The sequence below is a fragment of the Mesorhizobium sp. M2D.F.Ca.ET.226.01.1.1 genome, assembly GCF_004022705.2.
Classification (GTDB): Bacteria; Pseudomonadota; Alphaproteobacteria; order Rhizobiales; family Rhizobiaceae; genus Mesorhizobium.
On record NZ_RZOY02000007.1, the window covers coordinates 112,272 to 168,085 of the forward strand.

At 63.2% G+C, this 55,814-nt stretch carries 56 protein-coding genes and 2 tRNA genes (2 of these 58 cut by a window edge); 22 read left to right on the forward strand and 36 right to left on the reverse strand.

What is annotated here, in order from left to right; all coding sequences use genetic code 11:
- Both EN869_RS17675 and yajC read right to left on the reverse strand, forming a co-directional pair.
- Positions 1–34, reverse strand: the beginning of a protein-coding gene (locus EN869_RS17675) for a hypothetical protein (RefSeq protein WP_127227135.1). The gene continues 980 nt to the left of window position 1, outside the view; 34 of the gene's 1,014 nt are visible here — the first part of the coding sequence; the start codon lies at positions 32–34; its stop codon lies beyond the left edge, outside the window.
- Positions 35–86: 52 nt separating this feature from the next.
- Positions 87–425 (reverse strand): preprotein translocase subunit YajC, encoded by a 339-nt coding sequence (gene yajC / locus EN869_RS17680; protein WP_095765024.1) that lies wholly within the window; start codon positions 423–425, stop codon positions 87–89.
- A 266-nt stretch (positions 426–691) separates the two neighbouring features.
- Between yajC and EN869_RS17685 the strand changes: the two genes are divergently transcribed.
- Complete coding sequence (locus EN869_RS17685; RefSeq protein WP_127227134.1) at positions 692–1,564, forward strand: ATP-binding protein; 873 nt, start codon at positions 692–694, stop codon at positions 1,562–1,564.
- Between the two features lie 3 nt (positions 1,565–1,567).
- Here EN869_RS17685 and EN869_RS17690 read toward each other — a convergent pair whose 3' ends face one another.
- Positions 1,568–2,389: an AraC family transcriptional regulator gene (locus EN869_RS17690; protein WP_127227133.1), complete on the reverse strand. Its 822-nt coding sequence runs from the start codon at positions 2,387–2,389 to the stop codon at positions 1,568–1,570.
- 111 nt (positions 2,390–2,500) lie between these two features.
- Here EN869_RS17690 and EN869_RS17695 point away from each other — a divergent pair, with 111 nt between their 5' ends.
- Positions 2,501–3,391: an NAD-dependent epimerase/dehydratase family protein gene (locus EN869_RS17695; RefSeq protein ID WP_127227132.1), complete on the forward strand. Its 891-nt coding sequence runs from the start codon at positions 2,501–2,503 to the stop codon at positions 3,389–3,391.
- A 108-nt stretch (positions 3,392–3,499) separates the two neighbouring features.
- On the opposite strand, the gene EN869_RS17700 is transcribed toward EN869_RS17695, so the two are convergent.
- The 13 genes from EN869_RS17700 to EN869_RS17760 all read right to left on the reverse strand — a co-directional run bounded on the left by EN869_RS17700 (position 3,500) and on the right by EN869_RS17760 (position 19,585).
- The gene (locus EN869_RS17700) at positions 3,500–5,020 is read right to left on the reverse strand and encodes a peptidoglycan DD-metalloendopeptidase family protein (protein ID WP_127227131.1); all 1,521 of its coding nucleotides are present in this window, start codon (positions 5,018–5,020) and stop codon (positions 3,500–3,502) included.
- 138 nt (positions 5,021–5,158) lie between these two features.
- Positions 5,159–5,812 carry a protein-L-isoaspartate(D-aspartate) O-methyltransferase gene (locus EN869_RS17705; RefSeq protein ID WP_127227130.1) on the reverse strand — a complete coding sequence of 218 codons (654 nt, stop codon included), beginning with the start codon at positions 5,810–5,812 and terminating at the stop codon, positions 5,159–5,161.
- Positions 5,809–6,567, reverse strand: a complete 759-nt coding sequence (surE, locus tag EN869_RS17710; RefSeq protein WP_127227129.1) for a 5'/3'-nucleotidase SurE — start codon at positions 6,565–6,567, stop codon at positions 5,809–5,811. The genes EN869_RS17705 and surE overlap by 4 nt, the downstream gene beginning before the upstream one ends.
- A gap of 4 nt (positions 6,568–6,571) precedes the next feature.
- Positions 6,572–7,876, reverse strand: coding sequence for a serine--tRNA ligase (serS, locus tag EN869_RS17715; protein ID WP_127227128.1), 1,305 nt, complete (start codon positions 7,874–7,876; stop codon positions 6,572–6,574).
- A 209-nt stretch (positions 7,877–8,085) separates the two neighbouring features.
- Positions 8,086–8,946: a twin-arginine translocase subunit TatC gene (tatC, locus tag EN869_RS17720; RefSeq protein ID WP_127227127.1), complete on the reverse strand. Its 861-nt coding sequence runs from the start codon at positions 8,944–8,946 to the stop codon at positions 8,086–8,088.
- The gene (gene tatB / locus EN869_RS17725) at positions 8,943–9,689 is read right to left on the reverse strand and encodes a Sec-independent protein translocase protein TatB (RefSeq protein WP_127227126.1); all 747 of its coding nucleotides are present in this window, start codon (positions 9,687–9,689) and stop codon (positions 8,943–8,945) included. The genes tatC and tatB overlap by 4 nt, the downstream gene beginning before the upstream one ends.
- Positions 9,690–9,771: 82 nt before the next feature.
- The gene (locus EN869_RS17730; protein WP_095815328.1) at positions 9,772–9,990 is read right to left on the reverse strand and encodes a twin-arginine translocase TatA/TatE family subunit; all 219 of its coding nucleotides are present in this window, start codon (positions 9,988–9,990) and stop codon (positions 9,772–9,774) included.
- Between the two features lie 180 nt (positions 9,991–10,170).
- Positions 10,171–10,926 (reverse strand): SMC-Scp complex subunit ScpB, encoded by a 756-nt coding sequence (gene scpB / locus EN869_RS17735; RefSeq protein ID WP_127227125.1) that lies wholly within the window; start codon positions 10,924–10,926, stop codon positions 10,171–10,173.
- Positions 10,923–11,723, reverse strand: coding sequence for a ScpA family protein (locus tag EN869_RS17740; RefSeq protein ID WP_127227250.1), 801 nt, complete (start codon positions 11,721–11,723; stop codon positions 10,923–10,925). Before EN869_RS17740 ends, scpB begins: the two co-directional genes overlap by 4 nt.
- Before the next feature lie 62 nt (positions 11,724–11,785).
- Positions 11,786–12,805 (reverse strand): beta-N-acetylhexosaminidase, encoded by a 1,020-nt coding sequence (nagZ, locus tag EN869_RS17745; RefSeq protein WP_127227124.1) that lies wholly within the window; start codon positions 12,803–12,805, stop codon positions 11,786–11,788.
- A 133-nt stretch (positions 12,806–12,938) separates the two neighbouring features.
- Entirely contained in the window at positions 12,939–16,433 is a 3,495-nt protein-coding gene (locus EN869_RS17750; RefSeq protein ID WP_127227123.1) for an SPOR domain-containing protein, read from the reverse strand.
- A gap of 103 nt (positions 16,434–16,536) precedes the next feature.
- Positions 16,537–18,294, reverse strand: coding sequence for an arginine--tRNA ligase (argS, locus tag EN869_RS17755; protein ID WP_127227122.1), 1,758 nt, complete (start codon positions 18,292–18,294; stop codon positions 16,537–16,539).
- 61 nt (positions 18,295–18,355) lie between these two features.
- Positions 18,356–19,585, reverse strand: a complete 1,230-nt coding sequence (locus EN869_RS17760) for a deoxyguanosinetriphosphate triphosphohydrolase (protein ID WP_127227121.1) — start codon at positions 19,583–19,585, stop codon at positions 18,356–18,358.
- Positions 19,586–19,655: 70 nt separating this feature from the next.
- Here EN869_RS17760 and erpA point away from each other — a divergent pair, with 70 nt between their 5' ends.
- The 3 genes from erpA to EN869_RS17775 all read left to right on the forward strand — a co-directional run bounded on the left by erpA (position 19,656) and on the right by EN869_RS17775 (position 21,327).
- The gene (erpA, locus tag EN869_RS17765; protein WP_127227120.1) at positions 19,656–20,003 is read left to right on the forward strand and encodes an iron-sulfur cluster insertion protein ErpA; all 348 of its coding nucleotides are present in this window, start codon (positions 19,656–19,658) and stop codon (positions 20,001–20,003) included.
- 162 nt (positions 20,004–20,165) lie between these two features.
- Complete coding sequence (gene xth, locus EN869_RS17770; protein ID WP_127227119.1) at positions 20,166–20,963, forward strand: exodeoxyribonuclease III; 798 nt, start codon at positions 20,166–20,168, stop codon at positions 20,961–20,963.
- Between the two features lie 70 nt (positions 20,964–21,033).
- The gene (locus EN869_RS17775; protein ID WP_127227118.1) at positions 21,034–21,327 is read left to right on the forward strand and encodes a hypothetical protein; all 294 of its coding nucleotides are present in this window, start codon (positions 21,034–21,036) and stop codon (positions 21,325–21,327) included.
- Positions 21,328–21,396: 69 nt separating this feature from the next.
- On the opposite strand, the gene EN869_RS17780 is transcribed toward EN869_RS17775, so the two are convergent.
- The 9 genes from EN869_RS17780 to EN869_RS17820 form a co-directional block, all read right to left on the reverse strand.
- Positions 21,397–22,224: a tetratricopeptide repeat protein gene (locus EN869_RS17780; RefSeq protein ID WP_127227117.1), complete on the reverse strand. Its 828-nt coding sequence runs from the start codon at positions 22,222–22,224 to the stop codon at positions 21,397–21,399.
- Positions 22,211–23,935, reverse strand: a complete 1,725-nt coding sequence (gene ilvD, locus EN869_RS17785) for a dihydroxy-acid dehydratase (protein WP_127227249.1) — start codon at positions 23,933–23,935, stop codon at positions 22,211–22,213. The genes EN869_RS17780 and ilvD overlap by 14 nt, the downstream gene beginning before the upstream one ends.
- A gap of 290 nt (positions 23,936–24,225) precedes the next feature.
- Positions 24,226–25,458 carry an OmpP1/FadL family transporter gene (locus tag EN869_RS17790; RefSeq protein ID WP_127227116.1) on the reverse strand — a complete coding sequence of 411 codons (1,233 nt, stop codon included), beginning with the start codon at positions 25,456–25,458 and terminating at the stop codon, positions 24,226–24,228.
- Between the two features lie 361 nt (positions 25,459–25,819).
- Positions 25,820–28,603, reverse strand: coding sequence for a valine--tRNA ligase (locus EN869_RS17795; protein ID WP_127227115.1), 2,784 nt, complete (start codon positions 28,601–28,603; stop codon positions 25,820–25,822).
- Between the two features lie 211 nt (positions 28,604–28,814).
- Positions 28,815–29,639 carry a PopZ family protein gene (locus tag EN869_RS17800; protein ID WP_127227114.1) on the reverse strand — a complete coding sequence of 275 codons (825 nt, stop codon included), beginning with the start codon at positions 29,637–29,639 and terminating at the stop codon, positions 28,815–28,817.
- Positions 29,640–29,863: 224 nt separating this feature from the next.
- Positions 29,864–31,246 carry a TolC family outer membrane protein gene (locus EN869_RS17805; RefSeq protein ID WP_127227113.1) on the reverse strand — a complete coding sequence of 461 codons (1,383 nt, stop codon included), beginning with the start codon at positions 31,244–31,246 and terminating at the stop codon, positions 29,864–29,866.
- 181 nt (positions 31,247–31,427) lie between these two features.
- Positions 31,428–32,102: a protein-L-isoaspartate O-methyltransferase gene (locus EN869_RS17810; protein ID WP_127227112.1), complete on the reverse strand. Its 675-nt coding sequence runs from the start codon at positions 32,100–32,102 to the stop codon at positions 31,428–31,430.
- Between the two features lie 89 nt (positions 32,103–32,191).
- Positions 32,192–32,265 (reverse strand) — tRNA-Cys (locus tag EN869_RS17815).
- A gap of 175 nt (positions 32,266–32,440) precedes the next feature.
- Positions 32,441–32,701 (reverse strand): hypothetical protein, encoded by a 261-nt coding sequence (locus EN869_RS17820; RefSeq protein WP_127227111.1) that lies wholly within the window; start codon positions 32,699–32,701, stop codon positions 32,441–32,443.
- 219 nt (positions 32,702–32,920) lie between these two features.
- Between EN869_RS17820 and EN869_RS17825 the strand changes: the two genes are divergently transcribed.
- Together EN869_RS17825 and EN869_RS17830 are read left to right on the forward strand one after the other, a co-directional pair.
- Positions 32,921–32,995: transfer RNA gene (locus EN869_RS17825), tRNA-Asn, on the forward strand.
- A gap of 182 nt (positions 32,996–33,177) precedes the next feature.
- A complete protein-coding gene (locus tag EN869_RS17830; RefSeq protein WP_127227110.1) occupies positions 33,178–33,417 on the forward strand; it encodes a hypothetical protein in 240 nt (79 codons plus the stop codon).
- Positions 33,418–33,552: 135 nt separating this feature from the next.
- Here EN869_RS17830 and EN869_RS17835 read toward each other — a convergent pair whose 3' ends face one another.
- Positions 33,553–33,741 (reverse strand): hypothetical protein, encoded by a 189-nt coding sequence (locus EN869_RS17835; protein ID WP_127850314.1) that lies wholly within the window; start codon positions 33,739–33,741, stop codon positions 33,553–33,555.
- Here EN869_RS17835 and EN869_RS17840 point away from each other — a divergent pair.
- From EN869_RS17840 to EN869_RS17855, 4 genes are all read left to right on the forward strand, one after another.
- The gene (locus EN869_RS17840) at positions 33,740–34,024 is read left to right on the forward strand and encodes a hypothetical protein (protein WP_127227109.1); all 285 of its coding nucleotides are present in this window, start codon (positions 33,740–33,742) and stop codon (positions 34,022–34,024) included. The two genes, EN869_RS17835 and EN869_RS17840, sit on opposite strands and share 2 nt — an antisense overlap.
- Before the next feature lie 24 nt (positions 34,025–34,048).
- Complete coding sequence (locus EN869_RS17845; RefSeq protein WP_127227108.1) at positions 34,049–34,495, forward strand: helix-turn-helix transcriptional regulator; 447 nt, start codon at positions 34,049–34,051, stop codon at positions 34,493–34,495.
- A 60-nt stretch (positions 34,496–34,555) separates the two neighbouring features.
- On the forward strand, positions 34,556–34,939 hold the full coding sequence (locus EN869_RS17850) for a hypothetical protein (protein WP_127227107.1): 384 nt from the start codon (positions 34,556–34,558) through the stop codon (positions 34,937–34,939).
- Between the two features lie 221 nt (positions 34,940–35,160).
- The gene (locus EN869_RS17855) at positions 35,161–35,349 is read left to right on the forward strand and encodes a hypothetical protein (protein ID WP_127227106.1); all 189 of its coding nucleotides are present in this window, start codon (positions 35,161–35,163) and stop codon (positions 35,347–35,349) included.
- A 37-nt stretch (positions 35,350–35,386) separates the two neighbouring features.
- Here EN869_RS17855 and EN869_RS17860 read toward each other — a convergent pair whose 3' ends face one another.
- The 3 genes from EN869_RS17860 to EN869_RS17870 form a co-directional block, all read right to left on the reverse strand.
- Positions 35,387–35,659, reverse strand: coding sequence for a hypothetical protein (locus tag EN869_RS17860; RefSeq protein ID WP_127227105.1), 273 nt, complete (start codon positions 35,657–35,659; stop codon positions 35,387–35,389).
- A 397-nt stretch (positions 35,660–36,056) separates the two neighbouring features.
- Positions 36,057–36,338 carry a hypothetical protein gene (locus EN869_RS17865; protein WP_127227104.1) on the reverse strand — a complete coding sequence of 94 codons (282 nt, stop codon included), beginning with the start codon at positions 36,336–36,338 and terminating at the stop codon, positions 36,057–36,059.
- A 324-nt stretch (positions 36,339–36,662) separates the two neighbouring features.
- A complete protein-coding gene (locus tag EN869_RS17870; RefSeq protein WP_127227103.1) occupies positions 36,663–37,040 on the reverse strand; it encodes a hypothetical protein in 378 nt (125 codons plus the stop codon).
- Positions 37,041–39,197: 2,157 nt separating this feature from the next.
- On the opposite strand from EN869_RS17870, the gene EN869_RS17885 reads away from it, so the two are divergent.
- The 5 genes from EN869_RS17885 to EN869_RS17905 all read left to right on the forward strand — a co-directional run bounded on the left by EN869_RS17885 (position 39,198) and on the right by EN869_RS17905 (position 43,917).
- Positions 39,198–39,596: a hypothetical protein gene (locus EN869_RS17885; RefSeq protein ID WP_127227100.1), complete on the forward strand. Its 399-nt coding sequence runs from the start codon at positions 39,198–39,200 to the stop codon at positions 39,594–39,596.
- A gap of 9 nt (positions 39,597–39,605) precedes the next feature.
- A complete protein-coding gene (locus EN869_RS17890) occupies positions 39,606–40,514 on the forward strand; it encodes a dihydrodipicolinate synthase family protein (protein ID WP_127227099.1) in 909 nt (302 codons plus the stop codon).
- A 206-nt stretch (positions 40,515–40,720) separates the two neighbouring features.
- The gene (locus EN869_RS17895; protein ID WP_245489335.1) at positions 40,721–41,818 is read left to right on the forward strand and encodes an HlyD family secretion protein; all 1,098 of its coding nucleotides are present in this window, start codon (positions 40,721–40,723) and stop codon (positions 41,816–41,818) included.
- A complete protein-coding gene (locus EN869_RS17900) occupies positions 41,815–43,416 on the forward strand; it encodes a DHA2 family efflux MFS transporter permease subunit (RefSeq protein ID WP_127227097.1) in 1,602 nt (533 codons plus the stop codon). Before EN869_RS17895 ends, EN869_RS17900 begins: the two co-directional genes overlap by 4 nt.
- Before the next feature lie 69 nt (positions 43,417–43,485).
- Positions 43,486–43,917, forward strand: a complete 432-nt coding sequence (locus EN869_RS17905; protein ID WP_127227096.1) for a cupin domain-containing protein — start codon at positions 43,486–43,488, stop codon at positions 43,915–43,917.
- 38 nt (positions 43,918–43,955) lie between these two features.
- Here the strand turns inward: EN869_RS17905 and EN869_RS17910 are convergent, their stop codons facing one another.
- Positions 43,956–44,411, reverse strand: coding sequence for a carboxymuconolactone decarboxylase family protein (locus tag EN869_RS17910; RefSeq protein ID WP_073985823.1), 456 nt, complete (start codon positions 44,409–44,411; stop codon positions 43,956–43,958).
- A 92-nt stretch (positions 44,412–44,503) separates the two neighbouring features.
- The gene (locus EN869_RS17915; RefSeq protein WP_348632367.1) at positions 44,504–44,959 is read right to left on the reverse strand and encodes an SRPBCC domain-containing protein; all 456 of its coding nucleotides are present in this window, start codon (positions 44,957–44,959) and stop codon (positions 44,504–44,506) included.
- Positions 44,960–45,243: 284 nt separating this feature from the next.
- Between EN869_RS17915 and EN869_RS17920 the strand changes: the two genes are divergently transcribed.
- From EN869_RS17920 to EN869_RS17930, 3 genes are all read left to right on the forward strand, one after another.
- A complete protein-coding gene (locus tag EN869_RS17920; RefSeq protein ID WP_127227095.1) occupies positions 45,244–46,002 on the forward strand; it encodes a copper homeostasis protein CutC in 759 nt (252 codons plus the stop codon).
- Entirely contained in the window at positions 46,002–46,511 is a 510-nt protein-coding gene (locus tag EN869_RS17925; RefSeq protein ID WP_245489334.1) for a GNAT family N-acetyltransferase, read from the forward strand. Before EN869_RS17920 ends, EN869_RS17925 begins: the two co-directional genes overlap by 1 nt.
- 78 nt (positions 46,512–46,589) lie before the next feature.
- On the forward strand, positions 46,590–47,075 hold the full coding sequence (locus EN869_RS17930; protein WP_127227094.1) for an SRPBCC family protein: 486 nt from the start codon (positions 46,590–46,592) through the stop codon (positions 47,073–47,075).
- Between the two features lie 2 nt (positions 47,076–47,077).
- Here EN869_RS17930 and EN869_RS17935 read toward each other — a convergent pair whose 3' ends face one another.
- From EN869_RS17935 to EN869_RS17950, 4 genes are all read right to left on the reverse strand, one after another.
- Positions 47,078–48,100, reverse strand: a complete 1,023-nt coding sequence (locus EN869_RS17935) for an acyltransferase (RefSeq protein ID WP_127227093.1) — start codon at positions 48,098–48,100, stop codon at positions 47,078–47,080.
- A 202-nt stretch (positions 48,101–48,302) separates the two neighbouring features.
- A complete protein-coding gene (locus EN869_RS17940; RefSeq protein ID WP_127227092.1) occupies positions 48,303–49,100 on the reverse strand; it encodes a xanthine dehydrogenase family protein subunit M in 798 nt (265 codons plus the stop codon).
- A gap of 12 nt (positions 49,101–49,112) precedes the next feature.
- The gene (locus EN869_RS17945; RefSeq protein ID WP_127227091.1) at positions 49,113–51,461 is read right to left on the reverse strand and encodes a xanthine dehydrogenase family protein molybdopterin-binding subunit; all 2,349 of its coding nucleotides are present in this window, start codon (positions 51,459–51,461) and stop codon (positions 49,113–49,115) included.
- A 107-nt stretch (positions 51,462–51,568) separates the two neighbouring features.
- Positions 51,569–52,069: a (2Fe-2S)-binding protein gene (locus EN869_RS17950; RefSeq protein ID WP_127227090.1), complete on the reverse strand. Its 501-nt coding sequence runs from the start codon at positions 52,067–52,069 to the stop codon at positions 51,569–51,571.
- Positions 52,070–52,329: 260 nt separating this feature from the next.
- Here EN869_RS17950 and EN869_RS17955 point away from each other — a divergent pair, with 260 nt between their 5' ends.
- The 3 genes from EN869_RS17955 to EN869_RS17965 are packed head-to-tail and all read left to right on the forward strand — an operon-like array spanning position 52,330 to position 55,405.
- Positions 52,330–53,523, forward strand: coding sequence for an FIST N-terminal domain-containing protein (locus EN869_RS17955; protein ID WP_167498671.1), 1,194 nt, complete (start codon positions 52,330–52,332; stop codon positions 53,521–53,523).
- A 5-nt stretch (positions 53,524–53,528) separates the two neighbouring features.
- Positions 53,529–54,866 carry a hybrid sensor histidine kinase/response regulator gene (locus EN869_RS17960; RefSeq protein WP_128334392.1) on the forward strand — a complete coding sequence of 446 codons (1,338 nt, stop codon included), beginning with the start codon at positions 53,529–53,531 and terminating at the stop codon, positions 54,864–54,866.
- A 32-nt stretch (positions 54,867–54,898) separates the two neighbouring features.
- Positions 54,899–55,405, forward strand: coding sequence for an Imm26 family immunity protein (locus EN869_RS17965; protein ID WP_210213823.1), 507 nt, complete (start codon positions 54,899–54,901; stop codon positions 55,403–55,405).
- 52 nt (positions 55,406–55,457) lie between these two features.
- On the opposite strand, the gene EN869_RS17970 is transcribed toward EN869_RS17965, so the two are convergent.
- A protein-coding gene (locus tag EN869_RS17970) for a response regulator transcription factor (protein WP_167498672.1) crosses the window boundary here: on the reverse strand, positions 55,458–55,814 show its 3' portion. Its footprint extends 327 nt past the window's final position; only the last 357 of its 684 coding nucleotides appear in the window; the start codon falls outside the window, past its right edge — the gene reads right to left on this strand; the stop codon is at positions 55,458–55,460.

The window sequence follows — 55,814 nt, forward strand, 5'->3', positions numbered from 1 at the left end:
TCAACATCATCTTCAGGCGCGAGAAATAGACCATATGCCGCCGCTCGTCGGAGCCCTGCCCGCGGCCATCGCCGCCGGGATTTCGCTTACTTCTTGGCGTTCTGGTTCGCCACCGGCTCACCCTTTACGCGCACGTCCGAGATCGTCGAGCGTAGCGCCGTCACCTTGGTTCCGCCGCCAAGGTCGATCTCCAGCTCATTGTCGTCGATCACCTTGGTCACCTTGCCGACGAAGCCGCCGCCGGTCACCACCGTATCGCCGCGGCGCACCGCCGACAGCATCTCCTGGCGCTTCTTCAGCTGTGCGCGCTGCGGCCGGATGATCAGAAAATACATGATCACGAAAATCAGGACAAACGGCAAAATCGAGATGAGCATATCTGGCGAAGCGCCGACGCCCTGGGCGTATGCCGGTGTAACGAACATCAAGAAACTCCTGGGTGGTGAAATACCGCCGCGGCGGCCCCGCGAAAATTTGGCCGGAATATAGTCGCTAAAGTGGCCAATGCAACTGCGCTGCGAGCCCAATCCGTTGCTTTTCCAGTCGTTTGCGACGTGCTAGAGCGTCGCAGCGGAAGCGGCTTTGGGACCACCGAAAGATCATGCTCCAACAAAAGCTTGGACCTGGTTCTTGCAGCGATGTCATGGAAGCTGCTCCCACACGCTGAAAGACCTCAACAAAAAGACCCAAAATGACCGATAGTCTGGACGCCTTGAACAAGAAACTCGACCGCCTGATCGAGGCGGTTTCCCGCCTCGCCGCTCCCCCCGTCCCGGAGACCGATCTTGGCGCCGCCGACTGCTTCGTTTGGCAGGCTGAGCCCGGCTTTCTGGAACCGGTGCGCAAGGTCAACCGCGTCGACATCGGGCTGATCCGCGGCGTCGACCGCGTACGCGACATCCTGCTTGACAACACCGAGCGCTTCGCTTCCGGCTATGCGGCCAACAACGTGCTGCTCTGGGGCGCGCGCGGCATGGGCAAGTCGTCCCTGGTCAAGGCCGTGCACGCCACTGTCAACGCCTCCGACAAGCTCGACCGGCCGCTGAAGCTGATTGAGATCCACCGCGAGGACATCGACACGCTGCCCAAGCTGATGGGTCCGCTCAAGGCGGCGCCTTATCGGTTCATCCTGTTTTGCGACGACCTTTCCTTCGACCATGACGACACCTCGTACAAGTCGCTGAAGGCGGCGCTCGAAGGCGGCGTCGAAGGCCGGCCCGGCAACGTCATCTTCTATGCCACGTCCAACCGGCGTCACCTGTTGCCGCGCGACATGATCGACAACGAGCGCTCGACCGCCATCAACCCTTCGGAAGCCGTCGAGGAAAAGGTCTCGCTATCCGACCGTTTCGGCCTTTGGCTCGGTTTCCACAAATGCTCGCAGGACGAATATCTCGACATGATCGACGGCTATGTCGGCTATCACGGCCTGACGATCGACCCCGAGCAGCTGCGCGCCGAGGCGCTGGAATGGGCGACGACGCGCGGCAGCCGTTCCGGCCGCGTCGCCTGGCAGTTCACGCAGGATCTCGCCGGCCGGCTCGGCAAGCCGCTGAAGGATTGAATGTCACTTGGGCGGCTGCGCCCGTCGCAGGTCGCGCGGCGTCTGGCCGATCTCACGGCGCATCCAATACGCCAGATGTGACTGGTGCGCGAAGCCGGTCAACGCCGCGACCTCACTCGTGCTGAGATCGCCGCGTCGCAGCAGGGCGCATGCCCTTTCCACGCGGCGTCGCAACACGTAGCGATGCAAGGTGACGCCCATCGCCGCCTTGAACCATGTGCGCAGATGCGAGCTGCTCGCGCCGGCCACCCGGCTCAGGCGTTCGATCGAAAGGGGCTCATCGAGCGCGGCCTCAATGTGTTCGAGGACACGCTTGAGCTGCGCGTCCGACAACCGGTTCACTCGAACCGCGTCTGGGCCATCGAGGCCGAGCAGTCTCACCGCAAGCGCGGCGCCGATGCTCTCGGCAAACAAAGGGCCACTCGGTGCGCCAGCGGCGAGATCGCTCTGCAGTGCGCGGGCGAGATGCCCGATCCGCTGGTCACGAAGCAGATGCCGGGTGTCGAGCCACAATGCCCGTTCCTTGCCACCAAGTTCCGCGGCGACCCTTTCCACCAGGGCCGGCTGCAAGACGATCTCCATCGTCTCGAACGGCGTTTCAGCCTCGAAACCGCCCTCCTCCCCGGCCGGCACCAGGTCGATATCGCCGGCGCGCCTGACGAAATATCGCCCGACCTGATAGCAGTAGGAGCGCGTCGCCGCGCTCGCATGCACCATGACGCGATGGTGCGACGCGCGGGGCAGCCGATGCACGCCTGCCTCGACATGCCTGGAAACCATCGTGACTTCGGACGTCGATCGGGCCGGGGCGAGTTGCAGAGGCATGCTCTCTCGATTCATGGCGAAACCTGTTCAAGATTTGGCAATTCCCGCGCGATTTTCAACGCCGAGAACCTGTACTCCCGCCTCTCCTTCAAACATGGAAGAGAGGTTGCCATGAGTTTATATGTCGTTATCGGCGCGGGTCCGGTTGGACGCGAGACGGCTCGCCTTCTTGGTGAGGAGGGCCATGATGTCATCCTGACCAGCCGAAGCGTCGGTTCTAACGCGTTGCGCAATGTGCGGTCGATACAGGCCGACGCCACGGACGCCTCGGCGCTGTCGCGTGTCTGCCGCGGCGCCGATGCCGTGTTGATGTGTGCCATGGCCACGTATCATCGCTGGCCAACCGACTTTTTCCCTATAATCGACGGTACCGTGCGCGCGGCGGAAGCAGTCGGTGCCAAGCTCATCGTACTCGGAAACCTCTATGGTTACGGCAAGAATGGCGAAGACCCACTTCGCTCCGACATGCCGCTGGACCCGACCTCAAAGAAGGGAACCGCAAGGACGATCATGTGGCAGCGGGCGGCCCGTGCCAGCGTGCCGGCGATCGAGATACGATCCAGCGACTATCTCGGATACGGCGCGATCAGCTACTTTTCGCTGATCGCGCTGCCCTCCATCATCGAGGGCAAGCCTGTTGCCTTCATCGGCGACCTTGACGCCACTCATGCCTGGACCTTCACCAAGGACGTCGCCAGGACGCTCGTCGCGGCCTCCCGCTACACGGGCGAATGGGGACGGGCGTTTCACGTTCCCTCGCAACACGCCTCGCCCAACGAGCTGATCCGCAAAACCGCGGCGATGCTCGGACGGGAGGTTTCCGAGACACGCTCCTATTCCATCCCTGAAATGGAAGCGCTTGGCATGCAGGAGCTGATGGAGATGAGATATCTCTTCGAGACGCCCTTGCTGGTTGATTCCTCCGATGCGGAGACGCTTCTGGGCGCGAAGGCCAGCAGCCTTGAAGAGATGATCGCCGACACGCTCCGGGATCATCTTTAAGCCCGAGCATCAGGCAATCTTCCGGAACTGAAAAAGCCCGCTCCTTGCAGAGCGGGCTGAAGACGGCGGGCCGGACTGGAGGTCAGGCGGCCCGCAATTGTTCTTGTTCTATTCGAGATAGCCGGCCGGATCGACCGGGGCCGAGTTCTTGCGCACTTCGAAGTGCAGCTTGGGCGAGTCGGTGGTGCCGCTCATGCCCGACAGTGCAATCTCCTGGCCGCGCTTGACCTTCTGGCCGCGCTGCACCTCGATCGAGCTGGCATGGCCATAGACCGTGACCAGGCCGTTCTCATGCCGCACCAGCACGGTGTTGCCGAACTCCTTGAGGCCGTCGCCGGCATAGATGACGACGCCGTTCTCCGCCGCCTTGATCGGCGTTCCTTCCGGCACCGCGATGTCGACGCCGTCCTTGCCGGAGCCAAAGCCGGAGATCACGCGGCCACGCACCGGCCAGCGCATTTTGCCGATGCCGGTAGCGTCGGGTGCCTCGGCACCGTCGTCCTCGGCCTGCTGGATGACCTTGGCGTCCTTTTTCGGCGGCGTGTAGGAGGCGAGCGTCTCGGTGGTCTTGGCCGCAGGCGGCGTCGTTGCCGTCGTCACCGGATCCACCGCTGGCTTGGCGGCCGCGGGCTTGGCGGCTGCCGCCTGAACAGTCCCGCCGGCCGGAACCTTGAGTGTCTGCCCGATCTTGAGCACGCCGGCCTGCATGCCATTGGCCTGCTTCAGCGCGACGACGCTGACACCGGTCTTCCTGGCGATCGACGACAGCGAGTCGCCCTGCTGGACGGTATAGGTGCCTCCGGCGCCGGCGGGCTTTGCCTCGGCGACCTGCGGTGCGGGCTTCGGATTCTTGGAACCGGTGGCCGCTGCCGACGTATCGACCTGGGCGGCCGACTTGCCGTCCTTGACCTTCGGTTGCTGCGGCAGCACCGCGACCTTTTCAGGAGCAGGCTGCTTCGGCGCATTGGCCGGCTTGCCTTCAGCGACCTTCGGTTCCGCCTTGCTCGAATAGGCATAGGCAGGGATGACGATCTTTTGGCCGGAGCGGATGCCCTTCTTGGGATCGATCCCGTTGACCTTGGCGATGGCGTCGGCCGGCACATGATAGTGCGCCGCCAGGCCTGAAAGCGTCTCGCCGTCCCGGACCACGATTTCGGTCGCATGCGGCGCAGCACTTGCGTTGCGGACCGCATCGGGCTCGGCGGTCTTGAACGGCTTCGCCGGCGCGACCGTGCCGGTGGCCGTCCTGTCGAGATGCGGCGCCGGCGCAAGCGCCGGAGCGGGTGTGAGCGCAGGAGCCGAAGCGGTGCGCATCGGCTTGGCGGACGCCGGGGCCGAGGGAGGCGGCAGTTGCTGCGCCGTGACCGGCTCGAGGCTGGAGCGGCTCACCGACTGGGTGTGAGTGCCGTCGACAGGCGCGGGTGCCACCGTGTCGCCCGGATAGGGCTGGTCGACATTCTGCTTGTTGATGATGGCGCGCTGATTGTTGGTGGACGATGTGAAGACATCGTCGACACCGTTGAAGCGCATCGACTGGGAACTGCACCCGGCCGCCGCGCCGGCAATCATGAGCACAGCGCAACCGCGCGCCAGATTGCGTCTGTTTGCTTTCAAGTGATTGAATTGCATCGCACTAACCCGCACAGACCCGGTACAAACTGGCCCTGATTAAAGCGCGTTAATGTTACTGGCGGGTTAACCCTTTAGAATCCGACGAAAATTTTCTTAAAACATTGGCGGAAATTTTGGCGAAGGCCTCAAGGCCCGCTAGATCACCGCGGCGACGCTGCGCAGGATCGGCTGCAGCCTGACCATGCCGATGTCCTCGCGCTCAAAGCGGCTGCCGACCTTGGTGAGCTTGGCCAGCACCTGCTCGCCCTCTTCCGGGCCGATCGGCGCGATGACGATGCCGCCGCTCGACAGTTGGTCGAGCAGGAAGCGCGGCAGGCTGTCGAAGGCGGCCCAGGCGACGATGCGATCGAACGGCCCCTCATTGGGCAGGCCGTTGGAACCGTCGGCCTGGCGGGCGATGATGTTGCTGATGGCGAGCGCCTCGAAGCGCTGTTTTGCCTGCTCGGTGAGCGTCTTGTAGCGGTCGATGGTGATGACGCGCGCCGCAAGCCGCGACATGACCGCCGCCGTGTAGCCCGAGCCGGTGCCGATCTCGAGCACGCGGTTGCCCGGCTCGATGTGAAGCGCCCCGATCACGGCCGCCTGCAGGTCGGCGCCCTCGATCGCCTCACCGCATTCGATCGGCAACATGCCGTCCGACCAGGCGATCGAATGGAACTGGGCCGACAGGAAACCGCGGCGCGGCGTTGCCTCGAAGGCGGCGACCAGCGGCTTCGGCGCCGTCCCCCTGCCCCGGAGCCTGAGCAGGAAAGCGGCAAACCCTTCGCGGTCGTCGAGGCCCGTATTCATGCCAATGCCTTGGTCAGTTGGTCGCGCAGTTCATGGGCGGTGAGGTCGAGTTGCAGCGGTGTTACCGATACCAGCCGGTTGCGCATCGCATGAAGGTCGGTGCCCTTCTTGCCCTCGACCGGCTCGCGGCCGAAGCGCAGCCAGTAGTAAGGCAGGCCGCGCCCGTCGCGGCGTTCGTCGACCCACAGGCTGTGCACCAGCTTGCCCTGCGAGGTGACGACGGTGCCCTCGACTTCGTCGGGCGTGCAGTTGGGGAAATTGACGTTGAGCAGCACGCCTTCCGGCAGCGGCGTTTCCACCAGCCGCTTGAGCAGCGCCGGGGCCAGCGCCTCGGTCGTCTCGTAGGGAACCACGCGATCCTCGCCGACGTAGGAATAGGCCTGGCTGACCGCGATCGAGCGCACGCCGAGCAGCGCGCCTTCCATGGCGCCCGCCACGGTGCCGGAATAGGTGACGTCGTCGGCGATGTTGGCGCCGGAATTGACGCCGGACAGGATGAGCTCCGGCGGTCCGGGCAGGATCTTCTTCGTGCCCATGATGACGCAGTCGGTCGGCGTGCCGCGCACGGCATAATGCTTCTCGCCGATCTTGCGGAGCCGGAGCGGCTCCGAAATGGACAGCGAATGCGCATAGCCGGACTGGTCCTGCTCCGGCGCCACCACCCAGACATCGTCCGACAGCGTGCGGGCGATGCGTTCGAGCGACGCCAGCCCCTCGGCATGAATGCCGTCATCGTTGGTCAGCAGGATGCGCATGGATTCACTTCGGACCGATCTTGACCAGACCACCCATGTAAGGCCGCAGCACTTCAGGAATGGTTACGCTGCCATCCTCATTCTGGTAGTTTTCGATGACAGCTATAAGGGCGCGGCCGACCGCCGTGCCCGAGCCGTTGAGCGTGTGGACGAAGCGGTTGCCCTTGCCATCCTTGTCCTTGTAGCGGGCATCCATGCGCCTGGCCTGGAAGTCACCGCAGACCGAGCAAGACGAGATTTCGCGATAGGCATTCTGTCCCGGTAGCCACACCTCGATGTCGTAGGTCTTGCGCGCGCCAAAACCCATGTCGCCGGTGCAGAGCGTCACCGTACGAAACGGCAGGCCGAGGCGCTTCAGCACCTCCTCGGCGCATTGCGTCATGCGTTCATGCTCGGCGATCGAGCTTTCCTGGTCGGTGATCGACACCAGCTCGACCTTGTAGAACTGGTGCTGGCGCAGCATGCCGCGCGTGTCGCGCCCGGCCGAACCCGCTTCCGAACGGAAGCACGGCGTCAGCGCCGTGTAGCGCAGCGGCAGCTTTTCATGCGCGGTGATCTCCTCGCGCACGAGATTGGTGAGCGGCACTTCAGCCGTCGGGATCAGGCCGAGCCGCCCGTCGCCATGCGGGGTGAAGAACAGATCCTCCTCGAATTTCGGCAGCTGATTGGTGCCGAACAGCACCTGGTCGCGCACCATCAGCGGCGGGATGACCTCTTCATAGCCGTGCTCGGTGGTGTGCAGGTCGAGCATGAACTGGCCGAGAGCACGCTCCATGCGCGCGAGTTGGCTCTTCAGCACCGTGAAGCGCGCGCCGGACAGTTTTGCCGCCCGTTCGAAATCCATCATGCCGAGCGCTTCGCCGATCTCGAAATGCTCCTTTACCCAGTTCGAGCGGGCCGGCAGTTCGCCGACGATGCGCTTGACGACATTGTCATGCTCGTCCTTGCCGACCGGCACGTCGTCCAGCGGCACGTTGGGCAGCACCGCAAGCGCGTCGTTCAGCGCCTTGTCGAGTTCGCGCTCGCGCGCCTCGCCGTTCTGGATGAACGCCTTGATGTCGCTGACTTCGCCCTTGAGCTTTTCGGCAAGGGCGGCATCGCCCGAGCGCATGGCATTGCCGATCTCCTTCGAGGCGGCATTTCGGCGCTCCTGCTTGACCTGCAATTCGCTGAGATGCGAACGCCGCGCCTCGTCCTTTGCAATAAGGTCGTCGACCGTGGACTGCGCGTCATCCGCCGACCACGAGCGCTTCACCAGCGCCTCGACAAGGGCCTTCGGGTTTTCGCGAATCCATTTGATATCAAGCATGGTCGATCCTCAAAGCAATGCATGTCGCCCAGAGTGTGTCGCGGTTCTGGGACAACGACATGCATCGAAACTAAGACGTAAAGCGCGTCGCTTGAATCCGTTCCAGCGCGACGCGCTTTAAGGATCGAGGGCGTAAACCGCATCCGCCGTCGATGCAAGACGGCCGATATACAGCTCGCCGCGATTTCCAACCCTGGCCGTCGGTCAGGTCAGGCCGACGGAGCGTCCGGCGTGTTGCTGGCCGAGTTGCCTGCTTCCGCCTGCTCGCGCGCCAGACGATCGCGCGCCTGGCTGCGCTCGATCATGCGCGACGACCAGATGGCGACCTCGTAAAGGATGATCGTCGGGATGGCGAGGCCGCACTGGCTCATCGGATCGGGCGGCGTCAGCACTGCCGCGACGACGAAGGAAAGCACGATCGCCCATTTGCGCTTCTCGGCCAGCGCCTGCGACGACAACAGGCCGACACGCGTCAAGAGGCTGGTCACCACCGGCAATTGGAACACCAGGCCGAAGGAAAAGATCAGCGTCATGATCAGGCTGAGATATTCCGACACCTTCGGCAGCAGTGAAATCTGCACCTGGTCGTTGGTGCCGACCTGCTGCATGGCGAGGAAAAACCACATCACCATCGGGGTGAAGAAGAAATAGACCAGCGACGCGCCCATCAGGAACAGGATGGGCGACGCGATCAGGAACGGCAGGAAGGCGTTACGCTCGTTCTTGTAGAGGCCGGGCGCGATGAACTTGTAGATCTGCGTGGCGATCAGCGGAAAGGCGATCACCATGCCGCCGAACATGGCGAGCTTCACCTGCGTGAAGAAGAACTCCTGCGGCGCGGTATAGATCAGCTCGACCTTGTGCGGGTCGAGCCCGGCCCATTGCGTCGCCCATTTGAACGGGATGACCAGAAGGTTGAACAGCCGCTTGGCGAAGAAGAAGCAGACGAGAAAGGCGACAAAAAAGCCGCCCAGCGACCAGATCAGGCGGCGGCGCAGCTCGATCAGATGTTCGATCAGCGGCGCGGAGGATTTCTCGATTTCTTCCTTTTCCTTGTCCGAAACGCTCACTTGGTGTCGCCCGCCATCTTCTTGCTGTCGCCCGGCACTTTCTTGCTGTCAGCTACCTTCTTGACAGCCGACTTCTTCGCCGCGGCGGGCTTTGCCTCGGCCTTGGGCGCGGCCTTCCTGGCGGGCGCTGCGGCTTTGGCCGGAGCCGGCGAAGATTTGGCCGGCGCCTTTGCTGCCGGTGCCTTCGATGCCGCGGCTGCCTTTGCCGTCGTGGCGGCTGTCTTCGCCTTGGCGGTCGCCTTTTTCGCCGGCTGCGCCGGCACGGCGGCCTCGGAGACCGGTGCAGCGACGGAGGCGTCGGTCATGGCCGGGAAGATTGGCGCTGCCGGAATTGCCTCTGAGGCATTACCGCCGGGCATATCCGTGGCGCCATTTTTGAGCGGCTCGGCCAGCTGCGGCGTCTCTGCCGCCGGCGCCGTCGGATCGGCGGCCGGCTTGGGCTTCATCATCGTATCGACGCCGGCGCGCACATCGGCCGCTGCCTGCTCGAACGGATTGAGCTGCTTGCGCACCTCGTTCATCGGATTGAGGCTGCGAAGACTGTCGATCGAACTCTTCACATCGTCGAGTTCAGCTTCCTTCAGCGCCTCGTTGAACTGCTTCTGGAAGTCGCCGGCCATGGCGCGCAGTTTCGCCGCGGTGCGGCCAAAGGTGCGCAGCATGTTGGGCAAATCCTTCGGCCCGACGACCACGATCATGACGACCGCGATCACCAGCAGTTCGCTCCAACCGACTTCGAACATGGCAATCTATTCCGACGAGTGCATGCCGCCCAAAAGTGCGAAGCGGCTTTGGGACAACGGCATGCTCAAACCAACAATCGGATCAGCTCTTGCTGACCTTTTCCTTGCCCGGCGAAACAGTCTCGTCGGCGCGGTGCTCGACGGTCCGCTTGTCGTCAACGTCGTCGTCAGCCATGCCCTTCTTGAAGCTCTTGATGCCCTTGGCCATGTCGCCCATCAGCTCGGGAATCTTGCCGCGGCCGAACACCAGAAGCACGATGACCAGCACGATCATCCAGTGCCAAATCGAAAACGAACCCATTTGCTAATCTCTCTCGAATGTTTTCCCTGGCGATGATCTATGCGTTTTCGCACGGGGATTCAAACACAACCGCCGCGAAGTTGATAAAATGGCTAGCGGATGTCACGCACTTTCGGCGTGAGCGGCTTGCTACCAATCCGCGCAGCCTCTGCTAATAGACCATTCGCGGCGATTTGATGATCACTCCTCGGTGACGCGCGGCGTCAGCAGCCCGAGCTCCTCGAGGTCGATATCGGTCAGCGCATCCTCGTCCTCGGCCAGCGCGTCGGGATCGGCCGGCGGCACCGGCATCGAGAAATTGGCCGGCATGCGCGTCGAGAGCAGGCCAGCGCCCTTCAGCTCTTCCATGCCGGGCAGATCGCGGATTTCCTCCAGCGCGAAATGGTCCAGGAAGGCATCGGTGGTGCCATAGGTCACCGGCCGACCAGGTGTGCGGCGGCGGCCGCGCATCCTGACCCATTCCGTTTCCAGCAGCGTGTCGAGCGTGCCCTTCGACGTCTCCACGCCCCGGATGTCTTCGATTTCGGCGCGCGTGACCGGCTGGTGATAGGCAATGATCGCCAGCACTTCGAGCGCCGCGCGCGAGAGCTTCCGTTGCTGGACGGAGTCCCGGCTCATCAGGAAAGCCAGATCGCCGGCGGTGCGGAAGGCCCAGGCATCGCCGACCCGCACCAGGTTCACGCCGCGCTTGGCATAGATTTGCTGCAGATCGGCCATCGCGGCGGCAATGTTGACCCCCTCGGGCAGACGAGCGGCAAGCTGCTTTTCGCTCACCGGCTCGGCGCTGGCGAAAACGATCGCCTCGGCCATGCGCACGGCTTCCGACAACTGCAGCCGCTCGGCGGGGTTCTCGAGTAAACCCTGCTCGGCCATCTCGTCTTCCGGCTCATCCTCGACCTTGAACGGGATGACGGAAGCGTTGGCGCGTTCGCTCATGATACCACCTCGACTGCCTTTGCACCTTGCGCGCGGCTACGCAGATAGATCGGCGCGAACACCTGATCCTGCCGCACCTCCAGCTTGCCCTCGCGCACCATTTCGAGCGTCGCGGCGAAGGAGCTTGCCATCGCCGTGCGCTTCTCTTCCGGCGCCGCCAGATACTCGACCAGGAAACTGTCGAGCGCCGTCCAGTCGCCGACGGCGCCGATCAGCCGTGCCAGCACTTCACGCGCATCCTTGAGCGACCACACGGCGCGCCGGGCGATCGTCACATTGTTGATTGCCTGCCGCTGGCGCTGCTGCGCGTAGGCGGTGAGCAGATCGTAGAGCGATGCCGAAAAGGCGTTGCGCTTCTCGATGATGACCATTTCCGGCATGCCGCGCGCAAAGACGTCGCGCCCGAGGCGATTGCGGTTGACCAGCCGCGCCGAGGCGTCGCGCATCGCTTCCAGCCGCTTCAGCCGGAATTGCAGCACCGCCGCCAGTTCCTCGCCGCTTTCGCCCTCTTCGCCCGGCTGCTTCGGGATCAAGAGCTTTGATTTCAGGAAGGCGAGCCACGCCGCCATCACCAGATAGTCGGCGGCGAGCTCGAGCCTCAGCGCCCGCACCTTTTCGATGAAGGCCAGATACTGCTCGGCCAGCGCCAGGATCGAAATGCGCGCCAGATCGACCTTCTGGTTGCGGGCAAGATGCAAGAGAAGATCAAGCGGGCCTTCGAAACCCGCCACGTCGACCACCAGCGACGGGTCGCCGGTCAGGCGTGAATCGTCGTTTTCGGCCCACAGACGGTCCATCGGTGCGGCCTTCGCGACCTTGCCTTCCAATGTCTCCGCCACTTGCCTTTCGTCCCTTCGGTTCAGGCCACCGCTTCGAAATAGGTGGCGAATTCAGCGCGAATCGCGGCTTCGTCGGCGACGTCGCGATCCTTTATATAGGTCAGCGCCCGTTCCGCGCGTTGCAAAGACTTGCCGGTGAGCGCCGTCGTGCGTGACGCGATCCCCGACATTTCCTCGAAAACGCCGTTGCAGTGAAGGACGAGATCGCAGCCGGCCGCAAGGATCGAGGCCGCCTTTGTCGGGAAATCCCCAGAAAGTGCCTTCATCGAGGTGTCGTCACTCATCAGCAGCCCGTCGAAGCCGATCTCGCCGCGGATCACCTGGTTGACGACCTTGGCGGACGTCGTCGCCGGATTGTCCGGGTCGACGGCGCTGTAGACGACATGCGCCGTCATTGCCATCGGCAGCTCGTTCAACGCCTTGAACGGGGCGAAATCATGCCGGCGCAACTCATCGAGCGGCGTATCGACGGTCGGCAGCGCGAAATGCGTGTCGGCAAAGGCGCGGCCGTGGCCGGGAATATGCTTCATCACCGGCAGCACGCCGCCGGCCATCAACCCCTCGGCCGAGGCCCGGCCAAGCTCGATCACCGCGTTGGGCTCCTTGCCGTAGGCGCGCGCGCCGATGACGTCGCTGGCGCCTTCGACCGGAACGTCGAGCACCGGCAGGCAGTCGGCGGTGATGCCCAGCCGGGAGAGGTCGAATGCATGCAGCCGCGCCATCAACCAGGCGGCGCGGCGGCCGGCTTCGCGATCATCGCGCCACAACGCGCCAAGCGCGCCGCCGGCCGGATAGTTCGGCGCCAGCGGTGGGCGCAGGCGCTGCACCCTGCCCCCTTCCTGGTCGATGAAGACCGGCGCGTCCGGGCGGCCAACACTGTCGCGCATCGAGGCAACCAGATCGCGGATCTGCCCGGCTTCGCCGATATTGCGCGCAAACAGGATGAAGCCCCACGGACGTTCATCGCGGTAGAAGCGGATTTCGTCTTCGGTGAGGGATTTCCTGGCGCAGCCGAGGATCATGGATTTTGATTCGCTCATACATACGAGCTTAAGGCTTTGGAAGGGCAAAGGGAATCACCCCTGCCCTGTGGGCAGCCGAAGCCCACAACCGTCCACAACGAAAAGCCGGCGCGACCTTGCGGCGGCGCCGGCTTTCAGAAGTTCAAATCGATCAGCGCGAGACGAAGCAGTTGCCGCCGGCCGCCTTGTAGCTGGTGCAGAGCGCAATCGCGTCGTTGCGCGACTTCGCCGGGACGCGGACGCGGTAGAACGTGCCCTTGCCCGCGACTTCCGCCTTGACGATGCTGGCCGTGCGGCCGGAAAGGACGCTGCCATAGCGGCGCTGCAGGTCCTGATAGGTCGACTGCGCGCTTTCCACCGTCGGCTGCGAGGCGATCTGCATCGACCACGAGCCGCCGCCGGCGGCCGACGCCGGATCGATCGAGGCGACCTGGTCCGGCTTGACCTCGCCGACGATATCGACCGGCTGATCGGAAGGACGCGCCGGCGCCACCGGCACCACCGCCGGCGTGTCGGCCGACTGCGCCTTGGCTTCAGTCTTCTTCGCGGGTTTCGCGAGCTTCACTGCCGGCGCGGCGGTCTGGTCCGTATCGTCGGAAGCTACGGTTCCCGTCTGCTGGCCGTCGGAGGCCGGCGCGACATGCTGCGGCGCCGGATCGCTCGGCTCGGCCGCCGCGACCTTCGGCGCCGCCGGGGCCGGATCCTCGCGCGGCACCAGCGAGCCGTCAGGCTTGACCATCATGGTCTTCACCTTGCGCGGCGCAACGGCGACGACGTCGTTGCTGGCCCCGTTGTTGTCGGCATCCTGCTGCAGCACCTGGGCGATGCGATCTTCCGACTTCGGTGCCGGCGCGGCTGGCTCAGCGCTTGCCGGCGCGGCAGGCTCGGTGCTTGCCGGCGCGGCCGGATGGGCGCTTGCCGGCACCGTCGCTTGCGCGACGCCAGGCAACGCCGTTTCTGGTTTGCCGGCGGCATCGGCGCCGGCCGAGGCGTCGGTATCGTTGGGCGAAAGATCGACCACCCGGCTCTGCGGCGGTTCCTTCGAGGCCAGGTCGACCGGCTGCTCGGTGGTGTTGACCAGCTTCTGCTGCACCGGCTCGGCGGGCTTGGCCGCACCGCCGCCCTTGGCCACCGCGTCATAAACCTTGTTATCCTGGTTCGGCACCACCGCGCCGCCCGGATTTTCGGGCTTCACCTTGATCGGCGCATTGTCGGCTTTGACGATCACCGGAGCTTCGCTGCTGCCCTTGCCGCCGAAGGAGAAGGCCAGCGCGCCAAGGCCGCCGAGAACCACCACGGCGCCAACCAGCGCCCCGATCATCATACCGCGCCGGCGCGGCTGCGCCGCCTCGCGCTCGGCAAGACCGGGGATCGCCATCGCCTCTTCGAGCTCGGGATCGTAATCGAGCTCGTCGGCAGCGAATTCCTCCGCCTGCGAAACCGGCCGGCTGCCAGGCAGATCGTCGGCATCGTAATCGTTCGCGGCGGCAAGGGAAGCCGGAGCGACCGGAGCCGCCTGGGCCTCGGCCCGCAGATCGCGACGGTCGTAACCGCTGAAGCCGGCACTGTAGGATTCGTCATCATAGCCCCGGCTCTGCGTAGGCGCCGATGCGATCTCGGTCGCATTCATGTCGGTGAGCAGGCTGGCGAATTCCGCATCGAGATCGTCAAAGGCGGGGGCCGCTGGCTGATCCTCCTCGAAGCTGAGCTCCGGAATGTCAAGGTCGTCCGCGAGCGCGACCACGCGCTCCGGCACATCGACCGTCTCGACGTCCGGCACGTCGTCATGCTGGGGGGGCTGTGGCGCTGACATCGGCGCCTGCGTCGGCTTGGCATAGGCGGAATAATCCGGTGCCGGTTCGTTGCGGTAGGCAGGCGCGGTCATCTGAAGCGGGGCTGAAGGCACAGCCGTCTGCACCGGCGCCGCGGGCGTCGGCTGTGCCGCAAACGAGGCTTGCACAGGCGGAGAGGCGGTCGGGGTCGAACGGCTCCACGACCTCGACGGCTCCGCAGGCGTCGCATGCAGCCATTCGGACGAATTTGCCGGAGACCTCGTCGTAGCGGCAGCCGCCTGCTCGGCCTCGATGCTGTGGGCGAAAGCAGCACCGAAATCGTCGTCGAAATCGGCATCGGGCACGGTCGTGGCCGAGTCCGCAAAATCCTGGCTGTCGAGCTCGCTGGCGAGCAGGTCGTCCAAGCCATTGTCGACCGGCTCGTTCTGCGCCGGCTGATCCTCGTCGAGGTCCCAATCGAGATTGTCGGCGGCCGCCTTCTCGCCCGCGTAGCTGGCAGGCTCAGAAACCAGCCGCGGCGACGGAGCAGGCTCCTTGACCACCGGCATCGGCCGCGCGGTCATTGCGCCGAGCAACGCATTGAGCTCGTCTTCCAGGCTGCGCTCGCTGGCGACCGGCTTTTCCGGTGCAACGGCAACCGGCGAAACCTGAGCGGCGACGATGGGGGCTGGCTCGGCCATGGCCGGCAGCAGCGCGGCGGCGGGCTCCTCGGCAGGAGCTTGCGGCTCGTCGGCCGGAGCTTGCGGCTCGTCGTTCAGCGCATCGCGGAAGCTCAGTTCGAAATCGTCCTCGAGGGTCAGCGCGGAGGTCGGATCGGGCGCGGCGAGCTCAGGCTCGGCTGCGAAATTGGCCGCCTCAGTCGGCGCCTCGACCAAAGACGCCGGCTCGTCGTCGAGCGACAGCTCCGGCTCCTGTTCCTGACCGAGATTCATGTCCTGGCCGAGATCCAGATCGACATCGGTGATCGCCTGATCGATCTGACCGGCAAAATCGTCCTCTGACATCAGCGGGGCGGCCGCATGGGCTTCGACCGGCTCAACAGCCGGCGCATGCCGCTCCGGCTCGTGGCTCTCGAACGACAGCTCGTCTTCGAGCGACATCTGGACCGCATTGTCGAAATCGGCGTCGAACGCCCCTTCGCTGGCGGCCTGTACGGCTTCGACGGCATCCTGATGGGTGTCGGCCGGCTCATGATATTCGGAAGCGGCGGCCTCGTGATGGTCGAGCTGGAAATCCTGATCCAGCGACGCGGCCATCTCCTCATCGATCGGAAGATCGTCCTCGAACGCCGAGACATCCAGCGAACTGGCGACCGCCTTGTCGAAATCATCGTCAAAAGCGACTTCCGGCTCGGCAGCGACTTCCGGCTCCGGCGCAAAATGCGGCTCTGGCGCAAAATGCGCTTCGGGGGCGAAATGTGGCTCCGGCGCGGCTTGCGGGGCCGCGGCGAAATTCGGCTCCGGCGCGCGAGGCATGGCGAAGTCGGCGTGGTCGGCCGCGTCGTCGAAGACGAAATCCTGCTCGAAAGAGGCCATCAGCTCGTCGTCATTGGCGGCGACGCTGGCAGGCTCGAAAGCCGGCTCCTGCCTGATCTGATGCACGACAGCCTGCTGCGCGACCGGCTCGCTTTCCTCAACGGAATCGATCTCCCCCATCAACTCCTTCTCGAGGTCGATGTCGAAGTCGTCCGCCGCCGGAGCCTGGTGAGCCGGCATGGCTTTGTCGGCCGCGGGGGCCGGCTGCCTGACCGGCTGGCGCGGGTCGAAACCCATGATCCGGGTCAGCTCCGCGAACGGATCATCGTCGGCGATATTGTTGTGGTCGGCTGCTTTCAGCGGGGTTCTGTCTGCCATTATTGTTCCCGAACTCGCACACAGTCGGACGCCATGGACGTCGCGCAGGGTTGGCCCTTACCAGCGCAATGTGGGCAAAAGGTGACAGGTTTTTTAGTTAAACCTAACGCATTTCGGTAGGCGCGTCTGCCCCGATCAGCGTCAGGCCGGAGGTCAAAACATCCGAAACAGCCTGCACCAGCCCTAGTCTGGCATAAGTTGATTCTCGGTCGTTAACCTTAACAAAACGTAAGTCCTGGTTATCGTGGCCGCGATTCCACTGTGCGTGGAAGCTGGAAGCTAGATCGTAGAGGTAGAATGCAAGCCGGTGCGGCTCGAGCGAAAGCGCCGCGGATTCGATGAGCCGCGGATATTCAGCCAGCTTCCTGATCAGGGCGATTTCGCCCTCGTCGGTCAGTGCCGCCACCGAGGCCGTGAGCCGGTTGCGGTCGAAATTCGCCTCGCCGAGCTGCTCGCTCGCCTGCCGGAAAACCGAATGGCAGCGCGCCGAAGCGTACTGGACATAAAACACCGGATTGTCCTTCGACTGCTCCGTCACCTTGGCGAAGTCGAAATCGAGCGGCGCGTCGTTCTTACGATAGAGCATCATGAAACGGATCGGGTCGCGGCCGACCTCCTCCACCACATCACGCAGGGTGACGAAATCGCCGGACCGCTTCGACATCCGGACAGGCTCGCCGTCGCGGAACAGTTTTACGAGCTGGCAAAGCAGAACCGTCAGCTTGACACTATCCCCGGCAACCGCGCGCGCCAGCGCCTCCAGCCGCTTCACATAACCGCCATGGTCGGCGCCGAGCACATAGATCAGATCGACGAAGCCGCGCTCGACCTTGTCCTTGAGATAGGCGACGTCGGCGGCGAAGTAGGTGAACGAGCCGTCCGACTTGACCAGCGCCCTATCCATGTCGTCGCCGACCGCGGTCGAGCGGAACAAAGTCTGCTCGCGGTCCTCCCAGTCCTCGGGCTTCTCACCCTTCGGCGGCGGCAGCGTGCCCTTGTAGATATGCCCTTTGAGCGTCAGGTCGGCGATCGCCGCCCGGATCTTCCTGGCATTGTCGGCATGCAGCGTGCGCTCGGAGAAGAACACGTCGTGATGCACGTTGAGCAGCGCCAGATCCTCGCGGATCATCGCCATCATGGCATCGACCGTACGATCCTTGACGATCGCCAGCGCCTCCTCTTCCGGCATCTGCAACAGGCCGCGGCCGAACTCATTGGCCAACGCCTGTCCGACAGGAACCAGATAGTCGCCCGGATAGAGACCGGACGGGATCTCGCCGATGTCGTCACCGAGCGCTTCGCGATAGCGCAGGAATGCCGAGCGACCCAACACATCGATCTGCGAGCCGGCGTCGTTAATGACATATTCCTTGGTAACATCGTAGCCAGCGAAGGCCATCAGATTGGCGAGCGTGTCGCCGACCACGGCGCCGCGGCAATGGCCGACATGCATCGGGCCGGTCGGATTGGCCGAGACATATTCGACATTGGCCTTGCGGCCGCCGCCGATCTTCGAGCGGCCATAGTTGCGCCCTTCGCCGAGAAGCGCTGCCAGATGCGTGTGCCAGAAGCCGTCCTTCAGCCTGAGATTGACGAAGCCAGGACCGGCAACGTCGGCCGAGGCGACGTCGGCATCGGCCCTCAGCACCTCGACGAGCTTTTCCGCCAAAGCGCGCGGGTTCTGTCCGGTGGGCTTGGCCAGCACCATCGCCGCGTTGGTGGCGAGATCGCCGTGGCTGGCGTCACGCGGCGGTTCGACTGTGATGCGCGACAGGTCGAGGGCGGCCCCATCCTTGTCCTTCAGGCCAAGGGTTTCGACGGCTTTTACGATCCGCGCGTTGAAATCGGCGAAGATATTCATTGGAAGTGCTCTGGGCTTTAAGAGGCGACCGGCTCAATGGCCGGCAAAATCGAGGCTCGCCCTAGCTCAAATCGGGCGTATGGTCAAACAGACGCCGATGTTCCTTCAGCGCATAGGTGTCGGTCATGCCGGCCAGGAAGTCGGCGACGCTGCGCGCCTTGATGCGATCCTCGGCCCGATCGAGTCCCTCGCGCCAGCCATCGGGCATGGCACGCGGATCGGCGAAATAGACGTCGAACAGCTCCCGCACGATCTGTTCGGCGTCGGCGCGCACGCGCATCACTTCGGCGTGCCGGTAAAGATGCTTGTAGAGAAAGGCTTTCAGTTCCTTCTCGGCCGCCGCCATGCCGGCCGAAAAGGTCACAAGGGTCTCGCCCACCGTCCGCACCGCATCGGCGCTGTCCGGCTTCAGGCGTTCGACATTGGCGGTGGTCGATGCGATGACATCCTCGACCATCAAGGTGATCTGCCGGCGCATCAGCTCGTGGCCGGTGCGGACATCATCAAGCTGGGGGTATTTGGCGCGCACGCCCTTCAGGATCGAGCCCGGCAGCCCGACCTCCTCCAGCATGTCCAGCGTCAGGAAGCCGGCCCGTAGGCCGTCGTCTATGTCATGGGTGTTGTAGGCGATGTCGTCGGCGATCGCGGCACACTGCGCCTCGATGCCGGCGAAGCGGTCGAGCTCGAGGTCGTGCAGCTCCGAATAATCGCGGATCGCCTGCGGCACCGGACCCTTGAGCCCCTTCCCGCTCGCGTCGGTCAGCGGGCCATTGTGCTTGACCAGCCCCTCCAGCGTTTCCCAGGTGAGGTTGAGCCCGTCGAATTCGGCATAGCGCCGTTCGAGCCTTGTGACCACGCGCAGCGACTGGGCATTGTGATCGAAGCCGCCCCAGGCGGCCATCTTCTCGTTGAGCGCATCCTCGCCGGTATGGCCGAACGGCGTGTGGCCGAAATCATGCACCAGCGCCACGGCCTCTGCGAGATCCTCGTCGCTGCGCAGAGCCCGCGCCAGCGCGCGGGCGATCTGCGCCACCTCGATCGAATGTGTCAGCCGCGTGCGGTAGTGGTCGCCCTCATGCGCGACGAACACCTGCGTCTTGTGCTTCAGCCGGCGAAAGGCGGTGGAATGGATGATGCGGTCGCGGTCGCGCTGGAACGGCGTGCGCGTCGGACTTTCGGCCTCCGGGAACAGGCGACCGCGCGAACGCGCCGGATCGCTCGCATAGACGGCGCGCGGCCGATAGCCGAATCCGATGTCGCCGAGAGCATCCTTGCCCTGCCGCTCGTCCATTGACCTACCAGTTGACTTGGCCACGTCCGCTTCATACCTATCATGTGAAACCGAAAGCAAGGTGACGCCGATGGGCGCGGATGCCAAGACTGCCATGAAGGTCGAAATGACCGATGCCGCGGCAAAGCGGATCGCCAGGATCGTGGCCGGCGAACCGAGCAAAACGGCGCTGCGCGTCTCCGTCGAAGGCGGCGGCTGCTCCGGCTTTTCCTACAAATTCGATCTGGTAGGCGAGCGCAATGACGACGATGTCGCCATCGAGAAGGACGGGGCGACCATCCTGATCGACGACCTGTCGCTGGTCTATATGGGCGGCTCGGTGATCGACTTCGTCGACGACCTGATGGGCCAGTCCTTCCAGATCAGAAACCCGAACGCGGTTGCGTCCTGCGGCTGCGGCACCAGCTTCTCCATCTGACCGACTGAACCTCGCAAAGCTTGCGACCGGGCTCGACCGGTTGGCGCATGGCCATCGCTTGGCTATGGCAGGAATGCGCGAGGGCGGCCTTTCTAAAGGCCGGCGCAGGCAATACGATCCGTTTCGTCGAACGCCTTCCGTCCGAACAGCATCGAGGCCTGCATGAAGATCGTCACCTGGAACATCAACGGCGTTCGCGCCCGCATCGGCAATCTCACCCACTGGCTGACCGAGAGCGCGCCGGACGTCGTGTGCCTGCAGGAGATCAAGACGGTCGACGACCAGTTCCCGCGCGCCGAGATCGAGGCGCTGGGCTACAATGTCGAGACCAACGGCCAGAAGAGCTTCAACGGTGTCGCGATCCTTTCGAAGCTTCCTTTCGACGAGGTCAACCGCGGCCTGCCGGGCGATGACGAGGACGACCACGCGCGCTTCATCGAAGGCGTCTTTTCCACCGACCAGGGTGCGCTGCGCGTCGCATCGCTCTACCTGCCGAACGGCAACCCGATCGACGATGAACGGAAGTTTTCCTACAAGCTCGCCTGGATGGCGCGGCTGGAGCGTTGGGCGGAGGAACGCCTGCGGCTCGAAGAGGCGCTGGTGCTGGCCGGCGACTACAACGTCATCCCGGAGCCCGCCGACGCCAGGTTTCCTGAAAACTGGCTGGGTGACGCGCTGTTCCAGCCGCAGACACGGCAGGCTTTCCGCCGGCTGAAGAATCTCGGCTTCACCGAGGCGGTGCGCAGCGTGACCGACTCGGCCGGCGTCTACACCTTCTGGGACTATCAGGCCGGCGCCTGGCAGAAGAACAACGGCATCCGCATCGACCACCTGCTGCTTTCGCCGGAAGCCGCCAACCGGTTTTCTTCGGCCTCGGTGGAAAAGCACGTCCGCGCCTGGGAAAAACCTTCCGACCATGTGCCGGTCGCGATCGAGCTCAGCCTGCAGCCGGCCCGATAGATTTCCAGGCTTTCCGGACCCAGATATCGCCACAAATCCGGTTTTTGATGCGAATTGCTGTGGGGGTTGAATGGCGATCCGATTTCTTCTCTGGCCGCTCGGCCTTGCTCTGGCGCTTGCCGCGCCGACGCTATCGCTGGCGGCGCCGACCTGTCTTGCCAACGGCAAGTCTTTCGATGTCGGCCAAACGGCGTGCCTGACTATTGCCGGCGAAAGCCACCTCGCCCGCTGCGACATGGTTCTCAACAACACATCCTGGACCAGGATCAAGGATGAATGTCCGGGAGACGCGCCAAAACCGCACCCGACATCGATCTCGACCCCGACGCCCGACCCGGCGCCCACGGAGCCGACCGAGAACTGACCCGGCACCGCGATTGACGGTGCAAGCTGAACGCCGGCGTTTTGAATTGTCCCGCGAGAAGAGCGGCCCTTACTGGTCGCCGTTGTTGCCCTTGGTCAGGATGTCGTCGGCAAGCGAGATCGCGGTACGGCGATCGGCCTCGCCGGCCGCGGCGAAAGCCTCTTCCTGCATGTTGCGGATCCAGGGCTGATCGGCGGGCGGAGCCCGCTCGAGCGCGGCCGTCATCATCGCCAGGCCGCGCACGACCTTGCCGCTCTGGAACAACAGGTTGCCCAGCGTCGCCTGGGCGCCGGCATGGCCCTTCTCGGCTGCCAGTTGCAGCCAGCGGCCGGCCTGCTTGACGCTGGCCTTCACGCCGCCCTCGCCCTTGAGGAACATGCGGCCGATCTCGAACTGGGCGTTCGGATTGCGGTAGTTGGCGGCGGCGCGCATGTAATATTCCTGCGCCGCCACATCGTTTTCCTCGACCGGAGAGCCTGGAATGCCCTTGCGCAGATAATCGCCGAGCGCCACCAGCGCGTCCGACACATAGCTTTCTTCCGGCGAGCCCGGCTCGACATCCTGGTCGACGATTTCCGAGAAGAACTTGAAGGCCGCGTAATCGTCGCGCGTCACGCCATCGCCTTCGGCATACATGCGCGCAAGCTTCCAGGTAGCGCCGATCTGGCCGTTCTCGGCGGCGTATTTATAGGCCTCCACCGCCTGGTCCTTGTGGCCGCTCTTATAAGCCGAAAAACCGAACTGGAAGACCGCCCACGGGCTCGACTGCGGCTTCACGCCGGTCTTGTCGTCGAACACCTTGTCGTCGAAGGCCATGGCCTGCCCGACGGCGCCCAAGGTCGCCAGAGCGACCAGTGCCGAAAAGACAGACGACCTCAACACCTCAGATGTCCGCATAGCAGTGCGTTTCTTTGGCCGCGCCCGGATGGGTCACCGCGCCGTCGCGGGCCGACCCTACGGTCTGCGCATATTTCCAGATCGCGCCGGACTGATAGTCGGTCTTGCGCGCCTTCCAACTCTTTGCCCGGGCCGCCAGCTCGGCGTCCGACAGGGCCACCTCGATCGTGCCGTTCACGGCGTCGATCGAGATCATATCGCCATCCTTGATCAGCCCGATCGGCCCGCCGACCGCCGCCTCAGGCCCGACATGGCCGATGCAGAAGCCGCGTGTGGCGCCTGAGAAGCGCCCGTCGGTGATCAGCGCCACCTTGCCGCCCATGCCCTGGCCGTAGAGCGCGGCCGTCGTCGACAGCATCTCGCGCATGCCCGGACCGCCGCGCGGCCCCTCGTAGCGGATGACGAGAACCTCGCCTTCCCGGTAATTGCGCTGCGTGACCGCTTCGAAGCACTCCTCTTCCGAATCGAAGCAACGCGCCGGGCCTGAGAATTTCAGTTCCGACATGCCCGCGACCTTCACGATCGCTCCTTCGGGGGCAAGGTTGCCCTTCAAGCCCACAACGCCGCCTGTCTTGGTGATTGGCCGATTGGCGGGACGCACAACATCCTGGCTGTCATTCCAGGCAACGTGCTCCATATTTTCGGCCAAAGTGCGGCCAGTGACCGTCATGCAGTCGCCGTGCAGATAGCCATGGTCGAGCAGCGTCTTCATCAGCAGCGGGATGCCGCCGGCCTCGAACATGTCCTTGGCGACATATTTGCCGCCCGGCTTGAGGTCGGCGATATAAGGCGTCTTCTCGAAGATGGCCGCGACGTCGAAGAGATCGAACTTGATACCGGCCTCATGCGCGATCGCCGGCAAATGCAGCGCCGCGTTGGTCGAACCGCCGGTGGCCGACACGACGGTCGCGGCATTCTCCAGCGCCTTGCGGGTGACGATGTCGCGCGGCCGGATGTTTTTCGCGGTCAATTCCATGACCTTTTCGCCGGAGGCGAAATTGAAGCGGTCGCGCATCTCGTAGGGCGCCGGCGCGCCACAGGAATAGGGCAGCGCCAGGCCGATCGCCTCGGCAACGGTCGCCATCGTGTTGGCGGTGAACTGCGCGCCGCAGGAACCGGCCGAAGGGCACGCCGCCTGCTCGATCTCGAGCAATTCAGCATCGCCGATCGTGCCGACCGAATGCTGGCCGACCGCCTCGAAAACATCCTGAACCGTGATCTGCCGGCCGCGATAGCTGCCGGGCAGGATCGAGCCGCCATAGATGAAGATCGACGGGACGTTGAGGCGCACCATCGCCATCATCATTCCGGGCAGCGACTTGTCGCAGCCGGCGAGCCCGACAAGCGCATCATAGCAATGGCCGCGCATGGTGAGCTCGACCGAATCGGCGATCACCTCGCGCGACACCAGCGACGACTTCATGCCCTGGTGGCCCATCGCGATGCCGTCGGTGACGGTGATGGTGCAGAACTCGCGCGGCGTGCCGTTGGCGGCCGCCACGCCCTTCTTCACCACTTGCGCCTGGCGCATCAGCGAGATGTTGCAGGGTGCGGCCTCGTTCCAGCAACTGGCGACACCGACCAAAGGCTGCGCGATCTCGGCCGCCGACAGGCCCATGGCATAGAGATACGAACGATGCGGTGCCCGCGCCGGACCAACGGTCACGTAGCGGCTCGGCAGCTTGGCCTTGGAGATTGCCTTGGCGTCCATCATCGTCCTTGCCGCACACCCCGCGGCCGGTCCCATCGCCGGCCAACCTTGGCACGCGTTCCGAGACCTATCTCGGGTGCTCCGGGTTTATGGCGGGAAATGGGCAGTTCCCTTGGCAAGTCTTTTAGCGCGGGGGTTGTTCATAAACTGTTGCCAAAACGTCACAATCGTATCGAGGGCCGGTTGTGCAGCGAATCTGCAACAGCGGACAGAGTGAGAGAATCGGATCGCCGCCACGGAACGAAAAAGGCCGGGCAATGCCCGGCCTTTTTCGATGAATTTTCAGAAACTTAGAACTTGATCTTGATTCCACCATTGATGGCCGTGATCAGATCGTTGCCGAAGTCGTAGCTGGCATCGGTGCCAGCCACGTAGCCATTCTCACCGGCCAACGTCCCGGAATGACCGCTGGTCATGACACCGATCACGCCAGCCAGACGAATTTCGACATTGGGGCTTGGCGTGTAGGCAACACCTCCGCCGAGCGTCCAAGTATCGGTCTGCGAGCCGTAGCCATGCGAGGTGCCGCGATCCCATGAAAGCTGGCCGGCGGCGCTCCACTGGTCGTTGAACTTGTGGCCAATGCCGCCCGACACGGTCCAGCCATCGCGATACATGAGGTCAAGTGAGGTGACCGCACCCGGGGAACCCGTAAAACACGACGATGTAGGAACAAAAAGAGTCGGGCAAATCGGAACGCTTTGCAACACGCTCCAGTTGACCCACTTGATGGAGCCGAAGGCAAGCCAACCGGGCGCGATGCCGGACTGCAATTTCAATTCCACTGAGTCCGGCATGTACTGAGTGCTGCCGTAGATAGGCGTAGAGCCCGTGGGGAATATCGGCGCCGTCAGTGTGCCGGAGACGTTGTCGAGCTTGACCTGCGAATTGTAGACCAAGCTCGCGCGAAGCGCGATCTCCGGGATCTCGTAGGCAACGCCTGCACGCCAGCCCCAACCGCTTGCGTCTAGATCGACGCGACCAACCGCGCCGCCTAAGGATATCAAGCTCTCCTTGAAGCCCCCGATATCCTGGTAGAATACGCCGCCAATGAAACGGAGCTGACCTTTACCAATGTCAAACTTATATGAGCACGTACCCGCGTAGTTATTGCTCTTGATGTCGGTTTCGATATTGGAAAACGCTCCGCTCCACGTGCTACCCGGCGCAGTATGTGCACCCCAAGGCTGCGAATAGTCGAACATGCAGTCGACGCCTTGGACAATCTGGGCTTTGACGCCGATACGCGGCACCCAATAAGGCTCCGCGCCATCGGCCGTGGTGCTGAAGCCGAGGGGACTGAGATCGGCCCCTCCCGGACCCCTCGCATTCTTGTACTTGCGATCCGGCATCACATAGGTTGCTTCGGCTTCCGTCGCGACCGGCGACGGATCGAAAAGCAGGTCAATGTCGTAGCCGCCGCGCTCGAGGCCGCCGGCATGCGCCGGATGCATTGCCGCACCGATAAGAGCCAGCGAAAAGCACCCTGCCCCCAGCAGTGCTTTGAGCCGCAAAATGTTCATGGAAATCCCTCCCCGGAATACAAGTGGCTCAAGCTAGAGCCAATTCGGGTTAACGACGCAACAACGTTTTCAAGGGTTGTACATGTACACCCTTGACAGCCCGTATTTTCGCCATCTGCCCGGCCGAGAAACCGAGCCTAATCGCAGCTTAACGGGCCTCGAATGGCAGAAAAAAACTGCAAAAACCTTACAGTACGGCCCAAAATAGGCCATTTTGGCGGAAAAAGGCTGCATTGTTACATTACGGCAACAATGGGGCGCAAACTTTCCGTTTACGTCAAAATTAACGCTGCGGCATGCCTATTTTCGAGGCAGCTAACGCATCGGAAAGTGCCGCTCCGGCGCGAGCGAATCTTGCTGCTCAGCTGGCGTCGCGGACCCTGGTCAAAGCCACCGAAAGCTTCTCCTGCGCCTCGCGATATTCGGCGAGTTTTTCGCGCTCGGCTTCGACCACTTCCTCCGGCGCGTTGGCGACGAACTTTTCGTTCGACAGCTTCTTGTGCAGGCGCGCGATCTCTTCGGTGACCTTCGCCAATTCCTTCTGCAGTCGCGTGGCTTCGGCCTGGAGATCGATCAGGCTGCCGAGCGGCAGGCTGATCGTCGCCTCGTTGAGCACGATCTGGGCCGAGCCCTTGGGCGGCGCGTCGACCAGCGCGATATCGCCGACGCGCGCCAGCCGCTTGATCGCCTGGGCGTGGCGTTCCAGCCTTTCATGCGTCAGCGTGTTGGCGCCGATCACCATCAGCGGCGCGATCGCGGCTGGCGGCACATTCATCTCCGAGCGTACCGAGCGGATGCCCGAGACCAGATCGACCAGCCAGTTGATGTCGGCGGCCGCCTCATCGTCCTCGAAGTCGGGCGACGGCCAGGCGGCGTGGCAAAGCAGCGAAGAGCGCTCCTTGCCCTCGCCCGCGGTCTGCGCCCACAGCTCCTCGGTCATGAACGGCATCATCGGGTGCAGCAGCTTGTAGATCTCGTCCAGCACGAAGGCGACGCAGGCCCGGCTCTCGGCCTTGGCGGACTCGTCCGTGCCCATGAACACCGGCTTCAACAGCTCCAGGTACCAGTCGCAGAACAGGTTCCAGACGAAGCGATAGGCGGCGCTTGCCGCCTCGTTGAAACGGTAGGTGGTGATGCCCTCGGTGACCGCGCGCGACGCCCGTGTCAGTTCCGTGAGGATCCAGCGGTTGACCGGCAGCTTGGCGTCGTTCAGCCAGAAATCGTCGTCGCGCGCCACCTCGTTCATCTCGGCAAAGCGCGTCGCGTTCCACAGCTTGGTGCCGAAATTGCGGTAGCCGGCGATGCGCGCCGGATCGAGCTTCACGTCGCGCCCTTGAGCCGCCATCACGGTCAGCGTGAAGCGCAGCGCGTCGGCGCCATATTCGTCGATCAGGTCGAGCGGATCGATGACGTTGCCCTTCGACTTCGACATCTTGGCGCCGTTCTTGTCGCGTACCAGCGCGTGCACGTAGACGGTGTGGAACGGCTCCTCGTCCATGAAGTGCAGGCCCATCATCATCATGCGGGCGACCCAGAAGAAGATGATGTCGAAACCGGTCACCAGCACGTCGGTCTGGTAATAAGTCTTGAGCTCCGGCGTGTGGTCGGGCCAGCCGAGCGTCGAGAACGGCCACAGCGCCGACGAGAACCAGGTGTCGAGCACGTCCTCGTCGCGGGTCAGTATCTCGCCTGGCTGAAAATTCTCGAGCTTGTCCTCGACCCAGGCCTTCCACGGCCCTTCCAGCGCCAGATAGTACTCGATTGCGGCAGCTAAAGCCTCTTCTTCGGTCTTTTCGACAAAGACGCGTCCGTCTGGCCCGTACCAGGCCGGGATCTGATGCCCCCACCAGAGCTGGCGCGAGATGCACCAGGGCTGGATGTTTTCCATCCAGTCGAAATAGGTCTTTTCCCAGTTCTTCGGCACGAAGTTGGTGCGGCCCTCGCGCACCGAGGCGATCGCCGGCTTGGCGAGCTCGGCGGCATTCACGTACCACTGGTCGGTCAGGAACGGTTCGATCGGCACGCCGCCGCGGTCGCCATGCGGCACGGTATGCCGGTGCGGCTCGATCTTGTCGAGGAAACCGCCGGCCTCCATCAGCTCGACGATCTTCTTGCGCCCGGCGAAACGGTCGAGCCCCTCGAGCTCGTCCCAAACCGCCTGGCGCTCCGGCGTCACTTCGAGACCGGCGAGGAAATCCTCATTGTCCTTGAGCTTGATGGCGGCTTCGACCGTCAGGATGTTGATCGCCGGCAGCTTGTGACGCTTGCCGACCTCGAAATCGTTGAAGTCATGCGCCGGCGTGATCTTGACCGCGCCGGAACCTTTTTCGGGATCCGAATATTCGTCGGCGACGATCGGTATCTTACGGCCGACGATCGGCAGCACGACGTTGCGGCCGACCAGATCGGTGAAGCGCTCGTCGTCCGGATGAACGGCCACCGCCGTGTCGCCGAGCATCGTCTCGGGGCGGGTCGTCGCGACCGTGATGAATGTCTTCGGGTTCTCGGGATCGAACGCCTCGCCTTCGATCGGGTAGCGGAAATGCCAGAGATTTCCGTTGACCTCGTGCTGCTCGACCTCGAGGTCGGAAATGGCGGTCAGCAGCTTCGGGTCCCAGTTCACAAGGCGCTTGTCCTTGTAGATGAGCCCTTCCTTGTAGAGCGTGACGAACACTTCCAACACGGCCTTGGACAGGCCCTCGTCCATGGTGAAACGTTCGCGCGACCAATCGGCGGAAGCGCCGAGCCGCTTCAGCTGATTGAAGATCGCGCCGCCGGATTCGGCCTTCCACTCCCAGACCTTCTCGATGAACTGCTCGCGCGTCAGATCGCGGCGATGGATCTGCTTTTCCATGAGTTGGCGCTCGACCACCATCTGCGTGGCGATGCCGGCGTGATCCATGCCGGGCTGCCAAAGCACGTTCTTGCCGCGCATGCGCTCGAAGCGCACGAGAATGTCCTGCAGCGTGTTGTTGAGCGCATGCCCCATATGCAGCGAACCGGTGACGTTCGGCGGGGGGATGACGATGGTGAAGGCTTCCGCCCCCTCCTCCGCGCCGGCGCCGGCCCGGAAGGCATCCGCCTCTTCCCAGATTTTGGCGATCTTCGGCTCGACGGTTTTGGCGTCGTAGGTCTTTTCAAGCATGGAGGAAGTCCGAACTGTCGGGAACAAGCGTCCGGTGTAAATCCGAAGGTCTTGGCCGAGTCAACCGCGAGAGGAGCGATCGTCCCTACAGATAGGCCTGCCCCGACCAGCGGCAATCCCGCCCGGTACGGCTACGCCGCGCGCGACAAGCAGCCTCAAAAACAAAAGTGCCGCCCGAAGGCGGCGCTTTTCAGTCTCATGCTCCGGCAGCTTACTGCGCGCCGCGCGCCACCCGCTCGATCTCCTCGCGCACCAGCCTTTCGACCAGCGTCGGCAGGTTGTTGTCGAGCCAATCCTGCAGCATCGGCCGCAGCATCTCCTCGGCCATCTCGTCGAAACTCTTCTTGCCGCGGCTGGCAAAGGCGTCGGAAAGCTCGCCGAAGGCCGCCGCAACCTGCCTGCCCGTATGCTCGGACAGGATCGCGTGCCGGGTCGGCTGGGCCTCCGGCGCCTGGCGAACGCTGTCCTGCATGAGCGCTTCAACCGCCGGCGCGTGCTGCTCGATCTCGGTCTTCGCGATCTCGACCTTCTCGATATTAACCGGGTGCGCGGCTTCCGGCGCCCGGACAGCCGGTTTCGCGGTAACCGTGCTGCCGCCGGCGGCCGCGATTTCCCGCCGCCAATCGGCGACGATGGTCTCGGCGGTCTGCGATGCATTTGCCGCGGCGGGCTTGCTCGCTGCCGGCGCGCTCGGCTCAACCGCGCTCCTGGCACTTGCCTCCTCTGGCGCAGCCTTCGCGGGCTCCGGGCGCGCAAGCACCGGATCGGCCGCCGCGAGTTGGGCCTGGACTTCCGCCAGCGTCACCGGCTTACGGGGGCCGGCATCGGCATGCAATTCGGAACGGAAGGCGTCGACCTCGACATTTGGCACGGCAGCGACGGTCGCGGCAGCCACGATTGGTTCCAAGTCCTGGCGCAATTCACCGGCCTCGGCCGGCTGCTTACGCCCGGTGTCGCTGTCCTCGATGATCCTCCGGATGGAAGCCAGTATCTCTTCCATGGAAGGTTCGCGCTGCGCGCTGCTTGCCGTCGCCATCGTCACATCCGCCGCCCTTGTGACCCGTTCAGGAATTCCGTGGCCGGAATTCGAATCAATGCCGACAGCGTAACCGACCGATCGCGATCCGAGAATCCCCAATCTGGGGACTCGTTGGATTTCAACAGATTAGGCGAATCGCTATCTGAATGATCCATCCGGAAAAGACAAACGCCGCGCATCCATCGGACACGCGGCGTCTGCCGGAAACACTATAGCGAAAATCAGCGCCCGTCGGGCGTGCGCAGTCCGGTCCACTTGTCCTTGACGGCGTTGTAATGCTCTTCCGGCTTGTACTTGGTGACCGGCAAGCCCAGGCGATCGACGGACAGGCGGCCCATCGCCGACAGGATGGCGTAGCTCGCCACCACCACGTCGCGCTCTGAACTGGCCTGGTTGATCTTGGCGGTGATGACCGCGTTCTGCGCGTTCAACACGTCAAGCGTCGTGCGCTGGCCGACATTGCGCTCCTCGATGACGCCGTTGAGCGCCAGTTGCGCGGCATCGATGACCTGCCTGTTGGCATCGACGCTTTCGCGCGCGGCGACATATTGCGTCCATGCCGAGACCACGGCCTGGCGCACCTGGTCGCGGCTGACGTCGACCTGGATGCGCGCTTCGCTGAGCGATTCCTTGCTCTGCCGAACCAGCGCTTCAGTCCGCCCGCCCGAATAGATCGGAATGGTCAGCGTGGCGCCGATATCGGCCGAGGTCGAACTGCCATTGGGGCGGCTGATCGAGGCGGGCGAGGAATGGCTGTAATTGTCCGAAACGCCCGCGGAAGCCGTCAATTGCGGCAGCAGCGCGCCTTCATGGGACTTCACCGCAAACGCCGCAGCATCGACGAGGTGCTGGGTCGAAAGAATGGCCGGGTGTTCGGCCGAGGCCACGGCCAGCGCGGAATCTAGGTTCCCCGGCAACAGCTTGCCGAGTGGCGATGCCGCCTTGAGCTTGCCCGGCTCGTCGCCGACGATCTGGTGATAGGTGGCCGCGCTCGCCAGCGCCGTCGCGCGGGCGGCGCTGAGCTGCGCCACGGCCGTGGCGCGCGAGGCATCGGCCTGGGCGACGTCGGTGCGCGTGCCTTCGCCGACCTCGAAGCGCGAGCGGGCGGCGCGCGCCTGCTCGGTCAGGAACTGCAGGTTCTGCTCGGTCAGTGCCGCGACCTGTCGGTCGCGAATCACGTCCATATAGGCGCTTGCCGCGTTGAACAGGATGTTCTCTTCGGTGTTGCGCAGGCTTTCGACCGAGGCCTTCACCTGCGCCTCGGCGGCGGCAACATTGTTCTTGGTCTGAAAGCCGTCGAACAGCATCTGGTTGATTTGAATGCCGAAGCTGCCCGTGGTCAGGTTCTGGGTGGCGCCCTGGATGCGCGTGCTGGAGTAGTCGATGCTGCCTGAACCGTTCACGGTCGGGCGGTAGCCCGACTTGGCGATGGCCACGCCTTCATCGGTGACGCGCACGCCGGCACGCGCGGAATTGAGCTGCGAATTGTACTGGTAGGCTTTGGCGAGAGCGCCCGTAATGGTCTCGGCGGAGGCGGCCAGCGGCGACAGCGCCGTCGCGGAAACCAGAATAGCTGCTAAAACATTTTTGTGTCGGGGCGGCACGTTATTTCCCTCATTCGTTTCCATGGGAACCACGCCGCGTCAGCCCACCCTTACGGATCGGCCGGCGCCGCGTCTATCGTTCCCCCGCTGACAGCCTCCCGATAACTCCCGGTCAACAAATCAGCAACGATTGTCAGGCGCAAGCGATCACGACAGCGCCTTCGCTGCAAGGCAAAAACGCTCAGAATTCAAACGCGTGAGCGCGTTCGAAGCCCGGTAGTGGCTTAATTGCCGCATTAAATGCCCGTCTTCCGGTTACAACCCCCCCGGCTTTGAAAAACAGCCGGGCCACGCCAGAGTTGCCCCGCCCTTCGACTGCAACCAGGCGTCCTTCTTCCGCAAGCTGGTCGAGCAGCGCCGGCGGCACCTCCTCGACGCTGCCGCCGATGAAGATGACGTTGTAAGGCCCCTTCGCGGCATGCCCTTGCGGCAGCGGTCCGGTTACCACCGTGACGTTCTGGCAGCCAAGGCCGGAAAGCGTGGATTTTGCCGCTTCCGCCAGCGCGGGATCGCTCTCCAGCGCCACGACGGAACGCGCGAGCCGCGACAGCAATGCGGAGGAATAGCCGGTGCCGCAGCCGACATCGAGCACCGAATCGCCAGCGTCGATCTCGGCCAGTTGCAAAAGCTTTGCGAGCGGCGACGGCTCCATCAGATAGCGCGCGCCGCTGCCATTGGCGCCATTGGCGATGCGGATGTCTTCGTCGATATAGGCCAGATCCTGCTGTCCGGCGCCGACAAAGGCCTCGCGCGGGACAGAAAGCATCGCTTCGATGAGTGGCGCGCTGGTGACATCGGTGGTGCGGACCTGGCCGTCGACCATCTTCACGCGGCGTTCGGAGAAATCAGCGCTCATGTCCCAACAATCCGCTCCCCGCGCCACGCGCGGCTCAATTCGAATGGAACCCCCGCCCCGGCGCGGTTGCGCTGGAGCCCGCAAGCATCTGGAGGCCTCGCCCGGAATCGAACCGGGGTGCAAGGATTTGCAGTCCTCTGCGTAACCACTCCGCCACGAGGCCTCGCAATGCTCCCGGCGTTCCGAGCGAACTCATTATGTTGGCGCTGAAAGGTCGTCAAGCGCTGGCGCGTCATTCCCGGCGCTTTCGCCCATAGTGGCGAAAGTGGTGATTACCAATCGGTTGTGAGGAGTCGGGGGTTCGCTGTCGCGGAGTCACCAGCGGGCTGTCGCAGGCTTCAGTCGGGCCGCCGCCGGCGTTCCCACCAGACGACGAATCGACGCCGGTGGCGCCGCACCATCGCGAATTCGTAGGACAGCACCAAGAGGCCGAGCGGAATCATCCAGAACCCGAGAATCGGCAGAAAGCCCAGAATCCCGCCGATGGTGAGCAGCACGCCGATCGCGATCCGCAAGCCGCGCGACCGCGGCATGGCGAATTCGCGGCCGAAGATCGAAATCTTGCGCGCCGGGGCGCTATCATCGTCCGCTGCAGTCATGCGCAAATCCGCTCCTTTCCCCGCGATCGGCCCCTTAAAGACAAAAGCGATACCGCCTCCCCTTGTTCCCGACCGGACAAGAGACGGCTGATATGAGAACGCCGCCAGCAAATTGCTACAAATTGCCGCCCGAAAAACTCCGGAGAAATGTGAAATGCTTCGTTTACAAAGCCCAAACGGTTTTGCTATAGGCACCGCCACTCACATGAGAGCACCTGTTCCCCGGTAGCTCAGTGGTAGAGCAACCGGCTGTTAACCGGTTGGTCGCTGGTTCGAATCCGGCCCGGGGAGCCAACATTTCTAAGGCCTTAGGTGAGTTTCCTCTCCCGACAAGTTGCCGATTGCCCGCGCTGGGCAACATTTGGGGCAACAAGCGCATGGGAAAAGCCGGCCAACCGTGGAGGCAGCGGGCCACTTGGCCTCTCTCTGGAACGAATCTCGCCGTGGCGAATTCCCGAAAGAGTGGAAAATTGGCCATGCAAGGACATCACATCAGTCAGCTGATGGATTTTGGAAGATCGCTGTTCTACGGCCGACATACCGCAAAGATCGTCAAACCGCCTGTTTCGAGAGCCTTTCAGAGAGGCGTCTTCGCTGCTCGGATGGGGATGGAAAGGGACGACAACCCCTATCCGTTCGGGACGCATGGCTATATCGATTGGATCGACGGTTATGAGTCCTCGGTCGAAGTCGGACAGGCGATGGATCTAGACTGAGCGCAACCACAAAAGCCCGGCCGCATAGCAGCCGGGCCAAATCCGAAACGGTTTGGTTTTCAGCTGCGCCAGAGAGCTCGGGCCGCGGCAAGGGATTCGCTGGCGTCCGCGTAGTTCTTGAAGCACCTATCGCACTCAGCCTTGTCGAGCGGCTTTGCCCTCAAGCTGGCAGCGTTGCATCGTTGCCGCCCGAGAGGCGCGGTAGGCTTCCGCCAATGCCTCGATCGGGTCTGCCCGCGGCGTTTCGGTCACGGCCGGCAGGGCCGCAGCCGCCAAACCCATCGGGAGTGAGCGCAGCAGAGTTCGTCTGGAGAGAGCGCTCATGACCGCCTCCTTATCATCACGTATTCGACCTTTCGATGAAACGGTGGTATTCGCCGCCGTGGATGATCTTCATGGCGGCAACGATCGAAGCGACGTGGCGATCGATCTGCAGGTCGGCGGCGGCCATCTGAACGTCCCGAAAGATCGGGCGCCCGGAAAATCTCCCGACGGTGGACTTGGCAGAGGCAAAGCTTCGCCGGCAGCCGGAACTGAGGTGTTCGGCATTGGATTTCCCCAGTCAGTTGTGATACTTACACTTGTGAAATTAGCACAGGGATTGTGAGTTGTGAAGCCTGCACAAGTAAGGATGGCTAGAGCGGCATTGAACTGGTCCTTGGCTGACCTTTCAAACGCTGCCGGCGTTCACCGCAACACGATCTCGAATTTCGAGACGGGCAAGTATGGTGGTTCGGAAGAGGCCTTGGCTGCTATCCGGCGCGCCCTGGAAGATGCCGGCATCGAGTTTCTGGGTGAAAGACAGTCACTCGCGGCCCTGATGACGAAATGGTTCGTGGGCGATCCGTCACGGATTGAACTTTGCGGGATGAAACCCGATACCAACCCCGAGTTCATAGCAGAGCTGCTGATTTCTGATCGCCACACAAACATAGCCACACCAGCGAAATATCTGATCGAGATATTTGAGGGCGCAACCGATCCGATCGGCCAAGAAATCCTTGCGCTACTGCGTCCCGTGGCCGGTGTCGAGTTCATCTCCGAGAACGGCGGCGGCGCCGGGGTGAGGCTTAGATAGTTGTGAGTGCCGGAATGCCGCAGCACGAGCCGTTGCATTTTAGCTAATTTGAATGTGAGAATGGCCGCGCTAGTTGTGGCCGCGGAAGTTCAGGCTCAGTCGATCCAAACCGTCGAGACTTGCCGACAGGTTGCCAATCGAGATGAACGCTTGGCCTTCTATGACGCTCTTCCGTCAACCGTTTCGACCGCTGCGACCGAAGTATCTCCCGTCCAACTGTCCCATTCTTTTTACAATGTTCTGGCTCGCGACACCTACAGAGGCATAAACAGCCCTGGGGTCGAACTTCATGTGTCTTTTGCGAACTCCTCTCCGAAGAGGGTCAAAGGCCTGTCAGTGCTGATTACGATCAAAGATGCCTTTGGCGATGCTGTGCTTGTCACGGAAGCCAAAATGACTATCGACATCGAGCCTCACACTCAGACATCCTATTGGGATGCGTGAAGATGCTGGTAGTTCGCACCTATCGCCACAATGTCGTTGTCCAATCAGACCACTCGGCATCGACCCAAGCGAAGTAAAGGCGCCAGACCTTTGGGCAGCCCCGCCAAAGCGCGCGTTTCCTCTCGCCGCTGTCCTACACCGCCGAAGTGCCCCGCGCGCTCTGGCGCTTGCCGGTGGCCCGCTGCATGCTGGCGCGATTAAAGAGGAAGGATCGGAATCTAATGGCCAGGGAAGCTGATTATCAGGATGACGACGTAGTGGTCATCTCGCGCAACCCGCTGATGAGCAAATTGCTGCTGATCACGGAAGACGACGAAGAGATCGAGCTTCATCTTGAGAAGGACAGCGCTGAAGCACTGATGGGTGCGCTGGGTGCTTTCCTGATGGAAGGCGTGATCTGCCCCTTATAGCAGCCCCGCCAGCGCGCGATCATCGCCGGCCGCCCTCCTACACCGGCCGAAGCCCCAACGCCTCTGCTCGCTTCTCCGCGATCCGATTGAGGCGCTCCAGGTTGCGTTCCCGGACTTCAGTGCGCCACCGCTCCAAAGCCTCTTGCTGAGCCCGCTCCCGCTCGAGGCGATAGCATTCAGGCAAGGGTTGCCACTTCTTCCGCTTCAGCCGCATGCACCACTTCTCCCGACGAAAACCCCAATGCTCAATCCCGACGAGATCCGAACCATCGAACCAGCATGACACGTTCAGCTTGGGGAAATGCAGCACCCTGGCCGCCCACCACACCCTGTCGATTTGGCAGTCAACCGAGCCAGCTTTCCACGGTGTCCACCCGCGGCTAGGTCGTTCGATCAATTGGTCATCGCGCATGCGCCGGATGATGCATAAGTCGCGGCTTATTGGCAAGCCGCGACCCCTCCAACCCCGTCGTTCGTTCGCACGGCGATAATTTAGCTATGGCTGATATGTAGGCGGACCATGACCGGCGAAACGCTAAAAGCGTACGAGCAAATGCTTGCCAAAGCCTACGACACTGGCAGCGAAGACTACCTCACAGGCACACGGCACTCATGGTTTGACGTTCGGCAAGCCTATTTGCGCGGCTACGATGACGCCAAAGCTTGCGGGCAATTGCACGAGCTTACGAAACGGTAAGGTCGCGACCTTACGGGCAAGGTGTCCAGCCCTTCCGCTGCTCCGGCGTCGCGGCGTGATTTGTGAATTGCAGGTTCCGATCGTCGCGCCCGGCGGCGCGGCACACGTGACAATAGATGACCTTGATAAGGGCCCATTGCATGCATGAGTAATCCGGGCCGAGCCGCCTGGCCAGTTCGGCGACATCGAGCACGGCCCGGCGCTCGCATGTCAGGCAGTAGACTGAAAGGCCCGTGCCGGCCGCAAGCTTTTTGCCGAGCGTGTCTTCAACGAACGGGAATTCTTTGCCCATGGCGATCTCCAAAGAGGTCGCCCCATCCGAGTTCGAAATAGGTGCCCTGGGTACGCCGCTTACGCGATCACACCATGTCGATCGCAGATGTTTTAGCTACCCTGCATATGCGGCGGAACCCCCAGGACCGCCAGGCCGGCGCCCGCTTAGGCAATCTCGCAAAAGAGAGGCGCCGGCCACCCTTAGCCCGTCGCTAGGTGTGGGGGCACACCAGCGGCGGGCTATCGGGCACTTATTCACCATTCGTTCACGATATTAGCGCGGGCTAACGTAAAGTCATGCTGGTACAGCTCATGCCTAAAGCCCTAGCGCATCTGGGTCGCCTTAGAGGCGTGTGATCCGGTCGAGGCCAAGCCGCATGACGTGGCTTTCGGCGAAATTGAAGGCTGCTACGCGTTCCCTGAAAGAACGTGTGACAGTGCCTATCCCGGCCTCCTTTACGACAACCTGCCAGCCGCGTTCTGTGTTCGCCATAGAAACCGCATTGCCGGTGATCATCGGGTTTAGCCGGTGCGGATCGACCTGGGGCTTGGTCTCTCGCAACTTCTGGCTGGATTGACGGACAACGGCTAGCGCTTGCGCGAATAGCCTTGGATCATGCCAACACTGGTGTGAGCGAGGGTAATTACTGACTGGATGGTCGTTCAATGCTTTTGTGAGAATGCCATGCCGGGCGGAATCCGCCACCCCGTAGGCTAACATGCCTGCCTCCCCAGACAGGGCGAAAGCATAATGACCGCTTCCAAGCATCCGCATGCCTCTATTTGGTACGGACGACTTGGTAACCATACGCCCCAAATATGTCAGCTACGAGTCAATTCGGGACGGACTGAACATCCTTACCTTCACGGAAGGCCGGCCTTAGTCGTGCTCAATTGTGATCTGTATCACCTGTGTGCCGTTGATGTCGCGGACGGTGCAGACAACATCCTGTCCCTTGCATGCACCGTCATTTTGCGGACCATCTCAAAGGCTCTATCCTTTGCCCGCTCGACGTCAGGCAAGATGGTGCCTTTGGCGTCGTGGTAGACGTCGCCACCGGAGGTGACACACGCCCAAAAATGTATCGTTCTACGCAATCGCCAATTGGTGGACTCGCCCGAAATATCGGCAGTTAATTCCCCCATCAGCACAAAAAGGGACGGAGGGCCTCGAACACCGGGAGGAACGACATTGCCTGCGCAAAAAGAGGACTATCGGACCAACAGAGCCGACTATGTGATTGCCGCCATGCAAGGCCGGGCGGCCACTGATAGCGGTGGCAACGAGAAACTGAAAACATTTTGGCTGAGAGACAGACGATCCGCCAGATTGGTCGCAAATCCGTGTGAAAGCTTGCCAGGACCGAGGAGGCCAACCCGCACCGTCAGGTAATTTCGCGCGTGGTCCGAAAAAGGCCTGCGGTCAAAGGCGGTGGCAGCGGGCCAATGGAGAGCGCCATCAGAATCGCTTGGCCTCAGGCAGGTACGCCTTCATGGATGGCTCATCTCGGAGCGGAACTGTGCTGTAGTGTTCCCCATGAGCGGACATCCCGTGTTGTGCCGTCGCGTCAATCGGCTCATCCTCGCGATCTGCCGAGATCGCGATTGTGCATTTCATTTCACTCGGGAATTCTCGGCAGTCTAAGTATTTGCGTGCCATCGGCTCCTCCCTGGAAATCTTGCCTTTCAGGCAACGAAACGGAGTGCTCCTGCCGGCTAACTTCGGAAAGCCTCTGACAAAGCAGGCCCCCAGCATTCCTCATCCCCGATCGCTTGCCAAAAGCTTCCGCGATCACACCATGTCGCGCCGGCAAACATTAGCTATCATGCATATGCGGTGAAGATATTCTCGCCGGGCCGGCGCCGGGTTTAACCCCAACCAGGCAGCGGCGCCGGTCACTTGGTGGCAACCTGAGAATGAAGGGCTCGTCCTGTTTGGGCGAGCCCTTATTCTTCCGGCGGAAGCCGACATGATGTCTCAAATCGATACCAAAACAGTGGCCCGGATTTTGCACTGACAAGATTGCCGGTGTTCCTCCCACCGGTCCTGATCGCGGGGATCAGGCAGAACTTTCGCCGGGCTTGAGGATTGGGACGATCTTCGCCCGGCGAGTTTTCTTTTCAATGCAGCGTCCGTCCTATTTCTCGGTATTTTCAATGCGGCAACGCGCTGAAGACGACGACAAGCAGAACCGCGGCGACGAACGCCAAAACGATTGCAGTGAGCCGGATGTGTCTTACCCAGAGAGCACTTGCACGAGGAGTCCTTGTCGCCGGGTCATAGGCGCTGTAGAGGCGCCATCCATCCTCTGCATACCTGTCGGCGTTCGGGTAAACTTTGCGCGGCTTTCCCCTCGGCTTGAGCATAGGCGATCCCTCCCGCCGGCAAGCCTATATTAGCGATTTCTTGTGCTCAACTCTTCATAGGAGCATAATGGCAGTGGCGCGTACCGAGGACTTTGAGGGAGGTTCCGATGCGATGGCCTTTGATCTTGATCGCGCTGGTTGGTGGCTTGATCCTCTGGGATCAGTTCGCCAACGAAGGTGCCTACACCGCGCATGTTGAGCGCAGTTTCAGAGAGGCTTCGTTGGACATGCCGGGAGGCGGCGGATGGACGCCTCCAACCGTCACTGTCAACCGCGACGCATTTAAACCCTGAACGCCCTCGCGGGGTGAGTTGACGACAAACTCGATAACCCTGATCGCGAAGACGGCCGGCTGGCCCGGCTAACCGACGAGAGCCTGCGCGCCGCTGCCTCTATCGCCCGCATGGGCCAAAATTCCCGTAGCCATTGTGCCGGTGAATTTTGCTTTGCGGCTCGGCCACCCTGCCTTAGCCTCACTTCGCAACACCTTGCCGACAAGCCGGACCATGCCGTGCCTCTGAAAGCCACCGCCCATGTCGAGGCCATGTCCGCTTTCGCGCTGGCCAATGAGGACATCCTGCTTCTCGCCGAGCGCGCCGGCGAAATGCTCGCCGACATCAAAGCCGCCTGGCATGCCGCGGCGGCTCCGAAAAGCTACTCGTCATGGCGCGAGGAAAGTTGGGTATGGATGCGGCTTTCCGGTCCTCGCCTTGCCGAAGCGATGAGCGCGCTTTGCGCGCTGGACATGAGACCCCAAAAATTGGGCGCCGATGATATCGCCCAGACCCGCGTCGGCCATATCGAGGCCATGATGTTCTATTCGCCGGCGGGTTTCGACATACTCTTCGACATCGCCGCTTCGGCCTACTTTGCCCGCGCCGTCGCTGCGGTAGCCCGCCACACAGCATAGAGGACATTCATGACCCGCCCGCAAGGAACCATCGCCCCGATCCTGACGCCGTTCGAAGACGACGGCCGCATCGCGCGCGATCTCTGGATCTCCCACGCTAAATGGGTGCTCGGCCAGGGTACGCATTTCCTCTCACCCTTCGGCACGACGGGCGAAGCGCTGTCGGTGTCCTTGCGCGAGCGCATGCAGGCGCTGGAATGGCTGGTCGAGGCCGGCATCGCGCCGGACCGGTTGATGCCCGGCACGGGCGTCACCGCGCTGCCCGAATCGGTCGAGCTGTCAGCGCATGCCGTCGGCCTCGGCTGCGCTGCCGTGATGGTGTTGCCATCCTTCTTCTACACGGGCGCCGGCGACAACGGTCAGGCGCGCTATTACAGCGAGCTGATCGAGAAGGTGGCAAAGCCTTCGATGCGCGTGATCCTCTATCACATCCCGCAGAATTCCGGCGTGCCGGTCAGCCCGGCGCTGACGGCGAGGCTCAGCAAGGCCTTTCCGGACACGGTGGTGGCCTATAAGGACAGCGCCGGCGACTGGAACAACACCGCTGCGGTCATTGCCGCCGCGTCAGATATTTCGGTGTTTCCAAGCTCCGAGGCGCAGCTCACCAAGGGTCTTGCGAGCGGCGCGGCCGGCTGCATCTCGGCCACAGTCAACCTGAACGCCGCCGCCATCCGCCGCGTCTACGACGCGGCCCGCAAGGGCGAGGATGTCGCCGAGGCGGATGCCGCGATCAAGGCGTTCAGGAAGGTGATCCAGGATGCCGGCCTGATCCCGGCGATGAAGGCCGTGCTTGCGGTGAAGTCCGGCGACCGACGCTGGCTGAACCTGCGCGCGCCGCATGAGAATGCGACGCTGGAAAACGGCCAGGCGCTGCTTGCGGCACTGGGCAGTGCTGCCGAGCATATCGGCCGCCATTGAGATAGCGATGTCGGCGCGCCCCCGGCGGCAGGAACCTTTGCGGAAACCGCTCGTTGACCCTCCTGCGAGGGGGCCACCGATATCTGGGGCCCGTTCCCATGGACGCAAAAACTGAAAGAAAAGAGCGCGAACCCGCTCCCACCGAAGAAACGCGGGCTCAGCCCCGCTCCGATCGGCAGCAGCGCCCGCCGGGCGACCAAAACCGCGTGGAAAATGAGCACGCGGACGATAAGCGCGCGCAAGACTCGCAGGCGAATGACAGTCGGTCCTACGCCAACCGGCCAGGCCTTATCAGACGCCATCCCTATATAGCGGCGATCGCTGCCATCCTCATCCTGTTGGTCATCGCGGCCGTGATCATCTGGTGGATCAACGCACGGCAGTATGAATGGACCGACGACGCCTTCATCGACGCTCGCACCGTGACGATCGGCGCCGAAATTTCCGGGCGCATCACCGATGTGGCGGTCACCGACAACCAGCCGGTCGAGGCAGGTGCGGTGCTTCTGCGCATCGACGACAGCGACTACCAGGCGTCACTCAAACAGGCTGAGGCCGGCGTGGTGGCCGCGCGGGCCGACATTGCCAATGTGCAGGCCCAGACCGTGGCGCAGAAGGCCAAGATCGATGCCGCCGGCAAGCAGGTCGCTCAAGCACAGGCCGCGCTCGAATTCGCCAAATCCGAAGACCAGCGCAACCGCGAACTGCTGGCCAAAGGCACGGCGACGCAACAGCAGGCGCAGCAGGCCGCTTCGACCTTGCGCCAGGACCAGGCGGCGCTGGATACAGCCAACGCCAATGCCGAGGCGGCGAAAAGCCAGCTCGCCGTCCTGCAGGCACAGGGCAAGAGCGCCGAAGGCAAGCTGCAGCAGGCTGAGGCCGCCGAGGGCCAGGCGAAGACCACCCTCACCCGCACCACCATCACCGCTCCCGTCGCCGGCCATGCCACCAACGTCACGGCGGCAAAAGGCACCTATGCGCAGCCGGGCCAGGTGCTGATGATGTTCGTGCCGAAGGACGTCTGGGTGAAGGCGAACTTCAAGGAGACGCAGCTCGACCTGGTGCGGCCTAGCCAGCCCGTTGATATCGCCATCGACGCCTATCCGGAAAAGACCTTCCAGGGCCATGTCGACAGCGTCCAGGCCGGCAGCGGCACGGCGTTCAGCCTGCTTCCGGCCGAAAACGCCACCGGCAATTTCGTCAAGGTGGTGCAACGCGTGCCGGTCAAGATCGTGTTCGACCAGCCGCCCGGCGTGTACGTCGGTCCCGGCATGTCGGTGGTTCCGACGGTCAAGGTACGATGAGCGATGCCGCCGCAACAGCCCAGGGTGACCAGAGCCGGTCGGCGGCCGGCGGCCGTAGCCCCTGGCTGATCGCGATCGTCGTCTCGATCGCGACCTTCATGCTGGTGCTCGACACCTCGATCGCCAATGTCGCGTTGCGCAATATCGCCGGCAGCCTTGCCGCCGGTATGGACGAGAGCACATGGGTGATCACCACCTATCTCGTCGCCAACTCCGTCATCATCCCGGTCAGCGGCTGGCTGACCAGCGTCATCGGCCGCAAGCGCTACTACATGATCTGCGTCGCGACCTTTACGCTGTCGTCGCTGCTATGCGGGCTGGCCCCCAACCTGCCGACGCTGATCGCCTTCCGCATTCTGCAGGGGCTCGGCGGCGGCGGCATGGCGCCGAGCGAGCAGTCGATCCTCGCCGACACGTTTCCGCCTGAGAAGCGATCCCAGGCCTTTGCACTCTACGGCATCTCGGTGATCGTCGCACCGACGGTCGGACCGACCATCGGCGGCTGGCTGACGGACAATTTCTCCTGGCATTGGATCTTCTTCATCAACGTGCCGTTCGGCGTCCTGTCGCTGACGCTCGTGCAATGGCTGGTGATCGAGCCCGACATCTTGGAGCGCGAGCGCCGGGAGCGGTTGAGCGAGGGACTGAAGGTCGACTGGATCGGCTTCATCCTGGTGGCGATGGCGCTCGGCTGCCTCGAAGTCTTTCTCGACGAAGGCCAGCGCAACGACTGGTTCGCCTCGACCTTCATCACCGTTTTCGCGGTGATCTCGGCGGTATCGTTCCTGCTGCTGGTCCCCTGGGAGTGGACAAGGCGCGATCCGATCGTCGACATCCGCCTGCTTTTCAGCCGGCAGTTCGGCATGTCCTTCCTGGTCATGATGGCGGTGGGCGCGGTGCTTTTCAGCACCACACAGTTGTTGCCGCAGCTGCAGCAGACGACTTTCGACTACACTGCCACGCTCTCCGGCCTGTCGATGATGCCGGGCGGCATTGCCATGCTCGTGCTGATGCCGATCTCCGGTCTTGCGGCCGGCATTATTCAGCCGCGCTTCCTCATCATGATCGGCATGTCGGTCGTAGCCGTTGCGCTCTGGCACACGACCTCACTGACGCCCGACGCCAGCTTCAGCTTCTTCGCCTATGCGCGCGTCTTCATGATGATCGGCCTGCCGTTCCTGTTCATCCCGATCTCGACCGCAGCCTATGTCGGCCTGCCGCCGCAAAAGACCGACCAGGCATCCTCGCTGATCAATGTTGCCCGCAACATCGGCGGCAGCATCGGCGTATCGCTATCCAACACGGTCATCGCGCAGAACGCCCAGCTTCACCAGTCGGTGCTGGTCGGCCACACCGCGCAGTCGAGCGAGGTCTACCAGCAGACGCTTCGCCAGGTGACGGACCATTTCGTTGCCGAGGGCTCGCCGCTGGCCGAAGCAAGGCAGCAGGCCGTCGGCTGGATCGGACAGGAGATCGGCCGTCAGGCTTCGCTGCTCGCCTATGTCGACGTCTTCTTCTACTGCGCAATTGCGACTGCGTTGCTGGTCCCGTTTGCCCTCTTGCTGAGGCCACCCAAACAGGCGCCAGCGAAGCGTTAGCTATTCGACCATCCGGTGCTTGCGCGTCAGCGTCCTCCGCGCCAAGCTGGCGGCTTCTGGAGGGACCCGATGCGCAACATCACGGCATCGGCGCTGCTTTTGGCGTCGGCATTTTTTACGACCAGCGTGAGCGCGCTGGACAGCTCCAACACACCGGTCGTGGTGACGCCGCTGGCGTCGAAGACGACGACCGCGTCCGGCCAGCCGATCACGCTGCCGCAAAAGAATGTCGAGGTTCAGGTCTCTGCCTATCAGATCGCACCAGGCACGACGCTCCCGGTGCACAAGCACCCCTTCCCGCGCTACGCATATGTCGAGCAGGGAACGCTCAAGGTCACCAATGTCGAGACCGGCGCCGCCAACACCTACAAATCAGGCGACTTCATCGTCGAAATGATCGGCCAATGGCATCAGGCCACCAACATCGGCACCGATCCGGTGAAGCTGTTGGTCATCGACCAGGTCGAGCAAGGCGCCAAGAACACGATCCTGAAGAAGTAGCGAGAGGGCCTCCGCCTCGAAGCGGAGGCCGGTTTGGCCTACCCCCAGGCGCCCACCGGTTGCCGCGTGGTGGCGTTGAGGCGGTTGAAGGCGTTGATCAGCGCGATCTGGATCACCAGGGCGGCGAGCGCCTTGTCGTCATAGTGGCGCGCGGCCTCGTCCCAGACATCGTCCGGCACCGCGTCGGACCGGTCGGCCAGGCGCGTCGCGGCTTCGGCGAGCGCAAGCGCGGCGCGTTCAGCGTCTGTGAAGTAAGGCGTCTCCCGCCATGCCGACACGGCGAAGATCCGCTCATCCTTCTCGCCAGCCTTCTTCAGCTCCCGCGCATGCATGTCGACGCAGACGGCGCAGGCGTTGATCTGGCTGGCGCGCAGATGAATGAGCTTGCGCGTGACGTAAGGCACGTCGCCGGCCTCGGTCGACTTGTCGAGCGCCAAGAGCGCCTGCAGGGCGCCTGGGATGAGCATCACTGGGTTCTTCAATCTGGCTTCCATGGTCCATCTCCTTTGGACGTGTCTTCACCAGCCCTGGAATGCACTGCATCAGGGTTCAGGTGCAGGCCTCGGCTGGCGCAACGCCGGGAATGTCAGCCCTGCCCAGCCGCGACTTGCTCGAGCCGCTCAAGGATGCGTGGCCAACCGCCCCCCATGGCTTTGTAGCCGGGCTCGTCTTGCGGCCTGAAACCGGATTGCTCCATCCGCACCCGCGTGGACGGCCCCTCAGGTGTCAATGACCAGGTCACAATGGTCTTCAAGCCGCTGTCGGACTCGCTTCCGTCGCCCCAGCTGTAGGCGAGAAGACGCAGTGGCGAAATCTTCAGCACCACGCAGTTGACCACGCCTGACCAGCCGGGCACCGGCTTCGCGCGGAAAGTGAAACGGTGGCCTTCGACGGGTTCAAAATCGTTCTCCATCAGCCACTCGGCGACCAAGTGCGGAGAGGTCAGCGCGCGCCACACCTTGTCGACCGCGTGCGGAAGGAGCCGCTCGACAAGGATCGATTTAGTCTCGGTTGCCATCGTTCTTTCTTCGATGTCATCCACGGCATCCTCCTTGTCCGATTTCTCCAACAATGTCTCCAGAGCCAAGACATGCCGCTGCCAGGCTGTAGGGGTCTCTGGCCGGGTTCGACGCTCTCCTTCGCGGGTTCGCCTGCCCAATCAATAACCTGCCAGCTATGAGTTTAGTTATAACCATAGAGTTATTGATGTCAACGGTCTTTGCACGCCTGGACTTGACAAATGCTCCATGGCTGGACCGATCGATGTGCCTTTCGCCGCAATCGCCCCGATGCTAGGGCTGCGCTTCTCTTCAACATGGATGGAACCTGGTGGCTGACACGCAAAAACCCCTGATCGAGATCTGCGTCGAAGGCATTGACGGTTTGCTTGCCGCGCAGGCCGCCGGCGCCGACCGGGTCGAGCTCTGCGCCAGCCTGGTCGAGGGCGGCATCACGCCGAGCCTCGGCACGGTGCGTGCCGCGCTCGCCAGCGCGACCGTCCCCTTCCACGTGATCGTACGGCCACGCGGCGGCGACTTCCTCTACAGCGAGGCCGAGTACCGCTCGATGCTGGCCGATGTCGAAGCGCTTCGCGAGCTCGGCGTCGCCGGCGTCGTCGTCGGCTGCCTCACCGCGGACGGCGCCATCGACGAGGCGCGCATAAGCGCGCTGGTCGAGGCGGCCGGCCCGCTCAACGTCACCTGCCATCGCGCCTTCGACATGACGCGCGATCCGGCCGAGGCACTCGAGGCGCTGATCCGCTGCAAGGTCGGCCGCGTGCTGACCAGCGGCCAGCGCGACACAGCGGTCGAAGGGGTCGAGCTTCTGGCAAAGCTCGTTCGCCAGGCCGGCTCCCGCATCATCATCCTCGGCTGCGGGGCGCTGACGCCCGATACGATCGGCGACGTGCGCAGGCGGACCGGATTGACCGAGATGCATTTCGCCGCGCTCGCGGATGTGCCGAGCGCCATGCGCTACCGCAACCCGAATGTCGGCATGGGCGGCACCGACCTCGACCGCGAATACCGCAACACGGTGACCGACGAAGCCCTGGTGGCGGCGACGATCGCGGCCGCGAGAGCCTGATGGCTAGGACGATGACCAAGGCGTTGCCGCCTATCGAGCAGGTTTCGCCCGCCGACGAGGCCGCCATCCTCGCGCTCAACAACGAGCATGCGGCCGAGCTGTCCTGGCTCGAGCCGGAACAGCTTTCCTTCCTGCTCGGCGAGGCTTTCTACACACGCCGCATCGGTGTGCTCGAAGCCTTCATCATGTGCTTCGACCAGGACGCAAGCTACGACAGCCCGAACTTCCTCTGGTTTCGCGAGCGCTATCCGCGCTTCGTCTATGTCGACCGCGTGGTGGTCGCGGCCGCGGCGCGTGGCCGTGGCCATGCCCGCCGGCTTTATGAGGATCTGTTCGAGCAGGCCCGGCGCGCCGGCCACACGATTGTCACCTGCGAGGTCAATGCCGATCCGCCCAACCCGGTCTCGGACGCCTTCCATGCTGCGCTCGGCTTCGCCGAAGTCGGCGATGCGGTGATCCATGGCGGCAAGAAGTCGGTGCGCTACTGGGCAAAGCCCCTCACCGCCTGAGTAGTGTTCCGCCACCACTGGCCAGAAAAACAAGCCGTAGCTAATATAGTCGCTCCGCTGGCTGGGAGGCCCGACATCATGCCGAGCAATGTCTTCCGCTTCGACGAAAGCTGGGACATCCCCGAAGGCAGGCCCCAAGAAGTGTGGGACGTGCTGGCGGACGCTGAGCTGTTACCGCTCTGGTGGGGCGATGCCTATAAGGAGGTCGAGCCGCTCGACAAGAAGGGCAAGGGCGTCGTCGGCGCCCGCGCCAGGGCGAGAGCGCGCGGTGCCCTGCCCTATGAGCTGAACTTCATCATCGAGGCCGCCGAACTCGAGCCCGGCCGGCTGGTGGTGGTGAAGACCTTCGGCGATTTCGACGGGCTATGGCGGGCGGAACTGTCGCCGTCCGGAGAAGGCACCCATGTCGACCTGATCTGGCAGGTGACGGTCGAGAGGCCGATCCTCAAGCTGCTGGCGCCGCTGCTGAGACCCGCCTTCGCCTGGAACCATCGCTGGACCACGCCGCGCGGCGAAGCCGGGCTTCGCCGCTATCTCGCCGCTCGGAAGAATGGCAAGGCCTGACGTTACCAGTTGCGGTTGAGCCAGCCGCGCGCGGGTTTTTCGACCACATAGTAACTGCAGAGCGCGCAGGCGAAGACCGCGGCCAGCAGCGGCAGCGGCGCGCTGCCGCGCTCATAGACGAATTTGTAGAAAGGCTGCTGCCAGAGATAGAGCGAGTAGGACCACAGACCGAGCATCACCATCGGCCGCGACGCGAGCAGGCCCGGCAGATAGCCGCCGGCGAAGTCGAGCGTGTTGACGGCCAGCGCCAGCAGCGGCACGGCGACGAGATAGTGGATCGGGGTCGGCACCGGATCGAGGAACAGCAATACGCCGGCAATTGCGGCCGCAAGCGCCACATGCTGGCTCTTAAGGAAAGCCGGCAAGCGCCCGTCGGCCTTGAGCAGGCAGATCGCGGCGGACAGCAGAATCGAGGCGATGTGCACGTCGGTGCGCCAGTAGGAGGTCTCGTAGCTCATGCCGAGAAGCCCATACGAAATGGCGCCGTTGGCCATTGCCAGCAGCGCCAGCACGACCAAAAGCCGCACGACATTCGCCCTGCCGGTGACCATCACGCTGATCAGCGCCAAAAGGATATAGGAGTGCTCCTCGACGCAGAGTGACCAGATATGGTCGAGCGCGCCGGCCCGATTGATGAAGATGCCGGCGTAATTGTAGGTGAAGGTCAGCGCTGTCAGCGCCGCCTTCCATTTGAACGTGATGAAGGTCCCGGCAAGGCCGATCATGGCGGCAGTCACGAACACCAGCAGCGCGGGATAGATGCGCGAGAAGCGGCGCTTGAAGAATTTCTTCAGCGGAAAATGCTCGATGAACAGGATCTCGCCCATCAGCCGACCGCTTAGCACGAAGAAGAACTCGACGCCAAGGACGCCGAGATTGATTCCCGGCACCGGGAAAAAATGGCCGATCAGCACCAGGGCGATCGACAGGCCGCGCCAGCCGTCGAGATAGGCCAGCCTTGTGCGTGCCGCTTTGTCTTCTGTGGCCCGTGGCAAGGCACCGGCGGTCGCGGAGATGTCGGTCATGCCCGCCTTTCGCAACTCGAGCCCCGCGCACGTCTAGCCGTGCCGGAACCGCATCGTCTCCCGCCACGTTTATTTTGCAGTGCGAGATATTATTGTGCAAGTGCGAAGCTGCGAATTCTCGGCGTATGCCTGCCAAGTGGTTGCGAATACAAAAGGAAAAGGGGCCGCGACGGCCCCCTTTCTCATCCGGGTTGAAAGCGTTTCAGGCGTTGGCCGCGGCCACCGCGCGCTTTGCCATCACCGCGATCAGGTTGGCGCGGTAGTCGGCGGAGGCATGGATATCGCTCATCAGCCCCTTTGCCGGCACTTTGAGCCCGTCGAGCGCCGAGGCGTCGAAGCTCTTCGCCAGCGCCGCCTCGATTTCCTTGGAGCGGAAGACGCCGTCCTCGCCGGCCCCGGTTATCGCCGCCCTCACCCCGTCCTTGCCCTTGGCCACGAACACGCCGACGATGGCGTAGCGCGAAGCCGGGTTGCGGAACTTCTGGTAGGCCGCCTTGGCCGGAGCGATGAAACTCACCGCCGTGATGATCTCGCCCTCCTTCAACGCCGTCTCGAACAGACCCTTGAAGAATTTGTCCGCCGCGATCTCGCGCTTGTTGGTGATGATCGTCGCGCCAAGCGCAAGCAACGCCGCCGGGTAGTCGGCCGCCGGATCGTTGTTGGCGATCGAGCCGCCGATCGTGCCCTTGTAGCGCACCGCCGGATCGCCGATCAGCGATGCCATCTCCGCCAGCGCCGGGCAGGCCTTCTTCAAATTCGCGTCGGCCGAGACGTCGTAATGCGTGGTCGCCGCGCCTATGGTGACCGTCTTGCCGGACACCTTGACGCCCTGAAGCTCCTTCAGCCGCGACACGTCGACGAGGTCCGACGGCGCCGCCAGCCGCGTCTTCATGGCGGGGATCAAAGTCATGCCGCCGGAGAGCAGCTTGGCATCGCCGTTCTTCAACAGCCTGGCGGCATCGGCGACCGAGGCGGCACGATGATAATTGACCGAATACATGATCGCTCCTCCTCAGTGCTTCTTGGCGCGAATGGCCGACCACACGGTCGACGGCGACGCCGGCATGGCGATGTCGACGACGCCGAGCGCATCGGTGATGGCATTGATGATCGCCGGCGGCGAGCCGATGGCGCCGGCCTCGCCGCAGCCCTTGATGCCGAGCGGATTGCTGGGACACGGAGTGTTCGAGGTCGAGACCTTGAACGACGGCAGGTCGCCCGCGCGCGGCATGGTGTAATCCATGTAGCTTGCGGTCAGCAGTTGCCCGCTTCCGTCGTAATGCGCCCCTTCGAGCAGCGCCTGGCCGATGCCTTGCGCGATGCCGCCATGCACCTGGCCCTCGACGATCATCGGGTTGATGATGTTGCCGAAATCATCCGCCGCAACGAACTGAATGATGTCGGTGACACCCGTCTCCGGATCGATTTCGACCTCGCTGATGTAGCAGCCCGCCGGGAAGGTGAAGTTCGCCGGGTCGTAGAAGGCGGTTTCCTTCAAGCCCGGCTCCATGCCGGACGGCAGATTGTGGGCGGTGTAGGCGGCAAGCGCCACCTGGAACCAGGGCAGGCTCTTGTCGGTGCCGGCGACCTTGACCTCGCCATTCTCGATGACGATGTCGCCCTCGTCCGCTTCGAGCAGGTGGGCCGCGATCTTCTTCGCCTTGGCCTCGACCTTGTCGAGCGCCTTGGCAACTGCTGACATGCCGACGGCGCCCGAGCGAGAACCATAGGTGCCCATGCCCATCTGCACCTTGTCAGTGTCGCCATGGACGATCGAGACCGAGTCGATGGGCACGCCGAAGCGCTGGTTGACCAGTTGCGCAAAGGTCGTCTCATGGCCCTGGCCGTGGCTGTGCGAGCCGGTCAGCACCTCGATCGTGCCAACGGCGTTGACCCGCACCTCCGCCGATTCCCATAGGCCTACGCCGGCGCCGAGCGAGCCGACCGCCGCCGACGGCGCCAGGCCGCAGGCCTCGATGTAGCAGCTCATGCCGATGCCGCGCAGCTTGCCGCGCTTGGCGGCGTCCGCCTTGCGTTTGGTGAAGCCGGCATAGTCGGCGGCCTTCATCGCCGCGTCGAGCGAGGCGTTATAGTCGCCCGCGTCATAGTTCAGGATTACCGGCGTCTGATGCGGGAAGGAGGTGATGAAGTTCCGGCGCCTCAGCTCCGCCGGCGACACGCCGAGCTCGCGCGCGGCGGTCTCCATCGTGCGCTCCAGAAGATAGGTCGCTTCCGGCCGCCCTGCCCCGCGATAGGCATCGACCGGCGCGGTGTTGGTGTAGACGGTGCGCACATTGGCGTGGATCGTGGGAATGTTGTACTGGCCCGACAAAAGCGTGGCGTAGAGATAGGTCGGCACGCAGGACGAGAACAGCGACATGTAGGCGCCGAGATTGGCTATTGTGTCAACCCTCAGGCCGGTGATGCGGTTGTCCTTGTCGAAGGCCATCTCCACCGTCGAGACATGGTCGCGGCCATGCGCGTCCGCGAGGAAGCTTTCGGTGCGGTCGGCCACCCATTTCACCGGAACGCCGGTCTTCTTCGAGGCCCACAGGCAGACGATCTCTTCAGGATAGATGTAGATTTTCGAGCCGAAGCCGCCGCCGACATCCGGCGCGATCACGCGCAGCTTGTTTTCCGGCGCGACATTGTAGAAGGCGCTCATCACCAGCCGCGCGACATGCGGGTTCTGCGAGGTCGTCCAGCAAGTGTAGTGGTCCTCGGCCTTGTCATAGTGGCCAAGTGCGGCGCGCGGCTCCATGGCGTTGGGCACCAGCCGGTTGTTGACGATCTTCATGCGCGTGACATGCGCGGCGGACTGGATCGCCGCATCGGTCGCCTTGCCGTCGCCGATCTCCCAGTCGAAGATCAGGTTGTTTGGGGCTTCGGCATGGACTTGTGGCGCGCCGGGTTGGATGGCCTTGGTGGCATCGACCACGGCCTTCAGCTCCTTGTAGGTGATCTCGACCGCTTCGGCCGCGTCGCGCGCCTGGCCCTTGGTATCGGCGACCACGATGACGACCGCGTCGCCGACATAGCGCACCTTGTCGACCGCAAGCGGCGACCAGGCGCCCATCTTCATCGGCGAGCCGTCCTTGGAGTGGATCATCCAGCCGCAGATCAGATTGCCGATGCCGTCGGCCTTGAGTTCCTTGCCGGTGAGCACACCGATGACGCCTGGCATGCTTTGAGCCCTTTTCACGTCGATCTTCTTGATCTGCGCGTGCGCGTGCGGGCTGCGCACGAACACGGCATGCTTCATGCCGGGAACCACCATGTCGTCGACATAGCGGCCGCCGCCGGTGATGAACCTCTTGTCTTCCTTGCGCGCCACGCGGGCGCCGACGCCTTCGATACCCATTAGGAATTCCTCCGGAATTTAGGGGAGTAGGGTAGTAGGGGAGTAAGGCAGTAGGGAAATCGGTGTCTTCTTCACCTACTCCCTTACGGCCCTACTCCCCTATTCCCCTAAGCAGCCTGCTTCGCCTTGCCCTTGGCGCCCTTCGACATCGTCTGCGCTGCGGCGAGGATCGCCTTGACGATGTTGTGGTAGCCGGTGCAGCGGCAGATATTGCCGTCGAGCTCGGCGCGCACCGTCGCCTCGTCGAGGCCCTGCGGGTGACGCGCGATCATGTCGGTCGCCGCCATGATCATGCCGGGCGTGCAGAAGCCGCATTGCAGCCCGTGATGTTCCTTGAACGCGGCCTGTACCGGATGCAGCTCGGCGCCGTTCGCCAGCCCTTCGATGGTGACGATTGTCGAGCCCGAGGCCTGCGCGGCCAGCATCGTGCAGGATTTGACCGCCCGGCCGTCGACATGCACGACGCAGGCGCCGCATTGCGAGGTATCGCAACCGACATGCGTTCCGGTGAGGCCCAGATGTTCCCTGAGGAAATGCACCAGCAGCGTTCGGTCCTCGACGCTCCCGCTGACGCGTTTCCCATTCACAGTCAACGACACGTCCGACATGCAACCTCCCTGGGTATTAACCTTGGTTATCGCGTTGCCGATGCCGTGCCCATGCTTCGGCAGTGCGTTATTCGGGCACCGTACATCGGGCAAAACAGTGCTGCCAGCGCTCCGCCCCTTGTACTTTCGGTCATGGCCGGCAGGCTGTTGAGCACGGTGCCGGGCCCATTGCCAAATCAGGGATTGAGGGCAAAGATGCCCTCGACGCGGGCGCACAAGAAAAGATGCGCATAGAATAAGAAAAGACACGTATAAAAGCGTTGGAGGAATCGCGGAGAAGGCAGCTGGCCAGTTCGAGCACACGCTATGCATCGGGCCTTTCGGCGCTCACCACGGATGAGCCCGACCCGAACGCCTTTGCCCGCGCTGTCGCTGCCGAAGCCGCAATCGTCGACGCCAGCTTCGCTCTCCTGTTCTTCTCGCAAAGCCTGGTCGACGCGGCAGCACTCGCGCAGGCCCTGAAGCTGCACGCGCCGTCGCTCGCCTATGCCGGCTGCTCGACCGCCGGCGAAATCACGCCGCAGGGACTGGAGGAAGGCCATATCCTAGCCCTGCTTCTGCCCACGGCATCGTTCTCGATCGTCAGCACGATGGTCGAAAACCTCTCCTCGTCCGGCATGGACCGGATCACCGGCGAGGTCGCGGCGCTGCGGCGTCTGCTGCGCGGGCGGATCGGCCACGGTCGGGCCAGGAACATATTCGCGCTCTGCTTCATCGACGGGCTATCCTATGCCGAGGAAGCAGTGACCTCGGCCATCCACTGGGGGCTGGACGACATTCCGCTGATCGGCGGCTCGGCCGGCGACGACCTTAAATTCGAGACGACCACGCTGATCGCCAACGGCAAGGTCGCGTCCGACAGCGCCGTCGTCGTGCTGGTCGCCACCGAAATCCCCTTCCATGTCTTCAAGACGGACAATTTCATCCCGACCGACGAGAAGCTGGTGGTGACGGCCTCCGATCCGGATCACCGCGTCGTGCGCGAATTCAACGCCACCAACGCGGCGGAGGAATATGCGGCCTCCGTCGGCATCGTGCCGCAGACGCTGACGCCGCTGAGCTTTGCCTCGCATCCCGTCGTGGTGAAGGTCGGCGGCGAATATTACTGCCGCTCGATCCAGCGCATGCACGCCGACGGCTCGCTGTCCTTCTTCTGCGCCATCGACGACGGCGTGGTTCTGTCCATCGCCCAGCCCAAAAACATGGTGGAAGCGACGCGCAGCGCTCTCCAGGATGTCGAGCACAGGCTCGGCGGCATCGACATGATCCTCGGCTTCGACTGCGTGCTGCGCCGGCTCGACGCGCGCAACCGCCAGGTTTTTCGCGATATCTCCGAGCTCTATCGGACCAACAAGGTCATCGGCTTCGGCACCTATGGCGAGCAGTATCGCTCGATGCACCTCAACCAGACTTTCACCGGCATCGCCTTCGGCGAGCGCCAGGCGGCCGAGTGACGCGGATGCCGCTTCGCGACATCAACGACCTCGAACGGCTGAAGAAGATCAACGCGGCGCTGGTCAGCCGCGTCGAGCGCTCGATGGACCAGCAGGGCAATGCCTTCTCGCTGTTCCAGACGGCGATTTCGCTGGAAAACCGGGTGCGCAACCGCACCGAGGAACTGCACGCCACGCTGCGCCGGCTGAAACAGTCGAACATCGACCTGAGCGCGGCGAAGGAGAACGCCGAGCTGGCGAACCTCTCCAAGACCAGGTTCCTCGCCGCCGCCAGCCACGACGTGCTGCAGCCGCTGAATGCCGCGCATCTGTCGGTGTCGGCCCTGGCCGAGGTCCAGACCAGCGATGAGGGCAGAAAGCTGGTGCGCCAGGTCGAGCGTTCGCTGGAGACGATGGAAGACCTCTTGCGCACGCTGCTCGACATCTCCAAGCTCGATGCCGGCGTGGTGCAGGCCGAAACCGGCGACGTGAGCCTGGAGACGCTGTTTTCCTCGCTGCGCTCGGACTTCCTGCCCGAGGCGGAAAAGAAGGGCCTGTCGCTGAAATTCCGCCCGGTCAATGTCGTCGTGCGCTCCGACCGCACGCTGTTGCGCCGCATCCTGCAGAACATCCTCTCCAATGCGCTGCGCTACACCCGCTCCGGCGGCGTGCTGGTCGGCACCAGGCATCGCGGCGACACCATTCGCATCGACGTCGCCGACACCGGCTGCGGCATTGCCGAGGACCAGCGCGAGGCGGTGTTCGAGGAATTCCACCGCGGCACATCCACGCTTGCCGACACCGGGCTCGCCGGCGGGCTGGGCCTTGGCCTTGCCATCGTGCGCCGCATGGCGGCAGCGCTCGGCCACCCCGTGACCTTCTCCTCCAGGGTCGGGCGCGGCACCATCTTCCATATCGACGTGCCGGTCGGCATGGCGCCGGCCGAACCGGCGGCGGCGGTCGCCGACATGGACCGCCCGCGCGGCTACGGCCTGTTCGGCACCAAGGTGCTCCTGGTCGAGAACGACGCCGACGTGCTCTCCGCCATGACCTCGCTGCTTGAGCGCTGGCAGTGCCTGGTGCGCGCCGCGACCTCGACCGACGATGCGCTCGATCTCCTGGGCGACACAGCCTGGGTGCCCGACATCGTCATAGCCGACCAGCATCTCGACGGCGGCGACCTCGGCACCGCGACCATCGCCGAGGTGCGCGACTATCTCGGCCGCCCGGTGCCGGCCCTGATCGTCACCGCCGACGGCTCCGAACCCGTCGCCAAGGCCGCCCGCGCCGCCGGCATCGAGCTGATGCGCAAGCCGCTGAAGCCGGCGCAATTAAGGGCGCTGCTCGCGCATTTGCTGGCTTAGAAATAACGCTCTTTACATCCACGATATCCATCGTGCTGCAGCAATCCAGGGATAGAGAAATATTTCAGATGAAGCCACTACCTTATACAGAAGGTACTTTATTTGCCATTCCATTGAGACCATGCGGGTACGGAGTTGGCTTGGTGGCTCGTATGGCTCCAAAGGGGAAGATTATCCTTGTATATTTATTTGGCTCAAAGCATCTGCACTTACCAAACGCGGATGAACTGAGTGACATAAGCCCGGACAATGCCACCAGGCGCCTGCGGTGTGGCGATCTCGGTTTAATTAATGGGAAATGGACAATTATTGGGAAAATGAAGGTTTGGGAGGCAGAAAGATGGCCTACGCCAGACTTCGTGCACAAAGATAGCCTTTCCAACCGAATTCTTATTCGAGAATACTCCGATACCGATCCCTCGAGGCTCGACCGTCAATATAGCCGAGCTGCATCAGCAGCCGATTTGGAACCAGACGGATTGCACGGGTACGAGGCGGTCGAATCGATTCTGACCAAACAACTAAACCCCAAAGATTAGCGGATCGCGGTGACGGTGTGGATTACGGTGACAATGCACTGTTTCGCCGCCCTCAAAACCCAGCCTGATCCCGAAACAGCTCCGCATTGTCGAGCTTCGAGACCTCGATCACTGCCTGCGTGCGGCTGTACACATTGAGCTTGCGCAATATCTCCGAAACATGCGCCTTCACGGTGGTCTCGCCAACCTGCAGCTCGTAGGCGATCTGCTTGTTGAGCATGCCCTGGCGCAGCATCTGCAGCACGCGCAATTGCTGCGGCGTCAGCCTGGCCAGGCGCTGCACCATGTCGGCGCGGTCGGTGCTGTCGGGGTCGGGCTTCTGGCCCTCGTAGTTCTCCGGCACGTAGACCGCGCCATCCATCACCGAGCGGATGGCGGCGGCGAGATCGCTCTTGCGCGCCGATTTTGG

Excerpts from the sequence above, each read along its gene's own strand:
- yajC (WP_095765024.1), bottom strand. The coding sequence starts at position 425 with ATGTTCGTTACACCGGCATACGCCCAGGGCGTCGGCGCTTCGCCAGAT.
- EN869_RS17685 (WP_127227134.1), top strand. The coding sequence starts at position 692 with ATGACCGATAGTCTGGACGCCTTGAACAAGAAACTCGACCGCCTGATC.
- EN869_RS17690 (WP_127227133.1), bottom strand. The coding sequence starts at position 2,389 with ATGCCTCTGCAACTCGCCCCGGCCCGATCGACGTCCGAAGTCACGATG.
- EN869_RS17695 (WP_127227132.1), top strand. The coding sequence starts at position 2,501 with ATGAGTTTATATGTCGTTATCGGCGCGGGTCCGGTTGGACGCGAGACG.
- EN869_RS17700 (WP_127227131.1), bottom strand. The coding sequence starts at position 5,020 with ATGCAATTCAATCACTTGAAAGCAAACAGACGCAATCTGGCGCGCGGT.
- EN869_RS17705 (WP_127227130.1), bottom strand. The coding sequence starts at position 5,812 with ATGAATACGGGCCTCGACGACCGCGAAGGGTTTGCCGCTTTCCTGCTC.
- surE (WP_127227129.1), bottom strand. The coding sequence starts at position 6,567 with ATGCGCATCCTGCTGACCAACGATGACGGCATTCATGCCGAGGGGCTG.
- serS (WP_127227128.1), bottom strand. The coding sequence starts at position 7,876 with ATGCTTGATATCAAATGGATTCGCGAAAACCCGAAGGCCCTTGTCGAG.
- tatB (WP_127227126.1), bottom strand. The coding sequence starts at position 9,689 with ATGTTCGAAGTCGGTTGGAGCGAACTGCTGGTGATCGCGGTCGTCATG.
- EN869_RS17730 (WP_095815328.1), bottom strand. The coding sequence starts at position 9,990 with ATGGGTTCGTTTTCGATTTGGCACTGGATGATCGTGCTGGTCATCGTG.
- scpB (WP_127227125.1), bottom strand. The coding sequence starts at position 10,926 with ATGAGCGAACGCGCCAACGCTTCCGTCATCCCGTTCAAGGTCGAGGAT.
- EN869_RS17740 (WP_127227250.1), bottom strand. The coding sequence starts at position 11,723 with ATGGACCGTCTGTGGGCCGAAAACGACGATTCACGCCTGACCGGCGAC.
- nagZ (WP_127227124.1), bottom strand. The coding sequence starts at position 12,805 with ATGAGCGAATCAAAATCCATGATCCTCGGCTGCGCCAGGAAATCCCTC.
- EN869_RS17750 (WP_127227123.1), bottom strand. The coding sequence starts at position 16,433 with ATGGCAGACAGAACCCCGCTGAAAGCAGCCGACCACAACAATATCGCC.
- argS (WP_127227122.1), bottom strand. The coding sequence starts at position 18,294 with ATGAATATCTTCGCCGATTTCAACGCGCGGATCGTAAAAGCCGTCGAA.
- EN869_RS17760 (WP_127227121.1), bottom strand. The coding sequence starts at position 19,585 with ATGGACGAGCGGCAGGGCAAGGATGCTCTCGGCGACATCGGATTCGGC.
- erpA (WP_127227120.1), top strand. The coding sequence starts at position 19,656 with ATGGGCGCGGATGCCAAGACTGCCATGAAGGTCGAAATGACCGATGCC.
- xth (WP_127227119.1), top strand. The coding sequence starts at position 20,166 with ATGAAGATCGTCACCTGGAACATCAACGGCGTTCGCGCCCGCATCGGC.
- EN869_RS17775 (WP_127227118.1), top strand. The coding sequence starts at position 21,034 with ATGGCGATCCGATTTCTTCTCTGGCCGCTCGGCCTTGCTCTGGCGCTT.
- EN869_RS17780 (WP_127227117.1), bottom strand. The coding sequence starts at position 22,224 with ATGCGGACATCTGAGGTGTTGAGGTCGTCTGTCTTTTCGGCACTGGTC.
- ilvD (WP_127227249.1), bottom strand. The coding sequence starts at position 23,935 with ATGGACGCCAAGGCAATCTCCAAGGCCAAGCTGCCGAGCCGCTACGTG.
- EN869_RS17790 (WP_127227116.1), bottom strand. The coding sequence starts at position 25,458 with ATGAACATTTTGCGGCTCAAAGCACTGCTGGGGGCAGGGTGCTTTTCG.
- EN869_RS17795 (WP_127227115.1), bottom strand. The coding sequence starts at position 28,603 with ATGCTTGAAAAGACCTACGACGCCAAAACCGTCGAGCCGAAGATCGCC.
- EN869_RS17800 (WP_127227114.1), bottom strand. The coding sequence starts at position 29,639 with ATGGCGACGGCAAGCAGCGCGCAGCGCGAACCTTCCATGGAAGAGATA.
- EN869_RS17810 (WP_127227112.1), bottom strand. The coding sequence starts at position 32,102 with ATGAGCGCTGATTTCTCCGAACGCCGCGTGAAGATGGTCGACGGCCAG.
- EN869_RS17820 (WP_127227111.1), bottom strand. The coding sequence starts at position 32,701 with ATGACTGCAGCGGACGATGATAGCGCCCCGGCGCGCAAGATTTCGATC.
- EN869_RS17830 (WP_127227110.1), top strand. The coding sequence starts at position 33,178 with ATGCAAGGACATCACATCAGTCAGCTGATGGATTTTGGAAGATCGCTG.
- EN869_RS17840 (WP_127227109.1), top strand. The coding sequence starts at position 33,740 with ATGACCGCCTCCTTATCATCACGTATTCGACCTTTCGATGAAACGGTG.
- EN869_RS17835 (WP_127850314.1), bottom strand. The coding sequence starts at position 33,741 with ATGAGCGCTCTCTCCAGACGAACTCTGCTGCGCTCACTCCCGATGGGT.
- EN869_RS17845 (WP_127227108.1), top strand. The coding sequence starts at position 34,049 with ATGGCTAGAGCGGCATTGAACTGGTCCTTGGCTGACCTTTCAAACGCT.
- EN869_RS17850 (WP_127227107.1), top strand. The coding sequence starts at position 34,556 with ATGGCCGCGCTAGTTGTGGCCGCGGAAGTTCAGGCTCAGTCGATCCAA.
- EN869_RS17855 (WP_127227106.1), top strand. The coding sequence starts at position 35,161 with ATGGCCAGGGAAGCTGATTATCAGGATGACGACGTAGTGGTCATCTCG.
- EN869_RS17865 (WP_127227104.1), bottom strand. The coding sequence starts at position 36,338 with ATGGGCAAAGAATTCCCGTTCGTTGAAGACACGCTCGGCAAAAAGCTT.
- EN869_RS17870 (WP_127227103.1), bottom strand. The coding sequence starts at position 37,040 with ATGTTAGCCTACGGGGTGGCGGATTCCGCCCGGCATGGCATTCTCACA.
- EN869_RS17890 (WP_127227099.1), top strand. The coding sequence starts at position 39,606 with ATGACCCGCCCGCAAGGAACCATCGCCCCGATCCTGACGCCGTTCGAA.
- EN869_RS17900 (WP_127227097.1), top strand. The coding sequence starts at position 41,815 with ATGAGCGATGCCGCCGCAACAGCCCAGGGTGACCAGAGCCGGTCGGCG.
- EN869_RS17905 (WP_127227096.1), top strand. The coding sequence starts at position 43,486 with ATGCGCAACATCACGGCATCGGCGCTGCTTTTGGCGTCGGCATTTTTT.
- EN869_RS17910 (WP_073985823.1), bottom strand. The coding sequence starts at position 44,411 with ATGGAAGCCAGATTGAAGAACCCAGTGATGCTCATCCCAGGCGCCCTG.
- EN869_RS17925 (WP_245489334.1), top strand. The coding sequence starts at position 46,002 with ATGGCTAGGACGATGACCAAGGCGTTGCCGCCTATCGAGCAGGTTTCG.
- EN869_RS17930 (WP_127227094.1), top strand. The coding sequence starts at position 46,590 with ATGCCGAGCAATGTCTTCCGCTTCGACGAAAGCTGGGACATCCCCGAA.
- EN869_RS17935 (WP_127227093.1), bottom strand. The coding sequence starts at position 48,100 with ATGACCGACATCTCCGCGACCGCCGGTGCCTTGCCACGGGCCACAGAA.
- EN869_RS17940 (WP_127227092.1), bottom strand. The coding sequence starts at position 49,100 with ATGTATTCGGTCAATTATCATCGTGCCGCCTCGGTCGCCGATGCCGCC.
- EN869_RS17945 (WP_127227091.1), bottom strand. The coding sequence starts at position 51,461 with ATGGGTATCGAAGGCGTCGGCGCCCGCGTGGCGCGCAAGGAAGACAAG.
- EN869_RS17950 (WP_127227090.1), bottom strand. The coding sequence starts at position 52,069 with ATGTCGGACGTGTCGTTGACTGTGAATGGGAAACGCGTCAGCGGGAGC.
- EN869_RS17960 (WP_128334392.1), top strand. The coding sequence starts at position 53,529 with ATGCCGCTTCGCGACATCAACGACCTCGAACGGCTGAAGAAGATCAAC.